Annotated in this window: 40 protein-coding genes, 1 pseudogene and 1 riboswitch; of the genes and pseudogenes, 31 read left to right on the top strand and 10 right to left on the bottom strand. The window is 40.7% G+C overall.

From position 1 onward, the window contains the following. Nucleotides 1–270: 270 nt before the first annotated feature. The gene (gene cstA / locus AB1K80_RS16075; RefSeq protein WP_412857852.1) at nucleotides 271–2067 is read left to right on the top strand and encodes a carbon starvation protein CstA; all 1797 of its coding nucleotides are present in this window, start codon (nucleotides 271–273) and stop codon (nucleotides 2065–2067) included. Nucleotides 2068–2119: 52 nt separating this feature from the next. On the opposite strand, the gene sspI is transcribed toward cstA, so the two are convergent. Continuing rightward, a complete protein-coding gene (sspI, locus tag AB1K80_RS16070; RefSeq protein WP_412857851.1) occupies nucleotides 2120–2335 on the bottom strand; it encodes a small acid-soluble spore protein SspI in 216 nt (71 codons plus the stop codon). Between the two features lie 114 nt (nucleotides 2336–2449). Here sspI and AB1K80_RS16065 point away from each other — a divergent pair, with 114 nt between their 5' ends. The 3 genes from AB1K80_RS16065 (at nucleotide 2450) to pheT (ending at nucleotide 7031) form a co-directional block, all read left to right on the top strand. Beyond that, nucleotides 2450–3193: a TrmH family RNA methyltransferase gene (locus AB1K80_RS16065; RefSeq protein ID WP_412857849.1), complete on the top strand. Its 744-nt coding sequence runs from the start codon at nucleotides 2450–2452 to the stop codon at nucleotides 3191–3193. Between the two features lie 373 nt (nucleotides 3194–3566). Beyond that, nucleotides 3567–4601, top strand: coding sequence for a phenylalanine--tRNA ligase subunit alpha (gene pheS / locus AB1K80_RS16060; RefSeq protein ID WP_412857847.1), 1035 nt, complete (start codon nucleotides 3567–3569; stop codon nucleotides 4599–4601). A 15-nt stretch (nucleotides 4602–4616) separates the two neighbouring features. Next, the gene (pheT, locus tag AB1K80_RS16055) at nucleotides 4617–7031 is read left to right on the top strand and encodes a phenylalanine--tRNA ligase subunit beta (protein WP_412857846.1); all 2415 of its coding nucleotides are present in this window, start codon (nucleotides 4617–4619) and stop codon (nucleotides 7029–7031) included. 40 nt (nucleotides 7032–7071) lie between these two features. Here pheT and rnhC read toward each other — a convergent pair whose 3' ends face one another. Beyond that, nucleotides 7072–8001: a ribonuclease HIII gene (gene rnhC / locus AB1K80_RS16050; protein ID WP_412857844.1), complete on the bottom strand. Its 930-nt coding sequence runs from the start codon at nucleotides 7999–8001 to the stop codon at nucleotides 7072–7074. A 133-nt stretch (nucleotides 8002–8134) separates the two neighbouring features. Between rnhC and zapA the strand changes: the two genes are divergently transcribed. The 14 genes from zapA (at nucleotide 8135) to AB1K80_RS15980 (ending at nucleotide 24510) form a co-directional block, all read left to right on the top strand. Continuing rightward, complete coding sequence (gene zapA, locus AB1K80_RS16045) at nucleotides 8135–8392, top strand: cell division protein ZapA (RefSeq protein ID WP_412857843.1); 258 nt, start codon at nucleotides 8135–8137, stop codon at nucleotides 8390–8392. Between the two features lie 8 nt (nucleotides 8393–8400). Next, complete coding sequence (locus AB1K80_RS16040; RefSeq protein WP_412857841.1) at nucleotides 8401–8934, top strand: CvpA family protein; 534 nt, start codon at nucleotides 8401–8403, stop codon at nucleotides 8932–8934. Nucleotides 8935–9049: 115 nt separating this feature from the next. Beyond that, nucleotides 9050–10762, top strand: coding sequence for a DNA polymerase/3'-5' exonuclease PolX (gene polX, locus AB1K80_RS16035; protein ID WP_412857839.1), 1713 nt, complete (start codon nucleotides 9050–9052; stop codon nucleotides 10760–10762). A gap of 18 nt (nucleotides 10763–10780) precedes the next feature. After that, a complete protein-coding gene (locus AB1K80_RS16030; RefSeq protein WP_412857838.1) occupies nucleotides 10781–13141 on the top strand; it encodes an endonuclease MutS2 in 2361 nt (786 codons plus the stop codon). Nucleotides 13142–13154: 13 nt separating this feature from the next. Further along, nucleotides 13155–13559 (top strand): DUF350 domain-containing protein, encoded by a 405-nt coding sequence (locus AB1K80_RS16025; RefSeq protein ID WP_412857837.1) that lies wholly within the window; start codon nucleotides 13155–13157, stop codon nucleotides 13557–13559. Nucleotides 13560–13809: 250 nt separating this feature from the next. Further along, nucleotides 13810–15528: an AMP-binding protein gene (locus AB1K80_RS16020; RefSeq protein ID WP_412857836.1), complete on the top strand. Its 1719-nt coding sequence runs from the start codon at nucleotides 13810–13812 to the stop codon at nucleotides 15526–15528. A gap of 169 nt (nucleotides 15529–15697) precedes the next feature. After that, a complete protein-coding gene (locus tag AB1K80_RS16015; RefSeq protein ID WP_412857834.1) occupies nucleotides 15698–16303 on the top strand; it encodes a TetR/AcrR family transcriptional regulator in 606 nt (201 codons plus the stop codon). A gap of 5 nt (nucleotides 16304–16308) precedes the next feature. Further along, nucleotides 16309–17076 (top strand): enoyl-CoA hydratase, encoded by a 768-nt coding sequence (locus AB1K80_RS16010; RefSeq protein ID WP_412857833.1) that lies wholly within the window; start codon nucleotides 16309–16311, stop codon nucleotides 17074–17076. Nucleotides 17077–17120: 44 nt separating this feature from the next. Continuing rightward, the gene (locus AB1K80_RS16005; RefSeq protein ID WP_412857832.1) at nucleotides 17121–17894 is read left to right on the top strand and encodes an electron transfer flavoprotein subunit beta/FixA family protein; all 774 of its coding nucleotides are present in this window, start codon (nucleotides 17121–17123) and stop codon (nucleotides 17892–17894) included. A gap of 44 nt (nucleotides 17895–17938) precedes the next feature. Further along, a complete protein-coding gene (locus AB1K80_RS16000; RefSeq protein ID WP_412857831.1) occupies nucleotides 17939–18916 on the top strand; it encodes an electron transfer flavoprotein subunit alpha/FixB family protein in 978 nt (325 codons plus the stop codon). 72 nt (nucleotides 18917–18988) lie between these two features. Beyond that, nucleotides 18989–20467 carry an alpha-N-arabinofuranosidase gene (locus AB1K80_RS15995; RefSeq protein ID WP_412857830.1) on the top strand — a complete coding sequence of 493 codons (1479 nt, stop codon included), beginning with the start codon at nucleotides 18989–18991 and terminating at the stop codon, nucleotides 20465–20467. Between the two features lie 199 nt (nucleotides 20468–20666). Next, nucleotides 20667–20981, top strand: coding sequence for a thioredoxin (trxA, locus tag AB1K80_RS15990; RefSeq protein WP_007501629.1), 315 nt, complete (start codon nucleotides 20667–20669; stop codon nucleotides 20979–20981). Between the two features lie 140 nt (nucleotides 20982–21121). After that, the gene (gene uvrC / locus AB1K80_RS15985; RefSeq protein WP_412857829.1) at nucleotides 21122–22894 is read left to right on the top strand and encodes an excinuclease ABC subunit UvrC; all 1773 of its coding nucleotides are present in this window, start codon (nucleotides 21122–21124) and stop codon (nucleotides 22892–22894) included. Nucleotides 22895–22954: 60 nt separating this feature from the next. Beyond that, a riboswitch (Lysine riboswitch) is annotated at nucleotides 22955–23132 on the top strand. A 142-nt stretch (nucleotides 23133–23274) separates the two neighbouring features. Continuing rightward, nucleotides 23275–24510 (top strand): aspartate kinase, encoded by a 1236-nt coding sequence (locus AB1K80_RS15980; protein WP_412857828.1) that lies wholly within the window; start codon nucleotides 23275–23277, stop codon nucleotides 24508–24510. Between the two features lie 177 nt (nucleotides 24511–24687). Here the strand turns inward: AB1K80_RS15980 and AB1K80_RS15975 are convergent, their stop codons facing one another. Further along, a complete protein-coding gene (locus AB1K80_RS15975) occupies nucleotides 24688–25131 on the bottom strand; it encodes a YslB family protein (protein ID WP_412857826.1) in 444 nt (147 codons plus the stop codon). Nucleotides 25132–25416: 285 nt separating this feature from the next. On the opposite strand from AB1K80_RS15975, the gene AB1K80_RS15970 reads away from it, so the two are divergent. The 5 genes from AB1K80_RS15970 (at nucleotide 25417) to AB1K80_RS15950 (ending at nucleotide 29956) form a co-directional block, all read left to right on the top strand. After that, nucleotides 25417–26025, top strand: a complete 609-nt coding sequence (locus tag AB1K80_RS15970; protein WP_412857825.1) for a succinate dehydrogenase cytochrome b558 subunit — start codon at nucleotides 25417–25419, stop codon at nucleotides 26023–26025. A 37-nt stretch (nucleotides 26026–26062) separates the two neighbouring features. After that, complete coding sequence (sdhA, locus tag AB1K80_RS15965) at nucleotides 26063–27823, top strand: succinate dehydrogenase flavoprotein subunit (RefSeq protein WP_412857823.1); 1761 nt, start codon at nucleotides 26063–26065, stop codon at nucleotides 27821–27823. Between the two features lies 1 nt (nucleotide 27824). After that, complete coding sequence (gene sdhB / locus AB1K80_RS15960) at nucleotides 27825–28589, top strand: succinate dehydrogenase iron-sulfur subunit (protein ID WP_412857821.1); 765 nt, start codon at nucleotides 27825–27827, stop codon at nucleotides 28587–28589. A gap of 117 nt (nucleotides 28590–28706) precedes the next feature. Beyond that, on the top strand, nucleotides 28707–29165 hold the full coding sequence (locus AB1K80_RS15955) for an acyl-CoA thioesterase (protein ID WP_412857854.1): 459 nt from the start codon (nucleotides 28707–28709) through the stop codon (nucleotides 29163–29165). Nucleotides 29166–29236: 71 nt separating this feature from the next. Beyond that, entirely contained in the window at nucleotides 29237–29956 is a 720-nt protein-coding gene (locus AB1K80_RS15950; protein ID WP_412857819.1) for a biotin--[acetyl-CoA-carboxylase] ligase, read from the top strand. Between the two features lie 24 nt (nucleotides 29957–29980). Here the strand turns inward: AB1K80_RS15950 and AB1K80_RS15945 are convergent, their stop codons facing one another. Next, on the bottom strand, nucleotides 29981–31111 hold the full coding sequence (locus AB1K80_RS15945) for a 2-methylaconitate cis-trans isomerase PrpF family protein (protein ID WP_412857818.1): 1131 nt from the start codon (nucleotides 31109–31111) through the stop codon (nucleotides 29981–29983). Between the two features lie 136 nt (nucleotides 31112–31247). On the opposite strand from AB1K80_RS15945, the gene AB1K80_RS15940 reads away from it, so the two are divergent. From AB1K80_RS15940 to AB1K80_RS15930, 3 genes and pseudogenes are all read left to right on the top strand, one after another. Then, complete coding sequence (locus AB1K80_RS15940) at nucleotides 31248–32108, top strand: LysR family transcriptional regulator (protein WP_412857816.1); 861 nt, start codon at nucleotides 31248–31250, stop codon at nucleotides 32106–32108. 153 nt (nucleotides 32109–32261) lie between these two features. After that, a complete protein-coding gene (locus AB1K80_RS15935; RefSeq protein ID WP_412857814.1) occupies nucleotides 32262–33578 on the top strand; it encodes a CitMHS family transporter in 1317 nt (438 codons plus the stop codon). Between the two features lie 202 nt (nucleotides 33579–33780). After that, nucleotides 33781–33984: pseudogene (locus AB1K80_RS15930) on the top strand (helix-turn-helix domain-containing protein); the annotation flags it as partial. Between the two features lie 143 nt (nucleotides 33985–34127). Here the strand turns inward: AB1K80_RS15930 and AB1K80_RS15925 are convergent. Continuing rightward, the gene (locus tag AB1K80_RS15925) at nucleotides 34128–34523 is read right to left on the bottom strand and encodes a VOC family protein (protein WP_412857813.1); all 396 of its coding nucleotides are present in this window, start codon (nucleotides 34521–34523) and stop codon (nucleotides 34128–34130) included. 491 nt (nucleotides 34524–35014) lie between these two features. On the opposite strand from AB1K80_RS15925, the gene AB1K80_RS15920 reads away from it, so the two are divergent. Continuing rightward, nucleotides 35015–35371 carry a hypothetical protein gene (locus AB1K80_RS15920; protein ID WP_412857811.1) on the top strand — a complete coding sequence of 119 codons (357 nt, stop codon included), beginning with the start codon at nucleotides 35015–35017 and terminating at the stop codon, nucleotides 35369–35371. Nucleotides 35372–35401: 30 nt separating this feature from the next. Next, nucleotides 35402–35524 carry a hypothetical protein gene (locus tag AB1K80_RS15915; protein WP_412857809.1) on the top strand — a complete coding sequence of 41 codons (123 nt, stop codon included), beginning with the start codon at nucleotides 35402–35404 and terminating at the stop codon, nucleotides 35522–35524. A gap of 238 nt (nucleotides 35525–35762) precedes the next feature. Here the strand turns inward: AB1K80_RS15915 and AB1K80_RS15910 are convergent, their stop codons facing one another. Beyond that, a complete protein-coding gene (locus AB1K80_RS15910) occupies nucleotides 35763–36026 on the bottom strand; it encodes a hypothetical protein (RefSeq protein ID WP_412857807.1) in 264 nt (87 codons plus the stop codon). Nucleotides 36027–36547: 521 nt separating this feature from the next. Here AB1K80_RS15910 and AB1K80_RS15905 point away from each other — a divergent pair. The 3 genes from AB1K80_RS15905 (at nucleotide 36548) to AB1K80_RS15895 (ending at nucleotide 38798) form a co-directional block, all read left to right on the top strand. After that, complete coding sequence (locus AB1K80_RS15905) at nucleotides 36548–36718, top strand: hypothetical protein (protein ID WP_412857806.1); 171 nt, start codon at nucleotides 36548–36550, stop codon at nucleotides 36716–36718. 292 nt (nucleotides 36719–37010) lie between these two features. After that, the gene (locus AB1K80_RS15900) at nucleotides 37011–37493 is read left to right on the top strand and encodes a hypothetical protein (RefSeq protein ID WP_412857805.1); all 483 of its coding nucleotides are present in this window, start codon (nucleotides 37011–37013) and stop codon (nucleotides 37491–37493) included. 420 nt (nucleotides 37494–37913) lie between these two features. Continuing rightward, the gene (locus AB1K80_RS15895) at nucleotides 37914–38798 is read left to right on the top strand and encodes a hypothetical protein (RefSeq protein WP_412857804.1); all 885 of its coding nucleotides are present in this window, start codon (nucleotides 37914–37916) and stop codon (nucleotides 38796–38798) included. Between the two features lie 114 nt (nucleotides 38799–38912). Here the strand turns inward: AB1K80_RS15895 and AB1K80_RS15890 are convergent, their stop codons facing one another. The 4 genes from AB1K80_RS15890 to AB1K80_RS15875 all read right to left on the bottom strand — a co-directional run. Further along, nucleotides 38913–39248: a hypothetical protein gene (locus AB1K80_RS15890; protein WP_412857802.1), complete on the bottom strand. Its 336-nt coding sequence runs from the start codon at nucleotides 39246–39248 to the stop codon at nucleotides 38913–38915. 119 nt (nucleotides 39249–39367) lie between these two features. Further along, nucleotides 39368–39832, bottom strand: coding sequence for an Imm50 family immunity protein (locus tag AB1K80_RS15885; RefSeq protein WP_412857801.1), 465 nt, complete (start codon nucleotides 39830–39832; stop codon nucleotides 39368–39370). Beyond that, nucleotides 39808–40146, bottom strand: a complete 339-nt coding sequence (locus tag AB1K80_RS15880; RefSeq protein WP_412857800.1) for a hypothetical protein — start codon at nucleotides 40144–40146, stop codon at nucleotides 39808–39810. Before AB1K80_RS15880 ends, AB1K80_RS15885 begins: the two co-directional genes overlap by 25 nt. A 23-nt stretch (nucleotides 40147–40169) precedes the next feature. Continuing rightward, on the bottom strand, nucleotides 40170–41216 hold a 1047-nt coding region (locus tag AB1K80_RS15875; RefSeq protein ID WP_412857799.1), incomplete at its 5' end, for a polymorphic toxin type 50 domain-containing protein.

Raw genomic sequence — 41216 nt, 5'->3', positions numbered from 1 at the left:
TTTCTCTATTATAAAATGAGGAGATGGGAATTTTAAGGGAAAAAATAAGGCTGTCAAGATTTTCTCGACAGCCTGAACCTTTCCTCATTCAAGAGGAAAGGTTTTTTATTTGTGTCCATTTCCCAGGAAATGAACGGGAGTGAATAGTCATCTTCTTACAATTGAAGACAGAACAATGACCGCTTCTAGTTAATAAGGCACATGTGATTCTTTATTTATTTTTGTAAGATGAAATCAATCACACAATTTTATTCCAAAGGGGATGGTAAAATGAATGCGGTTACAATCGTCATAGGGTCTATGTGTATTTTAGCGATTGCGTATCGTCTATACGGCACGTTTATGATGGTCAAAGTATTGAAGGTGACAGATGACCATCCTACACCAGCTCATACACTTGAGGATGGAAAAGATTATGTGCCAACAAATAAATGGGTCACTTTTGGTCATCACTTTGCTGCCATCGCAGCAGCTGGTCCGTTGGTTGGTCCAATTTTAGCGGCACAATTTGGATATTTACCAGGTCTTCTTTGGCTATTAATAGGGGCTGTCATCGGAGGCGCTGTGCATGATTTAGTTGTGTTATTTGCATCTATGAGAAAGAGGGGGAAATCACTATCAGAGGTGGCAAAAGAAGAATTAGGGCCGGTTGCGGGTTTTTGTACAGGGCTCGCGATGCTCTTTATCATTACCATTACGATGGCAGGACTATCGATGGTCGTACTTCATGCGTTAGAACGAAACCCTTGGGGCACATTTGCGGTCGGTATTACCATTCCGATTGCCATGGGGGTAGGACTTTATTATAAAAAGACTGGCAATTTAAAGCTTGCCACATCTGCTGGCTTTATTCTCCTCATGGTAGGTGTCTTTCTAGGACCGAATATTCAAGGGACAGCACTTGGAGATCTATTCACTCTTGATACACAAACGCTTGCGCTTGCTTTACCGATTTATGCATTTTTTGCAGCGGCATTGCCAGTGTGGTTACTGTTGGCACCGCGTGATTATTTAAGTAGTTTCATGAAAATAGGTGTATTCATTGCCCTCATAATCGGGATTTTTGTCGTCAATCCGTCCATTCAATTTCCAGCGTTTACAGAGTTTGTGAATGGAGGAGGGCCGGTTTTAGCTGGGCCTGTATGGCCTTTCATTTCAATCACCATCGCCTGTGGTGCGATTTCTGGATTTCATGCTTTTGTTGGATCAGGGACAACACCTAAAATGCTCGATCGATGGAGCGATATGAAACCTGTAGCCTTTGGTGCGATGCTTGTAGAATGTTTGGTCGGTATCATGGCATTAATCGCAGCCACCGCACTTCACCCAGGTGACTATTTTGCGATTAACAGTACACCAGAAGTGTTCAAAACGCTCGGAATGAGTGTCGAAAACCTTCCACAGCTAAGCCAAGAAATTGGTCTTGATTTAGAAGGGAGAACCGGTGGAGCTGTTACGTTAGCTGTAGGAATGGCTTATATCTTTACGGGGATTCCTTTCTTTAGCCATTTGGCCTCTTATTTCTTCCAATTCGTCATTATGTTTGAAGCGGTCTTTATTTTGACCGCCATTGATGCAGGGACACGTGTGGCTAGATACTTGATTCAAGACTTTTTTGGGGAAGTATATCAACCGCTTAAGCGAAGTGATTGGGTACCGGGATCAGTGTTTGCGAGTGCACTTGCCTGCTTTATGTGGGGGTACTTGCTTTACTCAGGGGATATTGGGTCGATTTGGGCGTTGTTTGGCGTATCAAACCAGTTAATGGCTTCAGTCGGATTGATCATTGGGGCAACAGTTGTTTTGAAAATTGCCGATAAAAGACGGTATATGCTGACATGTTTAATTCCGCTCGCTTACTTATATGTGACGGTGAATTATGCGGGATACTGGATGGTGGCCAATGTGTATCTTAATCCACATGCATCTGGCTACAGTGTGCTGAATGCGGTCTTATCCATAATTATGCTTGTCTTAGGATTTGTGATCATTGTATTTGCCATCAAAAAATGGGTGGAAATCTGGCGAGATCCAGCGCTCCGATTGGAGACGCCAATCTCTGGATAAAAGCACAAAAGCCGGTTTGCTCTATCGTGCAGCAAACCGGCTTTTCTTATTGCTATTGTCCAGGCTTTAACCCTTGTTCTAACGTTTCAAGTATTTCATTTTTTTCACTTTCTGAAGCCTCTTGCCATAACACCTCGAACAATACACCAAGACCCGGCAACATCTTTTCCTCACCACTCTGAATGGCGTCTAAAATCGTATGTTCCAACTGCTCCTGGCTGTGTCCAGTGATGTTCTGAATGACGGCACCTCTTAAATTGAAGTCCATTTGCCCACACTCCTTTTTTGATGGTAATAGCCCTATTCTGTCTCAAAGACAGGTTTATTATGTAGTGTGCATGAGATATAATAAGTTCATGATATTTAAAGGAGTTAAGGACGCTTGAAATATATTGAATCTGCTAAGAATACAAACGTTAAACAATGGAAAAAGCTGCACACAAAAAAAGAACGAACAAAGACAGGACGATTTCTTGTCGAAGGAAAGCATTTAGTAGAAGAAGCATTAAAAAGCGGGATTGTGAAAGAGTTAATGGTGACCTCACCACAAATGCTGCCAGCTGATATTGAGTCTAGCGTAGAGCTTTATGAATTGAGTGAAGAGGCATTTTCGGCGATGACAGAAACCGAAACACCTCAGCACATCGCAGCGGTTTGTACATTTCCTGCATTTGAAGAAAAGAAGTATGAGCGGGTTCTTCTTTTAGATGCAGTACAGGACCCAGGTAATTTGGGGACACTCATTCGGACCGCAGATGCCGCTGGTCTTGATGCTGTCATCTTAGGAGATGGAACTGTTGATGCGTTCAATGGAAAAACGCTTCGCTCAGCACAAGGCTCACATTTCCACTTGCCTATCTTAAAGCAAACACTACAACAAACGATTCCAGCATTCAAAGAGCGTGGTATACCAGTGTACGGAAGTGCCTTAAAAGAGGCGAAAGAATATAGAAGTGTCACAGCAGAAGGCCCATTTGCGTTAATTGTAGGCAACGAGGGAGCAGGGATTGATCCAGAGATCCTTCAAATGACAGATCAGAATTTATACGTTCCGATGTACGGAAAAGCAGAATCATTAAATGTAGCCGTTGCAGCTGCAGTTCTTGTCTATCATTTGCGTGGATAGTGTTGCATCATTTGTGATATTTCACTATAATGAAACTAATATTTTAAAAACCATGATAGAGGAAGATTGTTTCGATAAGCGACCTTAAAGGGAGAATGCATCGTAGACTGGAAGTGCATTTAAGGGATGCTGAAGCAGGAATTCACCTCTGGAGTTGTCACCGGGACCGCAATATTGCGTAAAGGTGAACCGGATTCGTTTGATTCCGTTATGTCAATGAAGCTTATTCGCACTTTATTTGTGCTTAACAAGGGTGGTACCGCGACCACAACTCGTCCCTTTTTTGATTGGGGGCGGGTTTTTTTATTGTCTTTAAACGATCAAACATCCGTTTATCCAGGCGGTTTTGTATATCAAAAGGAGGATTACACTCATGCAAGAAACGTTAAAACAGCTTGAACAAGAGGCGATAGCGAAGGTAGAAGCAGCAGGCTCGCTCAAAGAGGTAAATGACATTCGTGTGCAATATTTAGGGAAAAAAGGACCGATTACAGAAGTCTTACGCGGAATGGGTAAACTCTCCGCGGAAGAAAGACCGAAAATGGGCGCACTCGCAAACGAAGTAAGAGAGCAGATTGCGAATGCCATCGCTGAAAAAAATGAGCGACTAGAAGCTGAAGAAGTGAAAAAGAAGCTAGCGTCTCAAACGATTGACGTTACATTGCCAGCAAGTCCAATTAAAATGGGCGCTAGACATCCACTTACGATAGTTGTAGAAGATATTGAAGATTTATTTATTGGAATGGGTTATACGGTTGAGGAAGGTCCAGAGGTTGAAACGGATTACTATAACTTTGAAGCATTAAACCTTCCAAAAGAGCATCCAGCACGTGATATGCAGGATAGCTTCTATATTACTGAAGATACGTTGATGAGAACACAAACATCACCAGTTCAAGCGCGCACACTGGAAAAATATCAAGGAAAAGGTCCTGTGAAGATCATCTGTCCGGGGAAGGTATATCGTCGAGATAGCGATGATGCGACCCATTCACATCAATTTATGCAAATTGAAGGTCTTGTGGTTGACCACAATATTAGTATGAGTGACTTAAAAGGAACGCTAGAGACAGTCGCTAAAAAAATGTTTGGTGAAGATCGTGAAATTAGACTGCGTCCAAGCTTCTTCCCATTTACAGAACCTTCTGTTGAAGTTGATGTGTCTTGCTTTAAATGCGGTGGGAAAGGCTGTTCTGTATGTAAAGGAACAGGCTGGATTGAGATTTTAGGTGCAGGAATGGTTCACCCGAATGTATTGAAAATGAGCGGATTTGATCCAGAAACTTATCAAGGCTTTGCTTTTGGAATGGGTGTTGAACGTATTGCCATGCTGAAATACGGCATCGACGATATTCGTCATTTCTACACAAATGATATCAGATTCACGAAGCAATTTAAGCAGGACTAAGAGGAGGAAATCAACATGTTTGTTTCATATAAATGGTTAGAAGACTATGTCGATTTAGAAGGCATTCAGCCAAATGAATTGGCAGAGAAAATCACAAGAAGTGGAATCGAAGTAGAGGCTGTTGAGTATAAAGGAGAAGGCATCAAAGGAGTCGTCATCGGTCACGTGATGGAGCGTGAACAGCATCCTAATGCGGACAAGTTAAACAAATGTCTCGTTGATATCGGTGAAGATGAGCCTGTCCAAATCATTTGCGGAGCGCCGAATGTGGATAAAGGGCAGTATGTAGCCGTTGCGACTGTTGGGGCAGTTCTTCCTGGTAATTTTAAAATCAAAAAAGCAAAATTGCGCGGCGAAGCGTCTCATGGAATGATTTGCTCTCTACAAGAATTAGGTGTGGAAAGTAAACTCGTACCGAAAGAATATGCAGAAGGGATTTTTGTCTTCCCAAATGACTTGAAACCTGGTGAAGATGCGCTACAGGCATTACAGTTAGATGATGCTGTACTCGAGCTTGGGTTAACGCCAAACCGTGCAGATGCACTGAATATGCTTGGCGTAGCGTATGAAGTGGCAGCGATTTTAGGAAAAGACGTCAAACTACCTGATACAACACACGAAACCTCTGTTGAAAAAGCAGCAGATTATATCTCTGTAAACATTGAAGATCAAGAGGCAAATCCACTTTATGCAGCAAAGATGATCAAAGATGTAAAAGTTGGACCTGCACCATTATGGATGCAAACAAGGCTAATGAATGCAGGGATACGTCCGATTAACAACGTTGTTGACATCACGAACTTTGTTTTGCTTGAATACGGTCAGCCACTTCATGCCTTTGATTACGACCGCTTTGGTTCAAAGCAAGTCGTCGTGCGGAAAGCAGTTGATCATGAAGTCATCCAAACGTTAGATGATCAAGAACGCACGTTGTCATCGAAGCATCTTGTCATCACCAATGGGACAAAAGCGCATGCTGTAGCCGGAGTGATGGGTGGTCTTGAATCAGAGGTGCGCGATGAAACCACAACGATACTTTTAGAAGCAGCATATTTTAATGGTCAAACAGTCCGTCAAGCTTCTAGAGACTTAGGATTACGTAGTGAATCAAGCACACGTTTTGAAAAAGGATTAGACCCTCAGCGAGTGAAAATGGCAGCAGAAAGAGCGGCACAATTAATCAGTATGTATGCGGGTGGTACAGTGCTTGCTGGAACGGTGGAAGAAAATCATATCGAAGCACACATGAATGTCATTCAAGTATCAACTGAACGCGTCAACAAATTGCTAGGCATGAGTATCTCAAAAGAAGAGATGATCCAGATTTTTAATAAATTAGGCTTTACAGTCGGTGAATCTAACGATGTTCTCGTTGTCACAGTTCCTTCTCGCAGAATGGACATTACGATTGAGGAAGACTTAATTGAGGAAGTGGCACGATTATATGGCTACGATAATATTCCTTCAACCCTTCCGTCAACAGCTGGTACAGTTGGCGGTTTGACGCCATACCAAGTAAAACGAAGAAAGGTGAGACGTTTCTTAGAAGGCGCAGGGCTTTCACAAGCGATCACATATTCGTTAACGAATCAACAGAAGTCCACGACTTTGGCGTTGAATACAGCCTTTAAAACGAGACTGTCACTACCGATGAGTGAGGAGCGCAGTGTGTTAAGACAAAGCCTTCTACCGAATTTACTTGACTCAGTCGCTTATAACTTGGCGAGACAGGCAGATTCCATTGGATTTTATGAAACGGGTTCAGTGTTCTTAGCAGAAACCGAAGGAGCAAAGCCGGTTGAAAAAGAGCATGTTGCTGGTGCGATCACAGGTTTATGGCATAAAAACCTTTGGCAAGGTGAGAAAAAAGCAGTCGATTTTTATGTAGCGAAGGGAATTGCAGATGGTCTGTTTGAAAAGCTTGGTGTGTCAGAGCATATCACGTATGTTCAAGCAGAGCGTGAAGGTCTACATCCGGGACGTACAGCAGAGGTTCATTTAAATGGAAAAGTGATAGGGTATGTAGCTGCACTCCATCCAGTCGTTGAAAAGGAACTCGATCTGAATGAGACATATGTATTCGAGTTTGATTTAACGGATGTGATGACAGCTGAAACAGAAGATATGAAATATACAGCCATTCCGAGATTCCCAGGTGTCACAAGAGACATTGCGCTTGTGGTCGATCAACATATTTCAAGTGGACAATTGGAGCAGGTCATTTATGAAGAAGGTGGCCATTTGCTAACAGACGTCTCTGTTTTCGATGTATATGAGGGAGAACATATGGAAAAAGGCAAGAAATCTGTTGCATTCTCTCTTCATTATTTAAACCCGGAACAAACATTGACAGAGGAAGAAGTAACAGCGGTTCATACAAAGGTATTACAAGCATTAGAAAATACGTATCAAGCCGTCTTACGCGGTTAAAGAAAAAGAAGCTGTGGCCTCATGTGCCGTAGCTTCTTTTTTAGCGTAGTAATTTTTTTGCCTTTTGTGTGTTGGCAAAATGCAATTTTGTAAATTGACGTAAAGCGTCTTCTCCGTGTAGCTTGATTAGCTTGGCAGCTGCTTTATCCACGTGAGCGCCAGCCCCTTTTGGTATCTCAAATCCGGCTTTTTTTGATAATTGATCCATTTCAATTAAAAAGGCATACCTTGCGATAATAGACGCTGCAGCAACTGATAAGTGAATTCCTTCCGCTTTTGTACTAAAATAAGTACGCTCTTGAATGATTTTCTTCCCAGCAAGATGCCTGAAATAAATTCCGGGTTCGGCGAATTGGTCAATTAAGATCGCTTCCGGTTTTTTGCCATCTAGTTTCTCTAAGACAGAAGTGATTACTTGATTATGAAGCAGTGCCTTCATTTTTCCTTGGCTCATACCCTTTTCCTGCATGGTATTGTACTTTTCATTTCGCAGGACAAGCAGGCTGAACGGAATGGTTTTGATAAGATCTTTGGCAATATTGATAATTTGAGGATCTTTGAGTCCTTTTGAGTCTTTGACACCAAGCTCTTTCATCAGGGCAAGCTGACTTGAGTCAACATAGGCTGCACATACCGTAATGGGACCAAAATAATCACCAGTCCCTACCTCATCTGATCCAATGACTGACATAGAGGCAATGTTCGGAGGCGGGCTGTATTTGGTGACTGAAGGTGTCTTTTTACTTTTGATGGTATCAGCTGTTGTTAGATGGCTAAACTGACTTGCTTCCGCTTCCGCCTGTTGTCCTTGAAAAAGGACCTTTCCAGAGCGATAAGCTGTAATCGTACAGCCAGGGATCTTTGCTTGAAAGACTGCGCCTGGCGGTAAGGTGTCAGTGAGATGTTGTTCGTACTTGCTTTTCATCTTTTTCATGTCTTCTGATGTTGCTTTTAAGACGGATTGGGGCACAGTGGAAAACTCCTTTTACCTTAATATCTTTGATTTCTAAAGTGTACCATAACAGGGAAGGGCTCGTCTTTCCAATCAATGTCTAAACGTGTTATGATAGAAACTAGGATTCTCGTGGAATGGAGGAGAAACGTTGTCTGACGGCGGTAAAACAAAAACAACAGTTGAGATTTACGGACAGTCCTATACGATCATCGGTCAAGAAACGAAGATGCATATGCGACATGTTGCTTCAATTGTTGATGATAAAATGAGAGAAATAAATGAAAAAAATCCATACCTTGATATAAACAAATTAGCTGTGCTGACAGCAGTCAATGTCGTCCACGACTACTTGAAATTAAAAGAGCAATACGAAAAACTAGAGCTTCAGCTTAACGAAAAGGAATGAATGGAACTTTGATCGATATCATCATTTTGATTTTGCTTCTTATGGGAACGCTTGTCGGTCTGAAACGCGGGTTTATTCTTCAATTTATTAAATTGATTAGCTTTGTTGTTTCTATTTTAGTCGCTTCAATGTTTTATCAATCACTAGCACCACAGCTTACGTGGATTCCTGCACCTGACTTTAGCGGTGGTCAAACGCAGCTAGCGTTCATTAGTGGGAATATAGAGACAGCTTATTATCATACCATTGCGTTTATCATTCTGTTTATCTTGACCAAAATCCTGCTTGCAATAATAGGCGGATTGCTCACCACCATTGCGAGTATACCTGTGATTAAACAGGTAAACAAACTACTCGGCGGTGTTTTAGGATTTCTAGAAACGTATCTATTCGTGTTTATCCTATTATTTGTCGGTGCATTACTTCCAGTTGATGCACTCCAAACAATGATGAGCCAATCAATTTTAGCAGATATGATCGTAGGCAACACCCCTTATCTGTCCAGTCTTGTAAAAGACTTATGGTCAGCTTATGGAGTTTAAAAACTTCTCCTTTTTGGAGGAGTTTTTTCTCATTCCATGACGAGAAGTTGTAGGGGGAAGGAAAAGTTTGTATATTTAAAAAAGGAAGATGCCAAAGCGGCTGGAGGAATGAGAGATGAATAAAAAAGATATTATCAAACTTCTTGAAACAATTGCAGTGTATATGGAGTTAAAAGGAGATAATCCTTTCAAAGTTTCAGCTTTTCGTAAAGCAGCAGCGGCACTTGAACAGGATGACCGTAGCCTTTCTCAAATAGAAGATCTCTTGGCATTGCCAGGAATCGGGAAAGGGACTTATGCTGTGATCACAGAGTATATGGAAAAAGGGCAATCAGAAACATTGGAACAATTGAAAAAAGAGGTGCCTGAAGGACTTGTTCCGTTATTAAAACTGCCAGGATTGGGCGGGAAGAAGATCGCAAAGCTATACAAAGAACTGGGTGTGCACGATGCACAATCTTTGAAGGAAGCCTGTGAAACGGAGAAAGTACAAGCACTCGCTGGCTTTGGCAAAAAGACAGAAGAAAAAATTCTCGCAGCTCTTGAGGAAGCAGGGAAACAGCCAGAAAGACTGCCCATTGGTTTTGCTTTAGATGTTGCAGAACAGATAGATCATGCGCTGGAACAGATGGAAGGAATCATCCGTTTTTCAAGAGCGGGAAGTTTAAGACGCGCCCGCGAAACAGTCAAAGACTTAGATTATATCATTGCAACAGATCACCCTGAGAAAGTCAGAGAACAGCTCATTGCCCTTGATCCTGTAAAAGACATCATTGCGAGCGGTGACACTAAAGTATCTGTCGTTCTTGCCCTAGATTTTGAAATTAGCGCCGATTTTCGTCTTGTGACATCAGAGCAATTTGCCACAACGCTGCATCATTTCACTGGATCAAAAGATCATAATATTAGAATGCGCCAAATTGCAAAAGAACGTGGAGAGCGGATTAGCGAATATGGCGTTGAAACGCTTGAGACTGGTGAAGTAAAAACATTCGAAGACGAAAGTGCTTTTTATGCCCATTTTCAACTTCCTTTGATTCCGCCAGAAATTCGTGAAACCGGAGCAGAGATTGATACGTATAAAGAAAGTATGCAATTTATAGAAGTGAAAGATATCAAAGGTGACCTTCACATGCACTCGACATGGAGTGACGGTGCGTTTTCAATTCGTGAAATGGCTGAGGCTTGTATCGCAAAAGGGTATGAATACATGGCGATCACAGATCACTCGCAATATTTAAAAGTCGCAAACGGTTTAACAAAAGAACGACTGCGACTGCAAGCGAAGGAAATTGATCAGCTCAACGAGGAATTTGAGCATTTCCACATTTTTAAAGGGGTCGAAATGGATATACTGCCAGATGGATCGTTAGACTATGATGATGACTTTTTAGCAGAAATGGATTTTGTTATTGCATCAATCCATTCTAGCTTTTCTCAACCAGAAGAAGTCATTATGAAGCGTCTTGAACAAGCCCTTCAAAACCAGCATGTCGATTTAATTGCACATCCAACTGGACGCTTGATCGGCAGACGAGATGGCTATGCCGTGAACATTGAGCGGCTCATTGAGCTTGCCAAGAAAACAGGTACTGCACTAGAGCTCAATAGCAACCCATCAAGACTTGATTTGAAAACAGAACATTTAATCAAAGCAAACGAAGCAGGTGTGCCTATCATGATCAATACGGATGCACACAACATCGCAATGCTAGAACATATGGATGTCGGTGTAACAGCGGCAAGAAAAGGCTGGACACCGAAAGCAAATGTGTTAAATACACTCTCACTCAAAGAGATGAAGACGTTTTTAACGCGAGACAGGTAGTCGTTAGGAGGTTGTACGATGCTACAACAAAAAGTATTAACACCATTAGAATTTCATAAGGTCAAAGAAAAAGTCATGTCATATGCGGCATCGACATTAGGCAAAGAAAAAGTACAAGATTTAACGCCGCTCACAGATATGGATACGATCAAACAACTGCTGGATGAGGTAGCAGAAGCACAGGATGTTATTCGCCTAAAGGGATCTGCACCGTTTGGCGGGATCACGGATATTAGACGTGCAGTAAAACGGGCGGAAATCGGCAGTACATTAAGCCCTTCAGAACTGATGGAAATAGCAGGACTATTATATGCTGTAAAGAACATGAAACACTTTCTCATGTCGATGTATGAAGATGGTGTAGACATCCCGCATCTTCACACATATGCTGAAACACTTATTTTACTGCCTGACATCAGAAAAGAAATCGAAAATTGCATCGGTGATAATGGTGAGGTGCTTGATCACGCGACTCCTGCGCTTCGCACGATCCGTACTCAGCTACGTACATTAGAATCGAAAGTACGTGATAAATTAGAGTCGATGATTCGTTCGCAATCTGCTTCAAAAATGTTGTCAGATACAATTGTGACCATCCGTAATGACCGCTTTGTGATTCCGGTTAAACAGGAGTATCGTTCGAACTATGGCGGGATTGTGCATGATCAGTCCTCGTCTGGAGCGACACTTTTCATTGAGCCACAAGTTGTGGTTGATTTGAATAACACCTTGCAGCAAACCCGTTTAAAAGAAAAACAAGAAGTCGAGAAAATTCTTCAAATGCTAACTGAGCGTGTATCTGAGCATATTGAGGAACTGCTTCATAATGTAAAAGAACTTCAAACATTAGATTTTATTTTTGCCAAAGCAAAATACGCAAAGGCGGAAAAAGCAACGAAGCCTACCGTGAACGATCAAGGGGAGATTTATTTAAAACAAGCAAGGCATCCTCTTTTGCCTCGTGAGCAAGTCGTGGCAAATGACATCGAGCTCGGTAAGGATTTCACGACGATTGTCATCACTGGACCAAATACAGGTGGAAAAACAGTCACATTAAAAACGCTAGGTCTCCTTACCGTTATGACGCAGGCTGGTCTTCACATACCGGTAGATGAAGGGTCAGAGGTCGCGATTTTCGACCAAGTGTTTGCTGATATTGGAGATGAGCAATCGATTGAACAAAGCCTGAGTACGTTCTCCTCTCATATGGTCAACATTGTGGATATTTTAAAACATGTGACCTCTCATTCACTTGTGCTATTTGACGAACTAGGAGCAGGAACAGACCCTGCTGAAGGGGCGGCACTTGCGATGAGTATATTAGACGAAGTGCATCAAACAAATGCGCGCGTCATTGCGACAACGCACTATCCTGAGCTGAAGGCATATGGGTATAACCGAGAAGGGGTCACGAATGCGAGTGTAGAGTTCGATGTGGAAACCTTATCACCAACGTATCGTCTCCTCATCGGTGTACCTGGACGCAGTAATGCGTTTGAGATTTCCAAACGCCTCGGTTTGTCAGACCATTTAATTGATCGAGCGAAAGCGGATATGCATGCAGAGCATAATGAAGTCGATCAAATGATTGCATCATTAGAAGATAGCAAGAAACAAGCGGAAGAAGAGCTGCATGAGACAGAGTCTTATAGAAAAGAAGCCGAAAAGCTTCATCAAGAGCTTCAAAGACAAATCCTTGAATGGCATGAGAAAAAAGACAAGCTGCTGGAAGAAGCGGAACAAGTAGCGAAAGAAAAGATCGATCAAGCAACAAAAGAAGCAGAAGGCATCATTCAAGAGCTGCGGTCGATGAAAAGTGAACATCGTTCGTTTAAAGAACATGAACTCATTGATGCAAAGAAACGTCTGGAAGAAGCGATTCCTGAATTTGAGCGGAAGAAAAAAGCGCAGCCTGCGAAAAAAGCCGAAAGACAGCTAAAACCAGGCGATGAAGTCAAAGTCCTCACATTCGGTCAAAAAGGAACCTTGATTGATCAAACAGGTGAGAAGGAATGGAGTGTCCAAATGGGCATTCTCAAAATGAAAGTAAAAGAAAAAGATATGGAATTTTTAAAATCAGCTCCAGAATTTAAACAAGAAAAAGCCATTACAGCAGTCAAAGGTAAGGATTATCATGTATCGCTTGAACTCGATTTAAGAGGCGAGCGTTATGAAAATGCTTTAAGCAGAGTCGAGAAATATTTAGATGATGCCGTATTGGCTGGCTATCCGCGTGTCTCAATTATTCACGGAAAAGGGACAGGGGCTCTTAGAAAAGGAGTTCAAGAACTATTAAAACAACATAGAAGTGTGAAAAACGCTCGTTTTGGAGAACAAGGCGAGGGAGGATCAGGCGTCACCATTGTCGAATTAAAATAAAAGGAGAAAATGCATGAAAGCCTTTTGGGAAAATGAACTTGTGGAAATTGCCGCTTATTACAGTGTGGCCGTCCTATGTCTTGTCTTATTTTTAACCATTTTTGAACTCGTGACTTCCTATAAAAACTGGGAGGAGATTCAGAAGGGGAACCTAGCAGTTGCAATGGCGACAGGCGGGAAGATCCTTGGAATTGCGAATGTATTTCAACATTCCATTGCACAGCATAACTCCCTTCTTCAAATGATTGGATGGGGTGTTTACGGCTTTGTCATGCTGCTTGTGAGCTACTTCATTTTTGAATTTTTAACACCAAAATTTAAAGTAGACAAAGAAATTGAAAATGATAACCGGGCGGTCGGGTTTATTTCACTCATTATTTCAGTTGGGCTGTCTTATGTAGTAGCAGCCGGCATTTAAGGAGGGCGACATGGAAAAGCTAGCAAAAGTATTAATTGTAGTTGCCTGCACTTTTGCCGTCATTGGCGCCGTTTATATGTTTCTATAACACCAAGTTGGAAAGCTGCCAAGGAGTACCTCGGCAGCTTTTCTTATGAACAGAGTACTGGCTATAAACAATTGGAACAAGGATGATATGAAAAAAGCAAACTGCCATAAGGAAATGTTTGCTATAATAAATTAGTACGAAAGTTCAGGAAGGAGGGATTTTATGCAGTCAGATAAACGATGGCTTCTGCATTACCCAAAACAAATTCCCCACGAACTCACCATCCCAAATGAAACGTTACAATCTTACTTATTCCGCTCCGCAGAAGCAACACCTGAGCATACAGCCATTCATTTTTTAGGAAAAACCATCACCTATGACCAGTTATATGAAGACTCATTAAAACTCGCCAACTATTTCATAAAACTCGGCGTGAAAAAGGGAGATCGGGTGGCCATCATGCTACCAAACTGCCCGCAATCAGTTATTTCTTATTATGCCGTATTAATGGCGGGGGGAATCGTTGTTCAAACCAATCCGCTGTATACGGAGAAAGAGCTAGCGTATCAGATGGAAGACAGTGGTGCAAAGGTGTTGATTACACTCGATTTATTGTATCCGAAGACCTATAAAATGAAAGCGTTGACAACTGTAGAACACATGGTGATTACCAAATTACAAGAGTACTTGCCGTTTCCAAAAAATATTTTTTTCCCGATTGTTCAAAGAAAGAAAAACAAAATGGTCATCCAAGTGGAGGAAAGTGAAACGATTCATCTTTTTTCACAGGTGATCAAAGAATCACCTCGAGAGCCAATTTCGCACCTGTCCTTTGATCCAAAAGAAGACGTTGCTGTCTTGCAGTATACAGGCGGAACCACAGGTTTACCAAAAGGGGTCATGCTCACACACGAGAATATCGTAGCCAATACAGAAATGTGTGCCGCCTCGATGTATCAAACAACCCGTGGAATGGAGCGAATTCTCGGCGTGATTCCATTTTTCCATGTGTACGGGATGACGACCGTATTGAACCTGGCTGTGAAGGAAGGACATCAAATGATTCTACTTCCACGCTTTGATGTGTCAGATACGCTCAAAACCATTGAAAAACAAAAGCCGACGTTGTTTCCGGGAGCTCCGACGATGTATATCGCCCTGCTTCATCACCCGAACATTGAAAACTATGACCTGTCATCTATCCGTGCTTGTTTAAGTGGATCAGCACCGCTGCCGATTGAAGTCAAGCAGAGCTTCGAAAAAATAACAGGAGGCCGGTTAGTGGAAGGGTATGGTCTTTCAGAAACCTCACCTGTGACCCATTCCAACTTCTTGTGGGGAGTGAACAAAACAGGCAGTGTGGGTTGTCCTTGGCCCAATACAGAAGCAGGCATTTATTGCGAAGAAACGGGAGAGCTCAAAGAACCGTACGAACATGGGGAAATCGTTGTGAAAGGTCCACAGATTATGAAGGGGTATTGGAATCAACCAGAGGAGACAGCGGCTGTTTTAAAAGACGGCTGGTTTTTCACTGGAGATATTGGATATATGGATGAGGACGGATTTTTCTATATCGTCGATAGGAAAAAAGATGTGATCATCGCCAGTGGCTACAATATTTACCCTAGAGAGGTCGAAGAAGCCCTATATGAACATGAACTCGTACAGGAAGTAGTCGTTGCAGGTATACCGGACCCGTATCGTGGAGAAACGGTGAAAGCATTTGTTGTACCAAAGAAAGATGCCTTTTTGACGGAAGAGGAGCTAGACCGATTTGTCCGTACAAGAATCGCCTCTTTTAAAGTACCACGTGTCTATGAATTTAAAGAGTCGTTACCAAAAACAGCTGTAGGTAAAATATTGCGTAGAGTCTTAATTGAGGAAGAAAAAAGAAAGCATACGTCTTCAGCAGAATTGACGGTCGATCGATCAGAGAAATAACCGTACATCATCCGGTCTACCACTGGCCGGATGATTTGAATTGTCACTAGTTCCTTTGTTATGCTAGAGATCGAAAAGAAAGAAGAACATGACTTGACAAATGACTCGTTTCTTTTTAACATAAAGTTATGAATGAATGCTCATTCAATTCAGAAGGGAACGAAGCACATTGAAGCAGAAAAGACCGAAGTACATGCAAATTATTGATGCAGCAGTTGTGGTGATTGCTGAAAATGGCTATCATCAATCTCAAGTTTCTAAGATTGCGAAGCAAGCAGGGGTAGCGGACGGAACCATTTATCTTTATTTCAAAAACAAAGAAGATATTCTGATCTCTTTGTTTAAAGAAAAAATGGGACAGTTCATTGAACGGATGGAAACGGAAATTCAACAGAAACCGTCTCCTAAAGACAAGCTCCTCCTGCTCATCCAAGAGCATTTCCGGCTGTTGTCCCAAGATCATCATTTAGCGCTTGTGACACAGCTTGAACTAAGGCAATCGAACCTTGAGCTGCGGCAGAGAATCAATGAGGTGCTCAAAGGGTATTTAAATATGCTCGATGCCATTTTAACTGAAGGAAAGAAAACAGGAGAATTCAAGCAAGATCTCGATGTCCGCCTAGCGAGACAAATGGTATTTGGCACGATAGACGAAACCGCCACAACATGGGTGATGAATGATCAAAAGTATGACCTAGCTGCACTTGCAGAAAACGTACATGATCTTCTTTTAAATGGTATCCATCAAACTGAAAGATCAGTTAAAAAAGGGTGATTGACATGGAAAAAATACTGAGTGTACATCATGAAGGACAGACAGCGCTTATCACGATACAACATCCACCTGCAAACGCACTATCCTCCCAATTACTTATGGAGCTTCATGATATGTTTGAACAGCTTGAACAAAATGATGAAGTGCGAGCCATTGTGATACATGGTGAAGGTAGATTCTTTTCAGCAGGTGCTGATATTAAGGAATTTACGACATTACAGGAGGAGTCGGATTATGCAGCTCTTGCAGACCGCGGACAGCAAGTATTCGAACGAATCGAACAATGTCCAAAGCCTGTCATAGCTTCCATTCACGGAGCTGCTTTAGGTGGAGGTCTTGAGCTCGCCATGTCTTGTGATATCCGAATTGCCACAAAAGATGCAAAGCTTGGGCTCCCTGAACTAACTCTTGGCATTATTCCAGGATTCGGTGGAACCCAAAGGCTACCCCGCTATGTTGGTGCGGCAAAAGCACTTGAAATGATGGGAACAGCTGAACCGATTACTGGGGAAGAAGCATTTGCTTGTGGTCTCGTTTCAAAGCTTGTGGAAACAGAGGAAGAAGCTTTGAAAGAAGCCAAAACACTGGCGACGAAATTTGCTACAAAAAGCCCTAAATCGCTTGAGTATGTACTAGAGCTATTGAATGCTGCAAAGGTCTACTCATATGATGGTGGAATGAAGCTAGAAGCCAAAAGGTTTGGTGAGGTATTCCAATCAAATGATGCCAAAGAAGGCATTCAAGCCTTTATTGAAAAGCGGAAACCGAATTAAAGGGGAGTAACGAATCAGTACGACGACACAAGGGGGAGAAATGAATGAATATTTTTGTTTTGATGAAGCGTACGTTTGACACGGAAGAAAAGATTTCTATTCAGTCTGGTGCTATTCAAGAAGATGGGGCGGAGTTCATTATCAATCCTTATGACGAGTATGCAATTGAAGAAGCGATCCAGCTTCGAGATGAACATGGGGGAGAAGTGACGGTTGTCACAGTTGGTCACGAGGATGCTGAGAAACAGCTGAGAACAGCGCTTGCGATGGGTTGTGACCAAGCTGTGTTGATCAATGTGGAGGACGATTTAGAGGAATGGGATCAATTTTCAGCTTCCACGATTTTATATCACTATTTAAAGGACAAAGATGCGTCATTGATCTTGGCTGGAAATGTCGCCATTGACGGAGGCTCTGGACAAGTAGCTCCGCGTCTTGCCGAATTACTAGGCTTTCCATATGTCACGACCATTACGCGTATTCAAATAGAAGGCGACGCTGCTTCCATTGAACGAGATGCTGAAGGAGACGTTGAAGTCATTTCCACTAAGCTTCCACTTGTTGTCACAGCGCAACAAGGACTAAATGAACCACGCTATCCATCTCTTCCAGGCATTATGAAGGCGAAGAAAAAGCCTTTAGAAGAATTAGAATTAGATGATTTAGATCTGGATGAAGACGATGTTCCGTATAAAATCAAAACAATTGACCGTTTCTTACCGGAGAAAAAAGAAGGTGGCAAGGTGCTAAATGGTGATCTTCAAGATCAGGTCAAGGAGCTGACCGATTTATTGAGAAATGAAGCCAAAGTCATCTAACATCGACGTTACGATATCACGAGAACAAGGGGGAGTTTGAGAAGATGAGTAAAAAAGTTGTGGTACTTGGAGAAAGTCGTGACGGTACATTAAGAAATGTGACATTTGAAGCGATTGCTGCCGCTCGAAAAATGGCAGATGGCGGTGAGGTAATTGGCGTCTTGATAGGGGATGACGTCAAAGATCAAGCAAGCGAGCTGCTTTACTATGGAGCAGATCATGTCATGATTGTGGAACATCCGCATCTTTCATATTACACGTCAGATGGTTTCGCGCAGGCTCTTCAAGCCATTATCGATCAGGTCGAGCCGGATGCAGTACTCTTTGGTCATACGTCTATAGGGAAAGACCTGTCACCGAAAATGGCAGCTCGCTCACAAACGGGTTTGATTTCAGATGCAATTGATGTAAGCGTTACCGGAGAGCAACTCGTCTTCACAAGACCAATTTATTCAGGAAAAGCCTTTGAACACGTCATTTCGACAGATCGCTTACTGATGGCAACAATCCGCCCGAACAACGTCACACCGCTTGAGCGAGATGCCTCTCGTGGCGGAGACATTATACCCGTTTCTGTGGACATACAGAATTTGCGAACCATCGTCAAAGAAGTCATTAAAAAAACATCAGAAGGTGTAGACCTGTCTGAAGCAAAGGTCATCGTCGCTGGAGGGCGAGGGGTGAAGAGCAAGGAAGGTTTTGAACCATTGAAAGAACTTGCCGAAACCTTAGGTGCAGCAGTTGGTGCTTCGCGGGGCGCCTGTGATGCGGACTACTGTGATTATGCGCTCCAAATTGGTCAAACCGGTAAGGTTGTCACACCTGATCTTTACATTGCGTGTGGAATTTCAGGGGCGATTCAGCATCTAGCTGGAATGTCTAATAGTAAAGTGATCGTGGCAATCAATAAAGATCCAGAAGCCGACATCTTTAAAATTGCGGACTATGGAATCGTTGGGGATCTATTTGAAGTCGTACCGCTTTTAAATGAAGAACTAAAAAAGATGAATATCCACTCGTAACGCTCATAGACTCAGAATGCCTAGGTATTCTGGGTTTTTTTGTATGTCATGGATGAAAAGGAGCGATTGTAAGTGAAAGGAACAATCAAGGTCAATGAAGTGATTGGGCGTATTTCGAAACATATTTATGGGCATTTTCAAGAACATTTGGGAAGAGGAATTTATGACGGGATTTGGGTTGGAAAAGATTCGGAAATTCCAAATGTAGAAGGCATTCGAACCGATGTGCTAAAGGCGCTTCAGGCATTACATATCCCTGTACTTCGATGGCCGGGAGGCTGTTTTGCGGATGAATACCACTGGGCAAATGGCGTGGGGGATTTAAATGAACGCAAACCGATGGTCAATACGCATTGGGGAGGTACGGTGGAATCAAATGCGTTTGGTACGCATGAATTTATGAAATTGTGTGAGTTGCTTGAATGTGAACCGTATATTTGCGGGAATGTTGGAAGTGGTTCTGTTCAAGAATTGGCTGACTGGATAGAATATATCACATTTCCTAAGGGAACCCCTATGTCCGATTGGCGCATACGAAACGGCAAAAAGGAGCCTTGGAAATTAAAATACGTTGGAGTGGGCAATGAAAGCTGGGGCTGTGGTGGAAACATGACCCCTGAATACTATGCAGATTTATATAAACGATATCAAACGTATGTGCGACAGTTTGCTGGAAACCAGATTTACAAAATCGCCTGTGGAGCAAATTCCAATGACGTGAATTGGACAAAAGTATTAATGGAGCGAGCCGCACCTTGGATGGATGGACTCAGTTTGCATTATTATACCGTCCCTGGCACATGGGAGAAAAAGGGGTCTGCAACTGAATTTAATGAGGACGAATGGTTTATCACGTTGAAAAAAGCATATGAGATGGAACAGTTAATCAAGGCACATGGAGACATAATGGATCAGTATGACCCACAAAAGCGAATCGGAATGATCATTGATGAATGGGGAACGTGGTATGATCCTGAACCAGGTACAAATCCCGGGTTTTTGTATCAGCAAAATACATTGAGAGATGCCCTTGTGTGTGCCTTGCATTTCCACATCTTCCACCGTCATTGCGAGAGAATTTATATGGCGAATATTGCCCAAACGATAAACGTCTTGCAAGCCATGGTGTTAACGAAGGATGATCAAATGATTTTAACGCCGACGTACCATGTATTTCACATGTTTCAAGTGCATCAAGAAGAAGAAGCCCTTGAGGTGGACTTTGTCTCGTCTCCATACGAAAGACGAGGTGAAAAAATGCCGCAGGTCAGTGTCTCCGCCTCACGTTCATCTAGCGAAATGCATATTAGTTTTTGTCATCTACATCCACATGAAACAGCATCGCTTTCACTGACGGTTGACGGTATAGGGACAGAAACGAATGTGACCGGTACGGTGCTTACAGCTGACCGTATGAATGCACATAACACATTTGATGCACCTCATCTTGTGCAACCGGCAGAATTTCAGCAATTCACTGTCCAAAAAGGTGAATTGACCGTTCAGCTTCCACCAATGTCTGTTGTCATGCTAACAGTGCCATATGTTTGATGAAATGATTGTTGGGGCATCATAGTCCATAAAGGGATAAAAAGTGAGGGATGACCGATGTTGACGAAAGATCTTTTGTGCGAAGTTCTCGTTCAATTTTGGCACATTTGATCAAAAAATGATTTGTAAGCATTTCATTCGCAAGTCGCATTAGTAGATGCTATACTAAAAAGCATAATTTACATTGGAGGAATGAATAATGGCAATCGTAAAAGCTACTGACGCAACATTTTCACAAGAAACTGCAGAAGGTGTTGTTCTTGCAGACTTTTGGGCACCATGGTGTGGACCTTGTAAAATGATTGCTCCAGTTCTTGAAGAACTTGATCAAGAAATGGGCGATAAAATGAAAATTGTAAAAATTGATGTAGACGATAACCAAGAAACAGCTGGTAAATATGGCGTGATGAGCATCCCAACTCTTCTTGTTTTAAAAGACGGAGAAGTTGTCGAGACGTCTGTTGGTTTCAAACCAAAAGAAGCACTTGCTGAACTTGTGAATAAACATCTCTAAATCATACCGATGAACATCGGATTTGTACCTAAAAAGCGGTTCTCGTATAGACGAGAGCCGCTTTTCTTTCACATGGTATAAAACAAACGTTCGTGATACACTAGAAGGAGTGAAAGAGCAAAACAAGGACGGATGAATAGATGAACAAATTGATCAAAGAAAAACTGTCAGTCTTGCCTGATCAACCAGGCTGTTACTTAATGAAAGATAGACAAAATACGGTCATTTATGTTGGGAAGGCAAAGGTTTTAAAAAATAGGGTGCGTTCCTATTTCACTGGGTCACATGATGCCAAAACGCAGCGACTCGTCAGTGAAATTGAAGACTTTGAATACATTGTCACGTCTTCAAATATTGAGGCACTCATATTAGAACTGAATTTAATAAAGAAATACGATCCAAAATACAATGTCATGCTCAAGGATGACAAGACGTACCCATTTATTAAAATCACAAATGAACGTCACCCAAAACTGATCGTGACCCGCAATGTAAAAAAGGATAAAGGAAAATACTTTGGTCCGTATCCGAACGTACAAGCAGCAAGAGAAACAAAAAAGCTGCTCGACCGCTTATATCCACTGAGAAAATGTGCAACCCTTCCTGACCGCGTCTGCCTTTATTATCATCTTGGACAATGTCTCGCGCCATGCGTGTATGACATCTCTGAAGAAACGAATAAACAGCTCGTGGACGAAATCACAAGGTTTTTAAATGGTGGTCATCAACAAATCAAGAAAGAATTAACCGAAAAAATGCAAGAAGCGGCCGAACAATTAGAATTTGAACGGGCAAAAGAACTAAGAGATCAAATTGCCTATATTGACTCAACGATGGAAAAGCAGAAGATGACAATGAGTGACTTATTGGATCGAGATGTGTTTGCCTATGCCTATGATAAGGGCTGGATGTGTGTCCAAGTCTTTTTCATCAGACAGGGGAAATTGATTGAACGGGATGTGAGTTTGTTCCCGATGTATCAAGATCCAGAGGAAGAGTTTCTCACATTTATGGGGCAATTTTATGCAAAAAACAATCATTTTCTACCGAAAGAAATCTTGGTGCCAGATAGTGTGGATCAAGAGATGATTGAGCAATTGCTTGAGACAAACGTTCACCAGCCGAAAAAAGGCAAGAAAAAAGATTTGCTTTTGCTTGCACATCAAAATGCCAAAATTGCCCTCAAGGAAAAGTTTTCACTCATTGAGCGTGATGAAGAGCGAACCATTGGTGCGGTGAATCAACTTGGGGGGGCGCTGAATATCTACACGCCTTACAGGATTGAGGCATTTGACAACTCGAACATACAGGGCGCAGACCCGGTTTCTGCCATGGTTGTCTTTCAAGACGGTAAGCCATATAAGAAAGAATATCGAAAATATAAAATTAAAACAGTCGCAGGACCTGATGATTATGCATCAATGCGTGAAGTGATCAGAAGACGTTACACACGTGTGCTAAAGGATCAGCTCCCGCTACCAGACTTAATTTTAATTGACGGAGGAAAAGGACAAATTAACGCGGCAATAGACGTTCTTGAAAATGAGCTGAATCTGTCTGTGCCAGTCGCAGGGCTTGTGAAAGATGAAAAACACCGGACATCGAATCTCATGCTGGGCGATACACTTGAAATCGTGGCACTTGAACGTAACAGTCAGGCCTTTTATTTATTGCAGCGTATTCAAGACGAAGTCCACCGATTTGCTATTAGCTTTCACAGGCAGCTTCGCGGAAAAAACGCATTCCAATCCATTTTAGATGATGTTCCAGGCATCGGAGAAAAACGAAAAAAACAGCTGCTCAAGCACTTTGGATCGGTGAAAAAAATGAAAGAAGCCTCTGTTCAAGACTTCCAAGAAGCTGGTATTCCGAAACAAACGGCTGAACGGTTAGTAGAGGTATTGAAAAAATAGATTGTACTTTTTCTGAAAGTCTGATAAGATGTGACTAATTTAATCATGAACGTGTTGTTTGTTGAAGATAGAGGTGCGAACTTCAATAGTACGCCTTCAGAGATCGATGGGATCTATGAAGAGGGCGGAAAGGGGAGCGTCGCCGAAGTGAATAAAATCCACTCATTTTATTTGCTGGCTGTACATTGAATAAATGTAGGGCTGTCAAGAATCTGTTTCTTGGAGAGCTATCTCATTGTTTTTGCATCTTTAGATGTTGATTTCAAAGCAATGGGAGATTCGTTCTCTCATTGCTTTTTTTATTTGCAGTGAGAAAACAGTCTCTAGGAACATATCTTGCCTCTTCTCTCACACGTGAACTTTTGAAAAGGGTGATAGACATGGGACTTATAGTACAAAAATTCGGCGGAACATCAGTAGGCACAACAGAAAAAATTCGTCATGTGGCAGAGAGAGTCATCAATGAACGCAAGGCAGGACATGATGTGGTCGTGGTGGTATCCGCCATGGGTAAATCAACCGATGTTCTTGTTGACCTAGCCAAAGAACTAACCGATGAACCAAGCAAAAGAGAAATGGATATGCTGCTTACGACTGGGGAGCAAGTGACCATTTCCTTATTAACAATGGCACTACAAGCAAAGGGATATGATGCGATTTCCTTTACAGGCTGGCAGGCTGGAGTGAAAACGGAGAAAGTGCATGGAAATGCGAGAATCGTGGACATTGATGAGTCGAGAATAAAGGAACAATTAAGCGCAGGGAAAATTGTTGTGGTGGCAGGTTTCCAAGGGATTGCAGATGATCTACATATTACAACGCTAGGTCGGGGTGGTTCTGACACGACGGCAGTCGCTATCGCTGCTGCATTGAAAGCTGATAAATGTGATATTTACACAGACGTACCGGGCGTGTTTACAACCGATCCCCGTTATGTGTCCACAGCACGCAAGCTGGAAGGCATTTCATACGATGAGATGCTGGAACTAGCGAACTTAGGAGCAGGTGTCTTGCATCCAAGGGCGGTCGAGTTTGCGAAAAATTATCAAATTCCGTTAGAAGTTCGATCTAGTATTGAATATGAAGCTGGTACGTTAATTGAGGAGGAATCATCCATGGAACAAAATTTAGTCGTAAGAGGTATTGCATTTGAAGATCAAATAACACGTGTGACAGTGTGCGGCCTTTCAAGTGGTTTGACGACCTTATCGACGATTTTTACGACGCTTGCTAAGCAAAATATCAATGTCGATATCATCATTCAGTCCGTCACAAGCACCAATCAAACATCGATCTCGTTCTCTGTCAAAACGGACGATTTGTCTAAAACAGTGGAAGTGTTAGAAGAATATAAAGGGGCGCTTGGCTATGAACAAATTGAGACAGAAAACAAATTAGCCAAAGTATCCATCGTTGGCTCTGGTATGGTCTCCAACCCAGGTGTTGCTGCTGAAATGTTCGCTGTTTTAGCTGAAAAAGACATCCAAGTGAAAATGGTGAGTACATCTGAAATTAAAGTATCAACAGTTGTAGGCCGTGATGATATGGTAAAAGCGGTCGAAGCACTTCATGATGCCTTTGAATTATCGAAAGTAAGTGCAGCTACTCACTCTTAAAAGAAGAAAAACAGGTGCATCTCACGCGGAGAATGCACCTGTTTTTATGGTGTATCAAGAGCACCTGGAGCAAGGGATGCTTTTTGTATCGGTTTACCCCTACTCAATTATGCTATGATAGAGAGGTATGCCAAAAAGGCGTGACTGAAGGTCATCCTCGCCCTTTATAAGAACCTGTTAGCTAGGGTCTCTTAAATCCCATTTCACAGTTAAGATGACTTTATCCGCACGCTTTTTGACTTGTTCGTAAGATTCAGCAATATGTTCATTTAGAAGCTGAATCTGTTCAGCGATAAAACCTGCTTCCATTTGAAAGCATGGCTCTTTTTGATAAGTGAGTCGATTCGATACGAGTGGACCTTCGAGCTCAAACTCAATTTCCTGTTTTTTAGTATGGACCATCGTGAGAGTTCCCCATCCGGCATCATGGAAAAATTCGGGGATTTTCTCCCATGACTCTAGAGGAAATTTACGAGCAAGTAACTTACCCGCAAAATACATCATAGATGAATGATCTTGACCAAGAATGTCAGGCAGCAGAACTTCGCGTATCAGCTCGTAGGCAAAACCATTGACTTCTATTTCTTTTAGCTGTTCTAAGTTAGATTCGAATTTATTCATTGTACGGCTCCCCTCTTTCAACAATTTATTATAGCTCATGTGGGCATATGATAACAGCGTTTTCCATAGAAGGTTCAGAAATTCTTATTGTAAGAAAACGAATTTTGATTTAAAACGTTTAAAATTTCGGAAAATTTTAATTTATGTACGCGGTTTCTTGACGCTTTTTTGACATAGGAGTAAAATGAAATTGTCAATAAATTTGAATAAAGTGCTTATATTTGAAAGAAGCGGGGGTAAGACAATTTTCAAGCAATTGCACTTTTCTTACTAGGGGGTAAAGTAATGTCGGGGAACAAAGAATTTTTTTATCGGAGATTGCATTCTTTGCTTGGCGTCATTCCGGTCGGTCTATTTTTAGTTCAGCACTTAGTCGTTAACCACTTTGCGACAAATGGACCAGAGGCGTTTAACAAAGCTGCACACTTTATGGAACAGCTTCCATTCAGATATGCACTCGAGCTGTTCGTGATTTTCTTACCACTGATTTATCATGCTGTTTATGGGGTGTACATTGCCTTTACAGCGCAAAATAACACATCTCGTTTCAGTTATTTAAGAAACTGGTTGTTCAGGCTGCAAAGGGTTACTGGTATCATCACATTGATTTTTGTGTCTTGGCATGTATGGGAAACAAGAATTCAAGCTCAGCTTGGAGCAGAAGTAAACTATGACATGATGGCGAATATTTTAAGTTCTCCATTTATGCTAGGTTTCTATATTGTCGGCGTTTTATCTACTATTTTCCACTTTGCTAATGGCTTGTGGTCATTTGCTGTCAGCTGGGGAATTACAGTTTCACCACGCTCACAACGAATTTCCACATATGTGACATTAGGTATATTTATAGCGCTTTCATATGTAGGGCTAAGAGCAATTTTCGCTTTTGTTTAAGAGGAAATAGATTAGTAGAAGAGGGAGAGGGGCTACAATGAGTAATTCTAGCATCATCGTTGTCGGAGGCGGATTAGCTGGTCTCATGGCAACCATCAAAGCAGCAGAAGCGGGAACAGCTGTTAAACTATTTTCAATCGTACCTGTGAAACGTTCGCATTCTGTGTGTGCACAGGGTGGCATTAACGGAGCGGTTAATACAAAAGGTGAAGGAGATTCACCTTATGAGCATTTTGATGACACAGTCTATGGCGGAGATTTCTTAGCAAACCAGCCGCCAGTAAAAGCAATGTGTGAAGCGGCGCCATCCATTATCCATTTACTTGATCGTATGGGTGTTATGTTTAATAGAACACCAGAAGGATTATTGGACTTCCGACGCTTCGGGGGAACACAGCACCATCGTACTGCATTTGCTGGTGCAACGACTGGTCAGCAGTTACTATACGCACTTGATGAACAGGTTCGCCGCTATGAAGTAGCAGGACTTGTGACGAAATATGAAGGCTGGGAATTCTTAGGTGCGGTTCTAGATGACGAAGAAGTGTGCCGAGGCATCGTAGCGCAAGATCTGACGACAATGGAAATTGAATCTTTCCGTTCAGATGCTGTCATCATGGCAACAGGCGGGCCTGGAATTGTATTTGGAAAATCGACGAACTCGATGATCAATACAGGATCAGCAGCTTCCATCGTCTATCAGCAAGGGGTTCACTATGCAAATGGTGAATTCATTCAAATCCATCCGACTGCGATCCCAGGAGATGACAAACTTCGTCTCATGAGTGAATCGGCTCGTGGTGAAGGTGGACGTGTTTGGACTTATAAAGACGGGAAGCCTTGGTACTTCCTTGAAGAAAAATACCCAGCATACGGGAACCTTGTACCGCGTGACATTGCAACACGTGAAATCTTCGATGTCTGTGTCGAGCAAAAGCTTGGAATCAATGGAGAAAACATGGTATACCTTGACCTTTCTCACAAAGATCCAAAAGAACTTGATATTAAGCTTGGTGGAATCATTGAAATCTATGAAAAATTCATGGGAGATGACCCGCGTAAGCTTCCGATGAAAATCTTCCCTGCTGTTCATTACTCAATGGGCGGACTATGGGTTGATTATGAGCAAATGACCAACATCAAAGGCCTGTTTGCAGCTGGTGAGTGTGATTATTCTATGCACGGCGGAAACAGACTTGGTGCGAACTCCTTACTTTCAGCGATTTACGGCGGAATGGTCGCAGGACCAAATGCAGTGAAGTACATTAACGGTCTTGAAAAGTCTGCGGAAGACTTATCTTCTGCAACATATGACAGCGCAGTGAAGAAAGAGCAGGAGAAATGGAACAACATCCTCAGTATGGATGGAACTGAAAATGCGTACGTGCTTCACAAAGAGCTTGGCGAATGGATGACGGATAACGTCACAGTGGTTCGTTACAATGACAAGCTAATCAAAACAGATCAGAAAATTGAAGAATTGATGGAGCGCTACAAGCGCATCAATATCAATGATACAGCTACATGGAGCAACCAAGGCGCAACCTTTACACGCCAGCTTGACAACATGCTTCAGTTGGCTAGAGTGATTACAATCGGCGCATACAACCGTAATGAGAGCCGAGGCGCACACTATAAACCGGAATTCCCAGAGAGAAATGATGAGGACTTCCTAAAAACAACGATGGCTACGTTCAAAGGAAAAAATGAGAAGCCTGCCTTCCACTATGAGGACGTCGATGTATCGTTAATTGCACCTCGTAAACGAGATTACTCGAAGAAAAAGGTGGAGAAATAAGATGAGTGAAAAAAACATGATCCAATTCATTATCACACGTCAAGATACAGCAGATGGAAAACCTTATGATGAGGAATTCGAAATCCCTTACCGCCCAAATATGAACGTCATTTCCGCACTCATGGAAATTAGACGTAACCCGGTCAACAAAAAAGGTGAAAAAACAACGGCCATCAACTGGGACATGAACTGTCTTGAAGAGGTATGTGGAGCTTGTTCCATGGTGATTAATGGACAGCCTCGCCAATCATGTACGGCACTGATTGACAAGTTAGATCAACCGATCCGTCTTCAGCCAATGAAGACATTCCCGGTTGTCAGAGACTTGCAGGTTGATAGAAGCCGCATGTTTAATTCCTTGAAAAAAGTCAAAGCATGGGTACCGATCGATGGCACATACGATCTTGGACCAGGGCCAAGAATGCCTGAGAAAAAACGTCAATGGGCATATGAGCTTTCAAAGTGTATGACATGTGGTGTCTGCCTAGAAGCTTGTCCAAACGTCAATGATAAGTCATCCTTTATGGGTCCTGCACCGCTCTCACAAGTTCGTCTATTTAACGCACATCCGACAGGTGCGATGAATAAGTCAGACCGTCTAGAAGAAATTATGGGAGATGGTGGTCTTGCCAACTGTGGGAACTCTCAAAACTGTGTGCAGGCTTGCCCGAAAGGCATCCCGCTGACAACATCAATTGCAGCACTTAACCGAGATACAACACTACAAGCTTTCCGTAACTTCTTCGGAAGCGATCAAGCAGAATAACATGCCATTCAGTCCTCTTTGCCTATTATGATTTATGTGTTCAAGAGGCTGAATGCAAACGTAAGCGCCTCTTCCATACGGGAGAGGCGCTTTTTGATTGAAAAAGGAGCTGATCAAATGAGAGTGCCGTCCTATATTGAGGAGCCGTTTGAAGAATGGAGAGCATCATTTCGATTTTATGTGGAAACGACGGTTCGGTTTTCTGAAACAGATATGTTTGGTCACATGAACAATGTGACACCTTTTGTGTATTTTGAAGAAGCACGAATCGCCTTTTTTCAAAAAACGGGGCTTGTTGATAAACGAATGAAGCGTGTGAAAGAAACGATCACGGTCGTGGCAAATTTGCAGTGTGATTATATCAAGCAGGTAGAGATTGGCGAGAGATTACGTGTATATGTAAAGCCTGAAAAAGTAGGATCGAGTTCTCTGATCCTGCATTACTTAGGTGAAAATGAACATCAGGAACCATGTTTTACAGGCTCTGTCACAATGGTTCAAATCAGTCAAAAAACGGGTGCCCCTGTGCCATTTACAGAAGGTGAAAAAGAAACCTTCCAAGCACAGCGAAATTAATCCGGTCAAACGTGCATGCTTCGATTTGTTATAATGAAAAGATCATAATATGAGAAACAAAAGGAGAACTTATGAGGATTTTTCAATATGACGTCATTGATAGTACAAATAACGAAGCGAAAAGGCTCATTCAACAAGGAGAAGAGCTGCCGTTTGCCGTCTATGCAAAACAGCAGACAGAAGGAAGGGGCAGGTTAGGTAGACCGTGGCAGACACCGGCTGGGAATGTCGCTGTCACGATGGCCATTAAGCAGCCGCAAGACCTCTCAACACAGTCAACCATTGCTCCGATGACAGCACTTGCCATCTATGATGTTCTATTACCACTCATGAAGGAAACGGATCGGTTAGCGATTAAGTGGCCAAATGATATGTTGGTAAATGAAGCAAAGGTATCGGGTACATTGATTGAAGCGGATCGCAGCGCTATTTATATAGGTGTTGGCATCAATGTCAAAACGAAGCCTGAACATGTCCCGTACAAAACCATTTGTTTATCAGAGCTGACAGATGTCAGTGCAGATCAGCTTGTCGATCACTTGACGGTAGCATTTCAAAAATACTATACACGCTGGCAAATGGAAGGGTTTGAAGCCTTAACTGCGCTCTATAACAAACGATTATATCGTCTCAATCAACCGCTGAGAATTTCCTTAGATCGCGAAAAACAAACGTGGGAAGAAGGCATTTGCTGCGGAGTCAATCGTCATGGACATCTGCAATTAAAAGAGGAAACCGGTTATGTGAAAGCTCATTCTGCCGGAGATATTGATGCCCCTCTCCAAAAGTAAAAGCAGACGAATCCGTCGTCTGCTTTACGCTTCTCTTTTAATATGAGCATGAATCATATAGTCGTGTTTTGTAAAGACCATCCCGTCGAGAATTTCCCTAGCTGTTCGTAATACTTTTACTCGATTGTGTGCCATCTCTACTTCTGTCTGCATAATGCCAGCAGGATGTCCGATGCGAAGTGTTTGATGGTGGCTGTGATTAAGCTGTGCCGGAAGTGTTTGATCGAGAAAGCAGCTAGCGGACAAACAGACAGCGCCGGTAATGGCAAGGGCTTGATGAGGCTTTTGCATCGACAACATCCGCACCATGATATCCATATCCTCTGCCTGTCTCATGATTCCGTTCGAATCTAAGTAATCCTGAGGCTCGCTAATGATTGCAAGCTTTGGAACAGCTGGAGACTGTGAGGTCGCCAGCTTTTTTGGCGCAAATTGACACATTTCAGCCGCAGTGGATCGAATGTCTTCCATATCAGAGAGTAACTGTGGTGTGAACTCGTCCGGTAATTCTGTGCCCTTTAAGCGGATATCCTTAGCATGTATAAAGGCAATCGGGTTCGCTATGTCAACGATCGATATCGGAATCTCTCCAAACTTCGTTTGAATCATATCAACCCTTTTCCCTGTTGGGAAGGTTTGACCTGTAACAGCACCTTCAGGTTTCTCGAAGGATAAATAAATGGGAGAGCCCGTCCCGTTTACACCAGGGATTTCTGCAGAACCTTCAAATTTGACCATGCCATTTTCTACTTCTACTTCAGCAACAATGATTTTATTCGTATTGGTATTTAGGATACGTACGGTGGTGATCGGTTCAACGGCTGAGACAAGACCTTTAATAATCGCGTATGGTCCAACAGCTGATGAAATATTGCCGCAGTTTCCTTTAAAGTCAACATAATTCTCGTGAATGCTCACTTGTGCAAATGTATAGTTCACATCAACATCTGATCGGGTGGCTTTTTCAATAATGGCTACTTTGCTTGTTAAAGAGTTGCCGCCACCAATGCCATCAATTTGCAGTCGATCAGGACTGCCCATGATGTCTAAAAGAAATGACTCGAGCTCTTTTTTCTCATATGGTGTGTCGTTTGCTTGGATGAATACCCCTTTACTTGTACCGCCTCGCATGATTGTGATTGGAACCTTTCTCATTGCTCTCACCCTCAATTGTTTTAATTAAAGATTTATCTAACCAAAATGGTAAAGTATAATAAGAAATAAGTTAAATACATTATTTTAAGAGGAATCAATAAAAGATTTTTATTATAGGGAAAGAGGAGGACTGACAATGGACGAGAAAGACTGGCGATTTCTACAAGTACTCTATGAGGAAAAAAACATTACGAAAGCTGCTGAAAAGTTATTTGTCTCTCAACCAGCCTTAAGCTACCGGCTGAAACAGCTTGAAGAAGAATTTGATATGAAACTATTCTTTAAAAGAAAAAGAGGAATTGAATTTACGTCTGAAGGGGAGTATTTGGCAGAATACGCAAATGATATGCTAAAACAACTGCAACAAACGAAAGACGGCATGCTCAATATGCAAAAAATGGTCAAGGGAACGATCCGATTAGGGGTCTCAAGTAACTTTGCCCAGTACAAATTACCCGAGATTCTAAGGGGTTTTTCCAAACAATATCCGCACGTTCAATTTATGGTAAACACCGGCTGGAGCACAAAAGTCATGGATTTGTTAGGGACATCAAGTGTTCACTTAGGGATATTAAGGGGAGATTATGATTGGAAGGGTGAGCGTTTTCTACTTGATAAAGAGCGGCTCTGCATCATCTCAAAATCTGAAATACAACTAAAGGACCTCCCGAAGCTGCCACTCATCGATTATCATACGGACAGTTCATTAAAACGATTGATTAATAGATGGTGGCAAGAAACGTTTACGATGCCGCCACTTGTTACAATGGAAACAGATCGGCAAGATACGTCTAAAGAAATGGTGAAACATGGTTTAGGTTATGCCATTGTCCCGGAAATTTGTCTTAGACCAAGTGATGAGTTATTTGTGAAAGGTCTTTCGTATAAAGATGGACAGCCTGTTTTAAGAGATACGTGGCTCATGTACCAGCCAGATTCACTCCATTTGTCAGTTGTAAAAGCGTTTATTGAGTTTTTAAGAAGTCAGCAAGGTTGATTATAAAAGAAATTTATTGAATATACGAAAAAATCAATATTTTCATTATAAAAAAAGCTATTATATCCTTGAAATAGAAAGCGCTAACATGTTGATCGCAAGTGCAAGGGGGCACTTGATGATCATGCGAGAAAGAGGATGGAGGGATAAGTAGTGCTAGCTATTTTAGGGATCTTGATGGTCGTAGTTTTTACCTTTCTCATTATGACGAAACGGATGCATCCGGTGGTTGCTTTAACTGTTGTTCCGATCGTATTTGCATTAATCGGTGGATTTAACAAAGGATTAGGGGACATGATGCTTGATGGCATTAAGATTGTGGCACCATCTGCTGCCTTATTGCTATTTGCGATTTTGTTCTTTGGCGTGATGCTTGATGCGGGGTTATTTGATCCACTCATTAAATTAATTCTCCGAATGGTAAAAGGGGATCCAGTCAAAATTGCTTTTGGGGTAGCGATTTTGTCTATGCTTGTTGCACTTGATGGGGATGGGACAACGACTTACATGATTACAGTCTCCGCAATGCTTCCGTTATTTTTAAGAATTGGCATGAATCCGCTTGTTTTAGGGACGATTTCATTATTATCATTAGGGATTATGAGCGGCATGACGCCTTGGGGCGGTCCAGCTACGCGTGCGATCGCAGCCCTTGGTTTAGATGCAGCAACATTTTTTATACCGTTACTCCCAACGATGATCGGGGGCGGACTTTTTATTCTTTTTACTGCGTATGTCCTTGGAAAAAAAGAGCGAAAGCGAATTGGGATTGCTGAAATACAGCATAACAAAGAGACAACGATTTCGCCTGAATTAGCTGCATCGTTAGAAGATGGCATTGAGGATATCAAAAGGCCAAAGCTGATTTGGATCAATTTCTTCCTAACGATTGCTGTCATGGTCACACTTGTCTTAGATATTATACCGATCCCTGTTCTCTTTTTAATTGGATTTGTCATCGCACTGATGGTCAACTATCCAAAAATTGAGGATCAGCGTGAAAGAATGCTATCGCATGCAGGTAATGCGTTAACCGTTATTACTCTTGTGTTTGCAGCAGGTATCTTCACAGGTATCTTTTCAGGAACGAAAATGGTGGAGGCGATTGCTCATTTAGTGATTTACTTAATTCCTGATTCATACAGCTCATTCTTCCCGCTTATTGTTGCCTTGACGAGTATGCCGTTTACATTTGTCCTTTCAAATGATGCTTACTATTTCGGGGTCTTGCCTATTTTAGCAGAAGCGGGTGCAGCTTACGGCATCGAACCGGTCGAAATTGCCCGAGCCTCGATCATAGGACAGCCTGTTCATTTACTAAGTCCACTAGTCGCTTCAACTTTATTACTCGTCAGTATGTTAAATATTGATATAGGCGAATTGCAAAAGTACGCACTTTTATGGACCGTGTTAACAGCCTTGTTTACGACACTGATTGCTGTCTTAACAGGAGCTATTTCCATCTTTTAATGACATGATCAAAAGGCGGTGTCTCTACATGAGACTCGTCTTTTTTTATTGAATCTTGGCATCAAAAATTGGACGCTCATATGCTGAAATTCTGGATATTAACGTCACCTACCTGATGTACACGGCATATGATATCTCGACTATACAGAATCCCATTCTATAGAGACTAGAGCTCTCACCTTAGCAAGGAGGGTTACAATACTTGAAGGAGAAAGAGTTTCAATCCAAGCCGCTATTAACCAAAAGAGAAAGAGAAGTATTTGAATTGCTCGTCCAAGACAAAACAACAAAAGAAATCGCAAACGAGCTTTTTATTAGCGAAAAGACTGTTCGGAATCATATTTCGAATGCTAAGCATACCTATTGCAAACAGTCTATATTACAGCTCCTTGAAAGGGGAAAGGTTATACAGTTTGGCTGTTTTCGTATTGTTTGTGGATTTCTTGACCATACGACGAAAAGAATTTAAAAAGGCGTTCAAGTATAACGAACTACACAACTTCTTGAATGTTAAGGACTACATAATAAATGACTTCAAAAATATAGAGATTAAGGAGCTACCAATTCAACCTTAATTCTATCTGGATCTTCAAAATAAACAGCGTAATGTTTTTCCCCTCCTGAAAAGGGATGCTTATCAGTATAAAGGATTTTAACACCTTTGCTTTTTAACTTTCTTGTCATATCGTCTACTTGTTGACGGGAATCCGCATGAAACGCCAAATGGTTTAGGCCTACTCGGCATCTATGGTAAGGTATGTCCATAAACCGTTCTTTCGCTTGTACGAATACAATATATGTCTCTCCAATTTTCCAACTATGTCCACTTTCCCACGATTGAAAAGACTCATATCCTAATTCCTCTAAAAACCAACCCCAAAAGTTGATTGAACTTTTTAAATCAGAAACATATATTTCAATATGATGAATTAGCCCTTTTGACAATGGATGACCTCCTTTTCTAATCTATTTCCCCAGCAAGACGTCTTATAGATAGATTAGGGTTTTGTTTATTTTTTAGTCCTTTTAAGTTTATTCCGATTTTCGTTTAAAAGCCAAGCTTTTTTGAATAAATTAATCCCTGTCAGGAAAGGTGATAAGAATTTTAATCATCAAACCTCAAACTGCTGAATTTAAAAATAACTAATGTTTTTTAATGGTTAGTCCTACTGTCCACATTGCATATTATGTTTCGAGGTGATTTTATGGCTCAAAAAAAGAAAAAGAAAAAGAAAAAAAGCAATTTGTTTCTCGGAGAGGTTTTCTTTGGAACAGAAGACAGGGAAAAGCTTTTTACCGAGGCTGTCGCACCTTATTACACACCAGTAAAAAAAGAGGAGAACAAAAAAATAAAAGAGGCTTGAAACATTTTGTTTCACCTTTTTTAAAAGGACAAGCCTAATTATTATTTAGCCAAAACATAAGGAAATTGTTAAATGAGTGTCACTAGAATCATTTTAGAAGATTTCAATTTTGAATGGTCGATTGTTGGGCTTAAAAGGTTCTTAGATTACTGGTATGAAGGCAGGTCTTTGAGAGAAATGTCCGAGCTGTTTTGCCGGCCGGAAGAGGAAGTGCTGTTGCTGATGATTGATTACAGCAAGCGCGGGAAAATCAAGGGACGTCCAAACGGTGTCGGCGCAAATGATGTGCTAATGTTGGTACGCAAAAACAATGATCTCGTGATCAAGGGTAACGTGGTCATGACAAAGCGTGCGTCACACTGGCCTGACATCTTTATCATAGTCGTGTTCATTGGGATCTTTATTGTTGCTGGATTAGTAGGAAATTAAACAGCCTAGTGGCTTAGGAGGAAATACCGGATGCTAATAGAACAGAAAGAAAATGCTATGAAAATCTACACTGATACCGTCGCTGATGATGAAGGGGAAGAACTTGCGGAGAACATCAAAGAAGTACCGGATCTATACGCAGCCCCAAAGTAAAGCCGCAAAGTTGGTATAACAAAATAATACCAGTTGAAGAAGTGCTTGGGGATTTAACGAATGATAAAGAAATGGTTCTGGGAATAGAGGTTAGCTTGATATGAGGAAGGGGGACATGGATAAAGACTTTTAAATCACTCTATTAGGCAAAATAGTCACAAGAAATACCAGGGGAGTTAACGAATTATATAAGAGGGAATTGAACAAAAAAAGAAAGGGGGAATCCCCCTTTCAATTATTAATAACAACGTTCATATTTTCCAGTCCATACGCCATTCCAAGAGGAAACACCTTTTAGATACCATTTGTTTCCGTAGATGTCCCAGACTACGTTAGGAACAGCGTTTCTTGATGAAAATTCCCCAAAGTCTTCTCTCATTTCGCAAATTCTAGAAATTGCCTTTGAACTAGGTGTATCTGACGTTGCTGCAAAAGCAGGTACTGCTGATACCAATAAAGAAAGTGATAAAGCTGTCCCAGTTAAAACTTTGACTAATTTCATTTTAAAACACTCCTCTTATTAATATATTTTGTGGTACACATAATTGATTCAATAAAAGGATTTTTATTCCTTGTGAACGATTTGTTAACATTTTCCTTTTGTGTAATTTGATAATATTTGAGAGTAATAGAAAACATTAAGAGGTATCGGAATTACGTATAAAGTATATGACGACAGAACAGACGAAACCTTTTTTGAGTCTAATGATAAAATAGATTGTTTTATTTTTATAAAAAGTAACTATGACGAAATGACGATGATTTAGATTACATTTTCTAGAGGCAATTAAATAAGTCCAAGACGGAGAACCTGCGGACACTGATCAACACCTTTTAAGGGTGGTGATTGGTGTCTGTTTTTATTTGTCGGAAATTAGCAGCACGATGAAGAAAGAAAAGCCGAAAAAGAACACACAGAAGCTCACTGACAGAGGTTTAAGAGAACTCATGGCGACCAAATATGCAAAGACTGAAAAGAGCCAAAGGCGGGGCATTACGCAGAAAATAAAAGGAGTGAACGGGATGACTAAAAGAAAAGATAAAAAACCAAACGAACAAATGAATCAAATGAATTTAGATATCCCTCAAATTGACGAGGAAAAAACAAGAGCAAAGAAGGAGGGAGGGGATAAAATGTGGCACAAAAATCATTTGAGCAATCGCAATAAGCGGAAAAACCTTTTTTTACAATAGTACAAGATAATGGAAACGTGGATATTCTTAATAAACAAGGCGACGAAAAAAGAATCGGTGTAAACACAGACGGCATGTATATATTAATGCGAGCATGGCTTGAAACTAATCATATGCTTGATCCAGAAAAAAAAATAAATTAATAGAACTTTTGAAATAGCATCCTGCTGGGTAATTTTTATTGGCGTAAAACTGGCGTGTTTTTGGTGTAATGTTGGCGCAGCATGATTGAAAAAAGGTTGTAATATTGTATTATGCAATAGATAATGGATTTAAAAATAAGGATGGGAAAATGGAAAAAGTGGAGCAGTTATTTAAAAAATGGGTTAATCACTCTAAAGAGGGATATTGTAGGAGTGATTTAAACAAAACAGATGTGAACTGGAAAGATTTAATACAACAACTACACGTATGGGAGAACAGTGAAGACAACACTGCGAAAGAGTTTGCGAAATATTTACTATATACTGGAGAATTAAGAAGGGTTCATAAAGATCACAAAAAAATTAATTATCATAATCACTATGTTTCATGGACATTAGCAGAAGACCTAGAGGATATATACTGGTTTAAAGAGGAATCTTCGTCACCTTATACTATTATTACGGCAAAAGCTACTAAGGATAACCCTGGAATAAATATTAAGGGATTTATAGAGGCTATGAAATCGGAAATTCCTGATTATGAGTTAATTTCAGTAAACATTTATAAGGAACAAGAAGTCATATTTCCGTTACAAAAAAATTCAACGATTAATGTTGAGAAATTTAATTGAATTATTGGTTAAATTTGATCATTAAGAAGCACTGTCTGAGTGGGCGGTGCTTTTTCTAATTGCTGTAAAGTGTCCTTGTCTGTTTTCAAGTAATCCTCAAAGTGTTTTTCTTGGTATGACTAAAGAAGAAGTATTTATATTTTGAGAATGGGATTCTAAGCATATATCAAATTGAATTAGGTGTATAGGGTTAGATACTTGATCTTAACCGTGAGCTTTTTTGAGATCATTTTCATCAACTAACCATAACGAGAAAATGTGCAACCTGTTTTAAGGAAATGGATGGAAAGTAAGAGGAGTAAGGGATTCAGTGATTTCCTAAGTTAGACACAATATTAGATATGGTGAATTGGTGGATAATGTGGATAAATATAGAATTATTGTTTATAATTTTATGGTAATTATAAGGAGGGGCATTGATTGACAAAGAAAAAAGAGGAAATAGAAGAAGTTCAAAAAATGAAAAAGGCATTTGTTATTATGCCTATTGGTGAGGATAATAGTCCAATTAGAAGATCAGCTGAGGGAATTTATAAAGCTGTAATAAAACCTGTATTATTTGAATTAGGTTATGAGGCTGATGCTGCTCATGAAATTAGCGAACTCGGTTCGATTAACAAACAGATAATAACCAGATTGTTAGAAGACGAACTTGTAATAGCAAACTTAACAGGGTTGAATCCCAATGTTATGTACGAAATTGCTGTAAGACATGCAGCGAGAAAGCCATTAGTCAGTTTGTGTGAAATAGGAACAAGACTTCCTTTTGATTTATATGATGAAAGAACAATCTTTTACACAGATGATATGCATGGTGTATTAGACGTTAAGATCACTTTTGAAAAATATGTAAAAAGCGCCATTGTGGAATCTAACCCAGATAACCCAATTTATAGAGCCCAGAAAGAAAATATCATTGCTAATAACTTAAAAGCTAATTCAACTGAAGAAGAATTTAATATGTATAATAAGATAGAGGAATTAGAACAGGTAGTAAAAAAGGCTTTAAACGCAAGTGGTTATTCAAGAACAATCAATAGTCCGGTTTTTGATAACAACACTATTCATAGACGATTTCATGTAATAAATAAACCTAATAAGAATGAGTCCGATTTTATAAATGATATAAGAAAAGCATTAAATTTTATACATGTTAAAGACTATTCTATAGAACCGATATTGGAAGTGAGTGAGAGTGCGTATTATGTGTTTGTTAGTGAGATAACTTACACTGATGTTAGTATTTTCAAAAAAATATTAAGAGAAATGGGCTATAGTTTTCCCATATCACAAAGGATAGGGTGAGAAGCTTAGTTCAGTTCTTTATATTACAGCTACTTCAAAATATGTTCAGGTAAAACAAAAGTAAAATGAAAAGGCCCTTCCTTATTGGAGGGGCTTTTTTTTGATATTCCTCTGTTATTTATCACTGTCCAATTCCCATATTTTTTGACCGTCTGGTAAATATACTGCTTTTGGTGGATCATAATAAAGGGAAATTTCAGTGAAAGCATTTCCTTCTCTCAACCATTCATAAATCCTACCTCCATTGTTAGCGGGATGAGCCAATATTTTATTCACTTTAAATCCAGCTGCATGGTATTCGATATAATTTACATCGTCATCTTCTAATCTATTGTCTGTTTCAAAAACTGTATCTAGTTTACCGATAATTCTAAAACCACTGTTCCATTCTAGTATCATATCACTTTTTTCATAATCTATTAATGTTCGAATTAATGAATCGTACCCCATGTATATCCACTTCCTATAAATGGTTGTTTTTATGTTTATGTGAGTTTTGTCTTTTTATTTGATACTCCATGAGGGTAGCAACATTCATCATTTAATATAACTTGAATAAGGTGCATGGGCTATCCTTCCTCTTTTTCTAAAGCTCCATTAATATAACCATTTATTGATTGAATCAAGCCGATATCTGCTTGTATTCTTGCTGTAACCTCTCCTGTGATATTGATCTCAACTAAATCTTGTTCATTCTTATGTATCTCAATGCTTCCTCTATATGTATCTGACAATGTTTTTATTTCCAGAGAATGAATATCGAAAAAATCTACTTCAAGAGCAATTGCATTGTAGCCTAAGTTAGACCATTTTTTTGGTGGGCTTTCCGCATAAAATGGCATATCAAAATACAAAGTTACTTTTCTTCCTTCCTCTTTAATAAAAATCCCTTCAATACGTATGTTTTCTAATTTAGGAACCTCGCTATATAGACTTTTTACAAAGAAATTTCCCTCTAAATTTTCGTACCACATAATATCACCTCTACCGTTAGAAGGGCTTTCTTTTTCTATTCCTCGCTGTCTATGTCCCATATCACTTGATCGTCTACCAAAATTTTACTTGGTGTATCTTCATAAAGAGAAATCTCAACCAAAGAGTTTTTCTCTTCTACTAACCAAACATATAAACTGTCTTTTTTATTATTGCTAGGAAGAGAAATAATATTGTTCACTTTAATTACAGCTGCATCATATTCTATAAAATTAATATCGTTATCATCTACGCCGTTATCCGTCTCAAAGACTGTGTCTAGCTCGGCAATGACTTTAAGTCCACTTTCCCATTCAATTTCCATGTCATCATTTTCATAAGTTATTAATGTGTCTATTAAAGAATCATATCCCATAAACATTCGTCCTTTTTGTTTTTTTAAGGTCTGGAAGGTACTATGTGAGCACCATCTTTACTATAATGTATAATGCCATTTGTAGTCGCTTCATATTTTTCAGTTTTCTGATTATAGTATTTCCCTATTACTTGACCGAAATTAACTCTTTCTCTATTTCCTTTTTTTAAAATAGTACCTGTTCCTGCGTACATATCGAGTAATTTTTGTGCTGTTTTATTATCCCCATTGAAGATACTTTTTGTTTTACCATTTGCAACTTCTTGTTTATAGTTAGGTGCATCAGGATTATGCTTTTCTTGAGCTCCTGGTTTTACTTTCGCAGGGAAACCATTTACTTCTCGATACGGACCTTTGGGTACGGAGTGTTTGCCGTAGGAAGGTGTTTTTGTAACCTTCTTAACTTTTTTCTCACCTTTCAGTAATGTAAATACATATTTAATCTTCGCGACAGGAACTATACTCATCCCCGACCAGATACGATCCTTAACAGACGTTTCATCAAATGTTTCAGGGTCTCTCCCGAAAATGGCGCGAAACGCATCGTTTATCCCTGCAAATTCCATCGCTGGATCTAGGAATTTTAATGGGGTGTCTTCTACTTTCACATCAGGCATTGGTGTGATGCTTTCAATCTTTACTTTATTTTGATCAAATATTCGTAAGCGATAGATCATTCCATCTCGCATGACCTCGACAGTTTCGGCATTTTCGAAGTTGATCTTTTTATATTCATTTGTATTGTATACTTTACCATTGATGGTCACAGTGTCTTGATTGATTTTTTTGGCCGGCTTTTTCTTCACAACCGTATCTACATTCGATCGCTCTTTTTCATTCAATTTCTTCAGCATAACCATCATCGGGTTTTCATCGGGATTGTTTACTTTCTTGTCCAATTCGTTTAGGTTACTACTGATTTTTTTGTCTTCTGTATCATCCTTCAGGATAGAGCCTTTTTGATAGCTAGTGATCTCGATTTTCGGACCGGTGAACATGCTTCCAAGGACATCCATGTATTCCTTCATTGTTTCAAGGGAGCTCTTGGTTTCATTCAAAGCACTGGCTTG

Source organism: Bacillus sp. 179-C3.3 HS, from assembly GCF_047229225.1.
GTDB lineage: Bacteria > Bacillota > Bacilli > Bacillales > Bacillaceae > Bacillus.
Note: the sequence above shows the minus strand (reverse complement) of the source record. Positions and strands in the feature narration are given on the sequence as shown.

Coding starts and splice junctions, on each gene's coding strand:
- cstA (WP_412857852.1), top strand. CDS start 271: ATGAATGCGGTTACAATCGTCATAGGGTCTATGTGTATTTTAGCGATT.
- sspI (WP_412857851.1), bottom strand. CDS start 2,335: ATGGACTTCAATTTAAGAGGTGCCGTCATTCAGAACATCACTGGACAC.
- pheS (WP_412857847.1), top strand. CDS start 3,567: ATGCAAGAAACGTTAAAACAGCTTGAACAAGAGGCGATAGCGAAGGTA.
- pheT (WP_412857846.1), top strand. CDS start 4,617: ATGTTTGTTTCATATAAATGGTTAGAAGACTATGTCGATTTAGAAGGC.
- polX (WP_412857839.1), top strand. CDS start 9,050: ATGAATAAAAAAGATATTATCAAACTTCTTGAAACAATTGCAGTGTAT.
- AB1K80_RS16030 (WP_412857838.1), top strand. CDS start 10,781: ATGCTACAACAAAAAGTATTAACACCATTAGAATTTCATAAGGTCAAA.
- AB1K80_RS16025 (WP_412857837.1), top strand. CDS start 13,155: ATGAAAGCCTTTTGGGAAAATGAACTTGTGGAAATTGCCGCTTATTAC.
- AB1K80_RS16020 (WP_412857836.1), top strand. CDS start 13,810: ATGCAGTCAGATAAACGATGGCTTCTGCATTACCCAAAACAAATTCCC.
- AB1K80_RS16010 (WP_412857833.1), top strand. CDS start 16,309: ATGGAAAAAATACTGAGTGTACATCATGAAGGACAGACAGCGCTTATC.
- AB1K80_RS16005 (WP_412857832.1), top strand. CDS start 17,121: ATGAATATTTTTGTTTTGATGAAGCGTACGTTTGACACGGAAGAAAAG.
- AB1K80_RS16000 (WP_412857831.1), top strand. CDS start 17,939: ATGAGTAAAAAAGTTGTGGTACTTGGAGAAAGTCGTGACGGTACATTA.
- trxA (WP_007501629.1), top strand. CDS start 20,667: ATGGCAATCGTAAAAGCTACTGACGCAACATTTTCACAAGAAACTGCA.
- uvrC (WP_412857829.1), top strand. CDS start 21,122: ATGAACAAATTGATCAAAGAAAAACTGTCAGTCTTGCCTGATCAACCA.
- AB1K80_RS15980 (WP_412857828.1), top strand. CDS start 23,275: ATGGGACTTATAGTACAAAAATTCGGCGGAACATCAGTAGGCACAACA.
- AB1K80_RS15975 (WP_412857826.1), bottom strand. CDS start 25,131: ATGAATAAATTCGAATCTAACTTAGAACAGCTAAAAGAAATAGAAGTC.
- AB1K80_RS15970 (WP_412857825.1), top strand. CDS start 25,417: ATGTCGGGGAACAAAGAATTTTTTTATCGGAGATTGCATTCTTTGCTT.
- sdhA (WP_412857823.1), top strand. CDS start 26,063: ATGAGTAATTCTAGCATCATCGTTGTCGGAGGCGGATTAGCTGGTCTC.
- sdhB (WP_412857821.1), top strand. CDS start 27,825: ATGAGTGAAAAAAACATGATCCAATTCATTATCACACGTCAAGATACA.
- AB1K80_RS15955 (WP_412857854.1), top strand. CDS start 28,707: ATGAGAGTGCCGTCCTATATTGAGGAGCCGTTTGAAGAATGGAGAGCA.
- AB1K80_RS15950 (WP_412857819.1), top strand. CDS start 29,237: ATGAGGATTTTTCAATATGACGTCATTGATAGTACAAATAACGAAGCG.
- AB1K80_RS15945 (WP_412857818.1), bottom strand. CDS start 31,111: ATGAGAAAGGTTCCAATCACAATCATGCGAGGCGGTACAAGTAAAGGG.
- AB1K80_RS15940 (WP_412857816.1), top strand. CDS start 31,248: ATGGACGAGAAAGACTGGCGATTTCTACAAGTACTCTATGAGGAAAAA.
- AB1K80_RS15920 (WP_412857811.1), top strand. CDS start 35,015: ATGAGTGTCACTAGAATCATTTTAGAAGATTTCAATTTTGAATGGTCG.
- AB1K80_RS15915 (WP_412857809.1), top strand. CDS start 35,402: ATGCTAATAGAACAGAAAGAAAATGCTATGAAAATCTACACTGATACC.
- AB1K80_RS15910 (WP_412857807.1), bottom strand. CDS start 36,026: ATGAAATTAGTCAAAGTTTTAACTGGGACAGCTTTATCACTTTCTTTA.
- AB1K80_RS15905 (WP_412857806.1), top strand. CDS start 36,548: ATGACTAAAAGAAAAGATAAAAAACCAAACGAACAAATGAATCAAATG.
- AB1K80_RS15900 (WP_412857805.1), top strand. CDS start 37,011: ATGGAAAAAGTGGAGCAGTTATTTAAAAAATGGGTTAATCACTCTAAA.
- AB1K80_RS15890 (WP_412857802.1), bottom strand. CDS start 39,248: ATGGGGTACGATTCATTAATTCGAACATTAATAGATTATGAAAAAAGT.
- AB1K80_RS15885 (WP_412857801.1), bottom strand. CDS start 39,832: ATGGGACATAGACAGCGAGGAATAGAAAAAGAAAGCCCTTCTAACGGT.
- AB1K80_RS15880 (WP_412857800.1), bottom strand. CDS start 40,146: ATGGGATATGATTCTTTAATAGACACATTAATAACTTATGAAAATGAT.